The following is a 43,165-nucleotide window of genomic DNA, read 5'->3' on the forward strand; positions in this document are numbered from 1 at the left end:
TAATTTCCAGTTATCATCGCCCTCCAAATGTGGCCGACATCGCCCGCCTTCTGGCCGCAGCAGAAAACGGGGGTTTTCCCATCTATCCGGCCGCCCCCTACCCCCCCGTGACACTCATGTGCCGGGCGATGGCCGGGCGGTTGTCGCGGTCGATGGCGAAGTCGTGGCCCTTGGGCTTGCGGGCGATGGCGGCGTCGATGGCCTCCGACAGCGGGCCGTCGTCGTTTGGGAAGGCCCGCAGCGGCGCGCGCAGGTCGGCGGCGTCCTCCTGGCCCAGGCACATATACAGCGTCCCCGTGCAGGTCAGCCGTACGCGGTTACAGCCCTCGCAGAAGTTATGCGTCAAGGGCGTGATGAAGCCGATGCGCCGGCCGGTCTCGGCCACCTCGACATAGCGCGCCGGGCCGCCGGTGCGGTGGGTGCTGTCGCGCAGGGTCCAGGTTTCGGCCAGACGCTCCCGCACCACCGACAGCGGCAGATAGTGGTCCACGCGGCCGGCACCGATGTCGCCCATCGGCATGGTCTCGATGAAGCAGAGATCCAGGCCGCGCTCGCCGCACCAGGCGATCAGACGGTCGTATTCGTCGTCGTTGATCCCGCGCAGGGCAACGGTGTTGATCTTGACGTGCAGGCCGGCCGCGCGGGCGGCGGCGATGCCTTCCATCACGCGGTCGAAGTCGCCACGTCGGGTGATGGCCCGGAACCGCTCGGGATCCAGCGTATCGAGCGAGACGTTGAGGCGCCGCACGCCACAGGCGGCCAGTTCCGGCGCGAAGCGGGCCAGTTGGGTGGCGTTGGTGGTCAGGGTCAGTTCGTCCAGGCCGCCGCCGTCGAGCATCCGCCCCAGGCGGCGGAACAGCACCATGATGTCCTTGCGCACCAGCGGCTCGCCGCCGGTGATGCGCAGCTTGCGGACACCCTTGGCCACGAAGGCGCGGCAGACACGGTCCAGTTCCTCCAGCGTCAGCAGGTCGCGCTTGGGCAGGAAGGTCATCTCTTCCGCCATGCAGTACTGGCACCGCAGGTCGCAACGGTCGGTGACCGAGACGCGCAGATAGGTGATATGGCGGCCGAAGGGGTCGATCATCCCGGACGGTTCCCTGTGTCGATGTGTTTGTTTTTGTTTCGGTGTTGTGACCCCAACATAGCGATCCGGGGCCGCACCGACCAGGGGCGCCGCGCGTGACACCGACAGCGACCCGTTGGTGCGCCGGCGGGCGTGCAACCGCGAGCAAAGGCCCCATTCATGGGGCCGTTTCTGGCCGTCCAAATTACAGGCCTTTGGGAGACGCAGCGGCGACTATGCCTGTTTTTTGCTGATCCGGGACGCGATCAACAGGCACAATGCCAACTCAAGACCGATGATGCCGGCACCAACAATCAAACCGACAGCGGACCAGTACGCATCTCCCGCGGCAATCGTATAGGCACAAAGCGACATCAAGGGCGGGACGAGAAGCGCGAAAACAGTACTAAAAATATCGGAACCACGCTTTGTTTTATCGGCCATCTTGGCTAGCGTCAAGAAGCACAGCGTCAGCCCAAGCCCAAGCAAAGTCAAACCCATAATCAGGCCGATGCCAGACCAGTACTCATTCGACCCCGCAACAAGGTAAGCGCTGAGCGTCAATACTGGCAGCATCAATATTGCGACGATTCGATTCAATGGACCGCTAGAACCTTTTTGAATCTCAAACCGAAGCCTCCACTTCTCGTTATCTTTAGACATAAACGATCTCCCGAAGGCTGTGATTGCAAAGCGGTTATTAATATCTACCGGCTTATTCACGTGGCTCAGGCGAACTCAACATGTTGTACCAGAGAGCTGTCCCAGGGTACCAGACCGCGCCTCTCCCGGAGCCACGTGAATAAGCCTTTTCCGGGCACGGTCAACGGCGGCACATGGGCTGCTGAGGGAGACGCATAGGCCCATCTTGAGCTATAGGCCCGCTGGCGCGCCCAGCACGACATCCCGGCCGAACCGCCGGAGGGCGCGGGCGCCGCAGCCCTCGGCCACCGCGCGGGCCAGGCCTTCGGCGTCGGTCACCACCAAGCCCGCCAGCGTGGTCACACCGTGGTCGAATAGCATCGGCGACAGCGGTGTGCCGGGACCGACCACCGTCACCTCGGCATCCGGCCGCGTCAGCGCCAGCAGCCCGGGCAGCGTGCCGTTGGCGAAGGTCGAGGCGGTCAGCAGCACCGCGTCGGCATCCGGGATCAGCGCGGCGGCGGCGTGCTCCGGGTGGCGGTCGGGACCGGGCGTGCGCTCGATCACGCGCACGTGCGGGGCACGCTCGCGCACGCCCGGGAAGGCGCCGACCATCACCGGCGTCTCGGCCGTGGCGGCGGCCTCGGCGAACAGGTCGAGGCCGTTGGCCGTCTTGCCCGCCAGATCGCCCCGGTTGAGGTCGGCGTTGAGGGCGGCATTCAGCGCGGCGGCGCCGATCGCCTGGGCCATCGGGCCGTGCCCGCGTGCGCCGACGGCGAGTTCGGCCAGGGGCCGCCCGGTCAGATCGCCCGCGCCCGGCGGCGGCCGGCAGCCATGCCCGTCCCGCGTCGGCGTCTGCGCCAGGCCGACGCCGTCCGGCCCCTCCACCAGCGTCCAGTTGAGGCCGACGACGACGCGGCGCGCCGTCGCGTCGGCCGGGACCGCGCTCAGCAGCTCGTCGTACAGGCCATGCGGCCCCCACCAGCGCCAGCAGGCCTCCAGCGTTGGCGCCAGCAGCCGCCCCACCGGCGCGGTGGCGTGCAGCCAGTCCAGCGCGTGCGACTCCGGCACCAGGGTCAGCACCGGCACGCGCTCGGCCAGGGCGGCGAACATCTCGTGCGCCAGCCCCTGGCCCTCGGCCTCCAGGTGCGAGAACTTGGAGACGATCAACAGATCGACGCCCCGCGCCAGGGCCGCGCGCAACACGGTGCTGGCCCCGGCGAGGCCCTGGGTGTCGATGGAGCAGGCCTTCGAGTCCGGGCCGAGCTTCTGCATGATGTCGTGCGGCGCGCCGGACGCCACATCGATCACGTCCATGCGCACCTTGCGGCCGGCGGCGTCGCGCTCGGTGACCTGGGCCAGCCCGCCGACCCGCACGCCGCGCGCCCGCAACGCGGCGGCAAAGGCGCGCAGGTGTGTTTCCGCCGCGCCCTCACCGGAGCGGTAGAGCATGGCCGCCGGGCCGGGGCGGGGTGTTCGTGGATCAGGCATCATGCTCGCCGGACACCAGCCCTAGCCGCTCGTGCCAGTCGGCCAGGGACTAGTCGGGGTAGCCGTCGAAGTGCCGGTCGGCCGGGCCGTCGGGGCCGGCCACCCAGTCGGGCTTGCCGGCCAGCATCAGGTGGAGCCGCTCCGGCGGCACCGGCAACGGCGTTTCGATGGCGCCCGCGTGGGGATGGATGAGGTCGGGCCAGCGCGGATCCCACACCCACAGCGCCGTGCCGCAGTGCTTGCAGAAATGGCGCTCGCCAGGGCTTTCGCCGCCGTCCTCCAGCCGGGCGTGATAAACCGTGACGTGTTCCCGGCCCGTCACGGCCAACGACGCCGCCTCGGCCCCCAGATTGATGGCGAAGCCGCCGCTGCCGGCCGTCTTGCGGCAGATCGAACAGTAGCAGAGGTTGAACGGCACAGGGTGCGCGGACTCGACGCTGAACGTGACCGCGCCGCAATGGCAGGATCCGGATAGCTGCATGGGCGAGGCTCCCATTGGCGAGCGTTGCTACGCGGTGCCGCCGTCCGACGCCGGGTAGGCTTCGTCCCCCGGTCCGCCGGGCGCTGCCGGCGGCGGGGAATAGCTTTCATTGAGGCTGACTGCTTCGTCGCTCCACTGCTTTGCTACAGCTTGGTAATTTTCGAACAATGCTGCGTGGTAAATCCACCTGCCGGTGCGTGCGTCCCACCTCCAACGCTCCCGCTGGATGAAATCAGCGGCAGTATTCCAATCCCGTACAAATGGCCCACGCATCCAGCGTTTATAAAGCGCATCGCTAAACACACCTTCTTGGATGCCGATCGCGATCAACTCATAATGGTTCAAATACTGCTGCACATCACTCCTCATCCTTCTGAACTCAGTGGAACTGGGAGAATGTAGTCTATCAAATAGCCCTTCTTGTTTTACGAAGCTAAACGTTCTGTGAATGCCGCTGTAATGCTCTCCTTGCTCAATCTCGAATATACGAAGCATCGTGTTAATTCTTCTGTTCCGCTCAGAAGAGTTATAATTCAGGACAACCAAGAGGATCGCCGCCGAAGCAGATATAAATAGAATAATGGGAGAAATAAGGAGGGCCCACAGAGGCGGCCATTGTTCAGACGTGGCAACCGCTACCAACTCAGGGTTAGGCGCCATATCCATCGCGGGCCCTCAAATCTACGACCACATCCAACGCTATCTATGCTTTACGCCACCGTCAGGTTGACCGCGCTTTCCTTCAACTCGGCGCCGAAGCAGCGCTGGTAGTACTCGGCGATCAGCGGCCGTTCGGTCTCGTCGCACTTGTTGAGGAACGTCACCCGGAAGGCGAACGCCACATCGCCGAAGATGGTGGCGTTCTCGGCCCAGGTCAGCACGGTGCGCGGGCTCATGACGGTGGAGATGTCGCCGTTGATGAAGCCGTTGCGGGTCAGGTCGGCGACCGCCACCATCTGGCTGATCAGCTTGCGGCCCTCGGGCGTGTCGTACTCGGGGCGCTTGGCGACCGAGATCTCGACCTCGGCGTCGTGCTCCAGATAGTTCAGGGTGGCGACGATGTTCCAGCGGTCCATCTGCCCCTGGTTGATCTGCTGCGTGCCGTGATAGAGGCCGGTCGTATCGCCCAGACCGACCGTGTTGGCGGTCGAGAACAGGCGGAACGAGGGGTGCGGCCGGATCACCTTGTTCTGGTCCAGCAGGGTCAGGCGCCCTTCGACCTCCAGCACGCGCTGGATCACGAACATCACGTCCGGGCGGCCGGCGTCGTACTCGTCGAACACCAGGGCGCAGGCGTGCTGCAACGCCCACGGCAGAATGCCCTCACGGAACTCGGTCACCTGCAGGCCGTCGCGCAGCACGATGGCGTCCTTGCCCACCAGATCGATGCGGCTGACGTGGCTGTCCAGGTTCACCCGGATGCAGGGCCAGTTGAGGCGGGCGGCCACCTGTTCGATGTGGGTGGACTTGCCGGTGCCGTGGTAGCCCTGGATCATGACGCGGCGGTTGTGGGCAAAGCCGGCCAGGATCGCCAGCGTCGTATCGCGGTCGAAGCGGTAGTTGGGGTCGAGGTCGGGCACGTGCTCGGTCTTCGTCGAGAAGGCGGGCACCTGCTTGTCCGAATCGATGCCGAAGACCTCGCGCACCGAAACGGTGGTCTCGGGTGTCGTCAGAGGTGGCTCGGCGGAGATATCCATGGGGTCCTCGTACGGGTTCTGGAAACGTGGGCGGAGCGTACTGCAAAGCGCGGCGCCGTGAAAACGGCTTTCACGACTCATCGGCCGACGGACCGCTGGTGATGGGCCGCGCGGCCGGCCGCTTTGGGCGGGGGCGTTTGCCGGCGCGTGCGCAGGCCTGAGCGTTCAGCGCGGTGTTTCCGGTCCGGCGGTCGGTCGGACTGACGCGGCGACTCTTCCACACGGCCCCAGACATGGGGGCGAACGCCCCCAGTGTCCACTGCGGGTCCGATGCACCGCCGCGTCAAGCCCGCGCCACCATAGGGGGTCCGCCGCTTGTAGGTGTAGCCGGGGGAGACAAGCGCCCATTCGGATTTGAGCGTGTCGAGACCACGGAGGCGTAATAACAGCGGGTCTGCGGGAACCAAGTGAATAGGTAGGCGACCCACAAGAGTCCATATCCGAACGGATGGCCTCTGTGGGACCGAGCCGCGCGCTTGGACATCCGCGCCCCTACCCCTTCTCCTCCACCGGCACGTACAGGGCGCCGCCGTCCTGGTAGCGCGCGGCCATCTGCGCCATGCCCTCTTTCCGCGCGTCGTCGCGGATGTCGTGGCTGATCTTCATGGAGCAGAACTTCGGCCCGCACATGGAGCAGAAGTGCGCCACCTTGTGCGCCGCCGCCGGCAGCGTCTCGTCGTGGAAGCGGTGCGCCGTGTCCGGATCCAGGGCCAGGTTGAACTGGTCCTGCCAGCGGAACTCGAACCGCGCCCGGCTCATGGCGTCGTCATGCGCCCGCGCCGCCGGGTGGCCCTTGGCCAAGTCGGCCGCGTGCGCGGCGATCTTGTAGGTCACCACGCCCGTCTTGACGTCGTCGCGGTCGGGCAGGCCCAGATGCTCCTTTGGCGTGACGTAGCACAGCATGGCGGTGCCGAACCAACCGATCAGGGTGGCGCCGATGGCCGAGGTGATGTGGTCGTAGCCCGGCGCGATGTCGGTGGTGATCGGCCCCAGGGTGTAGAACGGGGCTTCGGCGCAGACCTCCAACTGCTTGTCCATGTTCTCCTTGATCTTGTGCAGGGGCACGTGGCCCGGCCCCTCGATCATCACCTGGCAGTCCTTGTCCCAGGCGATGCGGGCCAGTTCGCCCAGCGTTTCCAGTTCGGCGAACTGGGCGCGGTCGTTGGCGTCGGCGATGGAGCCGGGGCGCAGGCCGTCGCCGAGCGAGAAGGCCACGTCATAGGCGCGGCAGATGTCGCAGATCTCGGCGAAGTGCTCGTAGAGGAAACTCTCGCGGTGATGGTGCAGGCACCACTTGGCCATGATGGATCCGCCCCGGCTGACGATGCCCGTCACCCGGTCCACGGTGAGCGGGATATGCGCCAGCCGCACCCCGGCGTGGATGGTGAAATAGTCCACCCCCTGCTCGGCCTGCTCGATCAGGGTATCGCGGTAGACCTCCCACGAGAGGTTCTCGGGCACGCCGTCCACCTTCTCCAGCGCCTGATACAGCGGCACCGTGCCGATGGGCACCGCCGCGTTGCGCAGGATCCAGTCGCGGATGTTGTGGATGTTGCGGCCGGTGGACAGGTCCATGACGGTGTCGGCGCCCCAGCGGGTCGACCACACCATCTTGTCGACCTCCTCGGCCATGGACGAGGTGACGGCCGAGTTGCCGATGTTGGCGTTGACCTTCACCAGGAAGTTCCGGCCGATGATCATAGGCTCGGATTCGGGGTGATTGATGTTGGCGGGGATGATGGCCCGGCCGCGCGCCACCTCGTCGCGCACGAATTCGGGCGTGACATGGTCGGGGAGGACGGCGCCGAAGCTCTCGCCGTCGCGCTCGGCCGCCTCCTTTTTCGCCGCACGGCCCAGGGTCTCGCGGATGGCGACGAACTCCATCTCCGGCGTGACGATGCCGGCACGGGCGTAGGCCAGCTGCGTCACCGCCCGGCCGGCCTTGGCGCGCAACGGTCGGTGGTGTGTGGGGAAGGGGGGCGTCAGCCGCTCGCCGGTGGCGAAGCCGTTGTCGGCCGGGTCGACCGCGCGACCGTCGTACGCTTCGACGTCGCCGCGCGCCATGATCCAGTCGGCCCGCAGGCGCGGCAGGCCCTGCTCGATGGCGATGGCCGCGTCCGGATCGGTGTACGGCCCCGAGGCGTCGTAGACGGTGACCGGCGGCTCGCCCGCGCTGGGATGCACGGCGATCTCGCGCATCGGCACCCGGATGTCGGGATGCAGGGCGCCGGGGTGATAGACCTTGCGGGACGCCGGCAGCGGGCCGGTGGTGACGGACGGGGCGGACGCATCCATGGCTTGGCAGCCTCCTCGGCGGGACGGGCGTGGACGACCCAGGTCCGCACGGGGAGGAAGGAGAGCGTGGCCGGTCCGTTGAGACGGTCTGACCGTGACCAGACCATGATCCGCGACGCGCGCACCATCCCTACGCCAGTGTGAACTGGATCAGGTTCATCGGGTCACTGCGCTGCGCGATGCCAGGGCACGAAGTGGCCCGATCACGCCAGCAGACTCTCAGCCCCTTGTCGGGACCCCCCGGGTGAAGGCACCACGATGGTCGCCCTTGCGGACGATGTCAATCCGGTGACATCCGGCGCAACACGCCACAGGATGGACCTTGCCCGTTCCGGTTTTTGGTTTGGTGCGTTCCGCCCCGCCGGCAGCGTTTTGGTTGCACGCCCGCCGTCATGGCGAAGCGTCACCGCCCGGCGCCGCCTCCTCCGCCGCCCGGGCCGCGCGGTGCAGCGCCATCAGGTGGCGCAAGCGATCCCGCGCATCCGCGCTGGCCGGATCAAGCCGACAGGCCCGCGCCAGCGCCCGGCCGGCGGCCAGGGTGTCGCCGGCGGCGGCCAGGGCGGTGCCAAGGCCGATCCACGCCGCCACCGCCTCGGGACGCAGCGCGACCACCCGCCGCGCGGCCGCCAGAGCCGTTCGGTGGCGCCCGGCCAGACGGGCCACGTCGGCCCACTGGCGCCAGGCCTCCACCGACACGGGACGCACCCGCACCGCGCGCCGGCAGGCGGTCTCCGCCTCGGCGAACGCGGCCAGCGCGCCCAGGACCGCCCCCAACGCCACCAGTGCCTCCGGGTGGGCGGGCTCCGCCACCAGGGCGCGGCCGCACAGCTCCAGCGCCTGCCGGGGGCGGCGCCAGGCCAGCGCCACGCGGGCCAGCAGGGTCCACGCATCGGCATCCAGCGGATCGGCCCGCGTGCGCTCGCGGCACAGCGTGGCGGCCGTTTCCAGGTCGCCGTTGCGCCAGGCGGCGATCGCCGGCGCCAGCGGCGGCGGCGGTGGTGGGTCCGCGTCGGTCGTCATCGTATCGCCCCTCCGTTCGCCGAGGCGGTGGCGTCCCCGCCCTGGTGAGCCCGGATGAGTTCGGCCAGCTTCAAGCGCAACTGGTCGGGCCGCACCGGCTTGCGCAACACCGGCAGGCCACCCCGGCTGGCGTCGCGCAGCTTTTGGCTTTCGGTGTCACCGGTCAACAGCAGCGCTGGAATCGCGTGCCGGAAGTGGCCGCGCGCCAGGGCCACCGCCTCGACCCCGGTGCGGCCGCTCGGCAGGCGGAAATCCACCAGCATGACGTCGGGGCGCGCCAGCGTGTCGGTCAGCAGCGCCTCGGTCAGGTCCGACAGGCCGGCAAAGGCGGAGACCCGGTGCCCCCATCCGTCCAGCAAGAGCGTGAGGCTCTCGCGGACCGGCGCCTCGTCGTCCACCACCACCATGTGCAGCCGCCCGCGCGCCGCGCTGCCGGCCTCGGCGATCAGCGCGGACACGCCGTCCGCGCCCGGCTCCAGGCGCGCCGGCCCGGCCGTGTCGTCGAAGCCCGCCTCGTCCTCGGCGTCGATGTGGCACGGCACGGTGACCGAGAACCGCGAGCCGCGTCCGACCACCGAGTCCACGCTCACCGTCACCCCCAGCAGGCGCGCCACCCGGGTCACGATGCCCAGCCCGAGGCCCAGGCCGCCGCGCTGCACCCCACCGCCACCCGGCGCCGCCGGAACGCGGTGGAAGTCCTCGAAGATCAGCCGGCACTGGTCCTTCGGAATGCCCTGACCGGTATCGAGCACGTCCAGACGCAGCCAATGCCCGCCATCGACGCGCCGGGCGCCGATCAGCACCTGACCGCCTTTGGGGGTGTACTTCAGAGCATTGCCGATGAGATTGCGCAGGATGATCTCCAGCAACGCCGGGTCGCTGTACAGCGTCACCGTGGGCGCCACCACGCGAAGCGTGAGTCCCGCCTCGGCCGCCACCGGCGCGAACTCGTCGGCCAGCCGCGTCAACAGGGAGCGGGCGCCGAACGGCCGCTGATCGGGCAGGATCGCCCCGCCTTCCAGCTTGGAGATGTCGAGCAGGGTGTTCATCAGCTCGGCCAGCCCCTCAAGCGAGCGCTCGACCTTGCCCAGAATATCCTTCTTGGCCGGATCGTCCTCACGGTTGGACAGGACCGAGACGAAGAGGTTCAGGGCTTGCAGGGGCTGGCGCAGGTCGTGGCTGGCCGCCGCCAGGAAGCGGGTCTTGGCCAGCAGCGCCTGTTCGGCGGTGGCGATGGCCTCGTGCAGGCGGGCCTCGGCCTCGACCTGCCGCGTGATGTCCTGAACGTGGGTGATGAAATGGTGCGGCCGGCCCATGCCATCGCGGGCCAGCGCCAGGCTGACAAAGGCCCTCACGACCGCCCCATCCGGCCGCAGGAACCGCTTCTCGCCGGAAAAGACGCGCACGTCGCCCGCCAGCAGGCGGCGGGCGGCCTCCAGTTCCAGGTTGTGGTCCTCCGGGTGCGTCACCACCGTCACGTCGAGCGCCACCAGGGTGGCCTCATCACGGCCGAGAATCGTGCACAGCGCCGGATTGACGTCCTGGAAGTGGCCATCCAGCGACAGGATGGCCATGCCGTGCGGCGCGGCGGTGAACGTCTCGCGAAAGCGGCTCTCGCTGGCCCGCAGGGCGTCCTCGGCGGCGCGCTCCCGCGTGATGTCGGCGATCTGCGCGACGATTTCGTGCGGCGTGCCGTCGGCGGCGCGCGCCATGGCACAGGTCACCCGCGCCCAGACGATGGTGCCGTTGGGTCGCAGATAGCGCTTTTCGGCGTCGAACGACGCGGCGTTCCCCTCCTGGGCCGCGTCGAGCCAGGCGATATCGCGCGACCAGTCCTCGGGATGGGTGACCGCGAGCATGGACTGGCCGACCAGGGCCTCCACCGGCCGGTCCAGGATGCGGACCAGGGCCGGATTGACGCGGCGCCAGCGGCCCTCGGGATCAAGCAGCGCCATGCCGTGCGGCGCCTGGTCGAAAGCGTTGCGGAAGCGGTTCTCGCTGCGCCGCTCGCGCGGGCGTTCGGCGGGCTGGTCGTCGTCATCCGCGCTCGCGTCATCCTCGAACACGGCCACGGCCGGGCCGTCATCCGCGCCCACCCGCGTCATGCAGCAGCGCACCACGCGGACACCGCCGTCCGGCGTCGGGATGCGTTCGGTGAGGCGGCGCGGCTCGTCCGCGTCAACGGCGCCGTCACCGCCGGCCTCCAGCAGGGCGTCGAAGCGGGCGCGGCGGCGTTCGGCCAGTTCCGGCGCCAGGGCCTGGAAGTAGTCTGTACCGATCAGGGACCGCACCTCATCGGCGCCCAGGGCCGTCGCGGCGGCCCGGTTGGCGTCGACAATCCGGCCGTCCCGATCCAGCAGCAGCACGGCCTGGGGCGACAGATCCAATACCCGATCAAGTCCCTCGCCCCGCATGGGTCACTCGTCCTCGCCCTTGAGAGAACCGGGCCGGGGCCGGATGCCCCGGGGCGGCGCCTACTTCTTCTTGCCGTCCTTGCCCTTGCCGCCTTTGCCCTTGCCGTCCTTACCGTTCTTGCCCTTGCCCTTGGCGGCGCCGCCGTCGGACTCGATGACATCGGCGACCAAGCGGTCGAGCAGGCGCACGCCGAAAGCCGTGGCGCCCTTGGGCACCGTCGGCTTGTCCTTCTTTGACCACGTCACGCCGGCGATGTCGAGGTGTGCCCAGGGCGTGTCCTTGTCGCGGATGTAGCGTTGCAGGAACTGAGCGGCGGTGATGGAGCCGGCCTCGCGGTTGCCGACGTTCTTCATGTCGGCGATGTCCGAGCGCAGCATCTTGTCGTAGGCCTCGCCCAGGGGCAGGCGCCACACCTTCTCGCCCACGCCGCCGCCGGCCTCGGAGAGGGCCTCGGCCAGGTCGTCGTTGTTGGAGAACAGCCCGGCGTGCTCGCCGCCCAGGCTGATGATGATGGCCCCGGTCAGGGTGGCCAGATCGATGATGTGGCTGGGCTTGAAGCGGTCCTGCGCGTACCAGAGCACATCGGCCAGCACGAGCCGGCCCTCGGCGTCGGTGTTGATGACCTCGACGGTCTGGCCCGACATGGTCTCCACCACGTCGCCGGGCCGCTGCGCGGTGCCGGAGGGCATGTTCTCCACCAGCCCGCACAGGCCGACCACGTTGGCGTTGGCCTTGCGCCCGGCCAGGGCCTTCATCAGGCCGGCGACGACACCGGCGCCGCCCATGTCCCACTTCATGTCCTCCATGCCGGCGGACGGCTTGATGCTGATGCCGCCGGAATCGAAGGTCACGCCCTTGCCGACGAAGGCGATGGGCGCCGCGTCCTTGTCCTTCGCGCCCTTGTATTCCATCACCAGCAGGCGCGGCGGCCGGGCCGAGCCCTGCGCCACGCCGAGCAGCGCGCCCATGCCCAGCTTGCGCATTTTCTGCTCGTCCAGCACCTCGACCGTGATGCCCAGGTCGGCCAGGTCCTTGACCTGCTCGCAGAAGCTTTCGGGGTAGACCACGTTGGCCGGTTCGCTGACCAGGGTGCGGGTCAGGTCGACGCCCTCGGCCACCGCCTCCAGCGGGGCGAAGGCCTTCTTGGCCGCGTTGGGATCGTCGCACAGCACCGACAGCTTGCGCAGCGCCGGCTTCTCGTCCGGCTTTTCCTTGGTCCGGTAGCGGTCGAAACGGAAGCCGGCCAGGGTCGCCCCCAGGGCGGCATGGGCGGCGGCCTCGACGTCAGACAGCGGCGCATCGCCGGGCAGGTCGGGCACCAGCGCCGCCGTCTCGTCGCCCAGCGCGCCGAGCCGGCCAACGGCTGTGCCGCCGAAGGTTTCCAGGGTGGTGGCGGTGATCGCCTCGGGCTTGCCGAGCCCGATCAGGACCACCCGATCCAGGGTGACGCCGTGCGGCGCGTTCAGCACCAGGCACTTGCCGCCCTCGCCCTTGAACCGCTCGGCCTTCAGCGCGCGCCCGATCTGGCCCCCGGTCAGTTCGTCAAGCTCGGTGGCGACGGCACCCAGGAGGTTCTCCTCCCGAACACCCAGGACCAGGGCTCCCTTGTCGGGGATGGCGGGCTTGGCGAACGACACTTTCATCGACGGATCCTTCTCTCTTGGCTCTGGTGGGCGTCCGGCGCCTCACGCAAACGTCAGGGTTCGGCCGGAACTTTACAAGGACGTGACCGGAGGGGAAAGCGCAGTGGACCGATAAGCCGCTACGCCGCGCCAAACCGCCGCTCCACCAGGCCGAACAGCGCCGCCAGGGCCTGCGCCTCGCCGCCCTCGGGCCGGCCGGGCCGGCTTTTCTGGGTCCAGGCGAACATGTCCACGTGCAGCCATGGCGTCTCGGGCGAGACGAACTCGGCCAGGAACAGCGCGGCGGTGATGGCGCCGCCGAAGCGGTTGGTCCCGGTGCTGTGGATGTCGGCCACCGTGCTGTCCAGCATCGACCGGTAGGGCGCGTGCAGCGGCAGGCGCCAGACCGGCTCATCCACCGCCGTCGCCGCGTCCATCAGGTCCGCCGCCAGGGCGTCGTCGCGGGTGAACACGGCCGGCACGTCCGGCCCCAGTGCCGCGCGCGCCGACCCGGTCAGCGTCGCCATGTCGAGCAGCAGGGCCGGGGTCTCTCGATCCGCCTCGGCCAGCGCGTCGGCCAGCACCAGCCGGCCCTCGGCATCGGTGTCGCCCACCTCCACCGTCAGGCCTTTGCGGGTGCGGATCACGTCCAGCGGCCGGAAGCTGTCGCCGGAGACCATGTTCTCCACCGCCGGGATCAGCAAGCGCAGGCACACCGGCAACCCGGCGTCCATGATCATGTGCGCCAGCCCCAGGGCGTGGGCGGCCCCACCCATGTCCTTCTTCATCAACAGCATGGCCGAGGACGGCTTGAGGTCCAGGCCGCCGGAATCGAACACCACGCCCTTGCCCACCAGGGTCACGCGCGGTTGGGCGGCGTCGCCCCAGCGCAGGTCGAGCAGGCGCGGCGCGCGGGCGCTGCCGCGTCCGACCGCGTGCACCGCCGGCCAGTCCTCGGTCAGCAAGGCATCGCCGACGATCTCGGAAAAACGCGCGCCGTGGTGCTCGGCCAGGGCGCGGGCGACGCCGGCCAGCTCGGACGGCCCCAGGTCGGCCGCCGGCGTGGTGACCAGATCGCGCACCAGCGCCATGCCCGCCACGCGCCGCCTGACGCGCGCCCGGTCGCAGCCCTCGGGCCACACCAGCCGGGCCGGTGGCTCGGCCGGCTCGCCCTTGTAGCGGTCGAACCGGTAGGCCCCCAGCGCCCAGGCCAGCGCCACCGCGTCACCGTCTCCTGCGCCATCCAGCGCGAACACGCCGGGGGAGAGCGCCCGTGGCAGGCCGGCCAGCGCCCAGCGGTCGCGGCCGTCGCCCAGCCCGGCCAGCATCCCGGCCAGCGTGCCGTCCGGCCCCGGCAGGGGACAGGTCTGGCCGATCTTGGCGGAAAAGCCGGTGGCGCGCACCCAGGCGGCGCGGCCCGGATCCTGGGCGGCCAACCAGTCGTCGAGGCCATCGGCGCGCACCGGGATCAGCGGCACCACGGGGGTGCCGTCTGTCGGGGGCTCGATCAGGGAGTCAAGGCAGGGCGGGGACGGCCGGAAGGCGGGCGCGTCGACCATGGGCGGGGGATCTCCGGCAGGACGGGAACGCGGGTCTTTGGAGTTATATAGCGTGGAACGCGCCGACTGCAGCCGGATCTCGTCTGCGGCTGGGCGGTCACTCGGCGCAGTTCCTGCATTCCGTTTCCTTGCGCACGATGTCAAGGTCGGCGGCCACCATCTCGCGCACCAATTCCGGAAACGTCGTGTGGTGGCGCCACCCGAGGCGGTCATGGGCCTTTGACGGATCGCCCCGCAGCAGGTCGACCTCTGTCGGGCGGAAATAGCGCGGGTCGATCTTGACCAGCACCTCGCCCGTGGCGGCACAGACACCCGTCTCGTCGACGCCCTCGCCGTTCCAGACGATCTCGCGCTCGACGCATTGAAACGCCAACTCCACGAAGTTTCGCACCGAATGGGTCTCGCCGGTAGCCAGGACATAGTCGTCCGGGGTGTCCTGTTGCAGAATGCGCCACATCCCGTCGACGTAGTCGCGCGCATGGCCCCAGTCGCGTTTGGCGTCCAGATTGCCGAGGTACAGGCGCTTCTGGAGGCCGTGTGAAATGGCGGCGACGGCACGCGAAATCTTGCGTGTCACGAAGGTCTCACCCCGGATCGGGCTTTCGTGGTTGAACAAGATGGCGTTCGAGGCGTGCATTCCATAGGCCTCGCGGTAGTTCACCGTGATCCAGTAGGCGTACAGCTTGGCGGCGGCGTACGGAGACCGGGGATAGAACGGCGTGGTCTCGCGTTGGGGCGTCTCCCGCGCCTTCCCGTACAACTCCGAGGTCGAAGCTTGGCAGAACCGCGTCGTCGTCTCCAGGCCGAGGATGCGCAATGCCTCCAGCAGCCGCAGGGTTCCGATGGCGTTGGCGTCGGCCGTGTACTCCGGCGTCTCGAAGCTGACCTGGACGTGGCTCTGGGCCGCCAGATTGTAGATCTCGTCGGGCTGGACCTCCTGCACAAGGCGGATCAGGTTGGTGGCGTCGGTCAGGTCCCCGAAGTGCAGAAAAAACCGCACATCGCTGTCGTGCGGATCCTGGTACAGATGATCCACGCGCTCTGTGTTGAAGGACGACGAGCGCCTCTTGACTCCGTGAACCGTGTACCCCTTACCCAGGAGAAGTTCCGCTAGGTAGGCACCGTCTTGGCCAGTGACGCCCGTGATGAGGGCGGTTTTCGCTGTCACGGTATCGCGCCCCCTTGATTGTTGTGTCCCGCCCAGTCGGCCATGCTCATTGCCGAATGCGGTCGAGATTGTCGAGGAACCACCGGTAGTATAACCACAACCCGGCTTCCAGCGGCGTGGCCGCCTGCCACCCCAGGTCGGTCAGAGTGGTGACGTCGAGGACCCTGCGCGGCGTGCCGTCCGGCCGGGTCTCATCGTAACGCAAAGCCCCGGTATACCCCACGGCATCCCGCACGGCCGCTGCGAACTCCGCAATGGCGATGTCCTCGCCGGTGCCGACATTGACGTGCCCCTCGGCGGAATAGTGCTTCATCAGGAACACGCAGGCGTCAGCCAGATCGTCCACGTACAGGAATTCACGCCTTGGGCGGCCGGTTCCCCATACCACCACCTCACCGGCACCGGAGTCCTTGGCGTCGTGGAAGCGTCGCAGCAAGGCGGCGGGTACGTGGCTGTTTTCCGGGTGGAAATTGTCGCCGGGCCCGTACAGGTTTGTCGGCATGGCGGAAATGAAATCGTGGCCATGCTGCCGGCGATAGGCTTGGCACAGCTTGATGCCGGCGATCTTGGCGATCGCGTACCACTCGTTGGTTGGGTCCAGCGGGCCGGTCAGCAGCGCGTCCTCGCGCATGGGCTGGGCGGCGTCGCGCGGGTAGATGCACGACGACCCAAGGAACAACAGCTTCTCCACGCCCCGGGCGGCGGCGGCGTGGATGATGTTGGCCTCAATCATCAGGTTGTCGTAAAGGAAATCGGCTGGGTATGTGTTGTTGGCGTGAATGCCGCCGACTCTTGCCGCTGCCAAGAACACAGCATCCGGTCGTTCACTGGCGAAAAACGCCTCAACGTCGGCCTGACGCCTCAAATCGACACGACCCCGAGCGTCGCCAATGAGCGTACATCCCTCATCCGCCAGCCGGCGCATCAACGCGCCGCCAACCATGCCACGGTGCCCCGCCACCCAAACCCGCTTGCCCGCCAGAGCGTAGTCCATGTTGCCTCCTGCGTGTCACCCTCACTCCAACCGTCACGCCAAGCGCTCACGTCGGAACAGAAAATAAGACTGACCGCCAAAGACACTGCGGCAATTCGGGCCTTGGTTCCAGGATGGATGCAGACCATCTGAACGGGAGGCTTTCAATGGGCCGGCCACGACCCAATTCAGGCACCGGCTTATTCACTTGGCTCCGGTAACCCCAACATGGGTTGCTGGACAGGTGTTTCATCGTACCAGATCGCGCCTCTACCGGAGCCAAGTGAATAAGCCTTCTGGCCGAAATGGCTTGGACACGGGACTCGGGATCTGATTCACACTCCGGGTGAGCTTCCGCGTCCGCCCGCCGACCGTCGCGCCAAGGCGGCGCGTGTTAGCGCGCGATCCCGCACACCCTCGGCATGACCGCGCGGACGATCCGGTCAGGGCGACCCGCGCGAGGTGTTGCCCGATTGAAACGCTCGGCCAGCCCTGTTGCTCCACGGCCTCACCCGGTTTTGCCGCTTTTGCCAAATCCGGGTACCATCACCGCCAGGTCACGCACGCCACCCCGGCGCCATTGCCGCCGTCAGGGCCTTGCGGGAGACGGTGTCGGTGAAAAAGCTGCTTCTGATCCTGGCCTTTCTGCTGATCGTGGTGGTCGGCGCGGCGCTGGTGCTGCCGTCGTTCATCGACTGGAATCCCTACCGCGACGAGATCGCCGCCCGCATCGAGGCGGCCACGGGACGGCCGGCCGCCATCGACGGCGACCTGTCCCTGCGCGTGCTGCCCTCGCCGACGCTGTCGGTCGAGGGGGTGCGCCTGGCCAACATTCCGGACGGCAGCACCCGCGACATGGCCCGCATCGGCGCCCTGGAGGTGGCAGTCGATCTGGCGCCCCTGCTCCGGGGCGAGGTGCGGGTGCGGTCGGTGCGGGTGGTCGAGCCGGTGGTCTTGCTGGAACGCCTGCCGGATGGCCGCGCCAACTGGGCGTTCCAGGCCCGACGATCGGTCGGCGATGGGCGCTCGGTGTCGGGGCCGCTGCCGGGAACCGACCCGCCGCCGCCACCGCCTCCGACCCGGGACGACACCGGCGCCGGCCTGACGGTGCGGCTGGACGATGTAAGGATCGAGGCCGGCCTTGTCGTCTACCGCGACCGGGCGCGCGGCACGGACCTGCGCATCGAGGCCATCGAGACCACCCTGTCGGCCGAGAGCCTGCGCGGTCCCTTCCGCGTGCGTGGCGACGTGCGCGTGGGCGACGTGGCGGTGGCCCTCGATGTGGCCACCGGGTCCGTCGAGACCCGCCGCTCCACGCCCCTGGACGCCAACCTGTTCCTGCCGGCGACCGGCGACACCCTGGCCCTGTCCGGCACGGTGGCCGGCCCCCTGGGGGACCCGACGTTTTCGGGGCGTGTCGAGGGGACCGCCGGCCGCCTGTCCGCGACCCTGGCCCTGCTGCTGGGGCGGGAGGGCGGCGCCCTGCTGGCCCGCCCCGCCACGATCTCCGGGCAGGTGGCGGCCACCGTCGCCGACGTCGCGGTGTCGGACCTGCGGCTGGGGGTGGGCGAGGCCGAGGTGCGCGGGCGCGTCGCGGCCACATACGGCGCGGACGCCCCCCTGGACGTGCAGGCCACGCTGCGCGTGCGCGCGCTGGACCTCGATGCCTGGCTGGCCTCTGTTCCCCCGGCCCAGGGGGCGGACGACGCGACAGACGACGCGACAGACGACGCGACAAACGACGGGGGCGGCCCACTTAGGCCGGGCCTCTCGTGGCCCACGGACCTGACCGCCACCCTCGACCTGTCGGCCGAGGCGCTGACCTGGCGCGGAGAAGTGGTGCGGCGGCTGGCGGTCGCGGCGCGCCTGGAAGACGGTCGCCTGACGGTCGAGAGCGCCAGCGCCGCCCTGCCCGGCGCCTCGCAGGTGACGGTGTCCGGGGCCGTGGACGCGCGTGAGGGCCTGCCCCGCGTCAGCGGCAGCGTCCAGGCCCGCTCCGGCAATCTGCGCGAGGTGCTGACGTGGCTGCGGGTGCCGGTCGGCGACGTGCCGGCCGACCGGCTGCGGGCCTTTGACGCATCGGCCCGCCTGGATGGCACGGCGGAGACCCTGAACATCCGCGACATCGACCTGACGCTCGACACCACGCGGGCCACCGGAGCGGTGGTCATGCGTCCCGGGGCTCGCCTGGGCCTGGGCCTGAACGTGAGTCTGGATTCGGTCAACCTGGACGCCTATTGGCCGGGCGGCGGCGGCGCCGGCGCCGGCGATACGGGGGGCGGGGACACGGCGGCGGCCGCCGGGGGCCTGCCCGCGTGGCTTGAGTCCGTGGACGCCAATTTCCGCGTCGCCGTCGGCCTGCTCACCGCCGACGCCCTGCCGTTCCGCGCGGTCCGGGCCGAGGGATCGCTGGTGCGCGGCCGCCTTGCCCTGAAGCAGGCCGGTGTCGACCGGGTCGCCGGCCTGCGCCTCACCGCCCGGGGCGGTCTGTCCCGCGTCGACGGCCGGCCCCGGGCCGACCACCTGACGATCACGGCCGAGGCCGACGACCTGTCACGCACGGCGCGGCTGTTGCGGCTGGACCTGCCGGCCTCGGCCCACGCCGCCTTGCAGGCCCTGGGGCCGGTCACCCAAACCGTGACGCTGAGCGGCACCCCGGACGCGCTGGACGTGACCACGGCGGCACGGTTCCAGGAGGGCGGCCTGGACAGCACCGGGCGCCTGACGGACCTGCTCGGGCCGGCACCGGCCTACGACCTGGCGGTGGACCTGCGCCATCCCGACGCCGAGCGGCTGGTCCGGCTGCTGGTGCCGGACTACGTGCCGCGTGGTTCGCCGCTGGGGGGCATCGCCCTGGCCAGCCAGGCGCGCGGCGAGGCCGGAGAGATTATTCTGGAGGGCTTCGGCCTGCGTCTCGGCGATATCCAGATGACCGGGCAGGCCCGCCTGGCGCTGGATGCAGAGCGGCCGCACCTGACGGCGGATGTGAGAACGACCGCCGTGCCGCTGGACGCCTTCCTGCCCCTTGTGCGCGAGGCACGCCGGCAGCCGGTCCCGCCGCGTCTCATGATTCCGGCGGCGGTCACGCCCCCGGCCGCGTGGTCTGCAACCGCCGTCGACCTGTCCGCCCTGGCCCTCCTGGATGCCGATGTCACGCTGCGCGCGACGGCCCTGGGCTTCGGGCCGCACACGCTGGAGGATGCCAAGATCACCGCCCGCCTGGCCGACGGCACGATACGCCTGGAGCGCCTGAGCGGCCTGCTGTACGGGGGCCAGGCCGAGGGCACGGCCACGGTGGCCGCCGGCGCCCCCGCGCGCGGCGATCTGACCCTGTCCGTGACCGGGTTCAGCGTCGCCCGCCTGCTGGGACAGGACGGCGATGACGGCGCGGCCGGCACCGGCACGCTGAAGCTGGATCTGGCCGGCACAGGGGCGAGCGCCGACGATCTCGTGGATGGCCTGACCGGCACGGCGCGCCTGACCCTGCACGGGCTCGACGTCAGCACCGCGCAGGTGCGTGGCACCGCCCTGGCCGGCCTGCTGGAGCCGGTGGCGGCGCTGAACGACCTGACCGACTCGTTGGTCGGCGGTCTGGACCGCGCGCAGCGGCTGGTGGACGTCGACGGCTGGTTCGTGATCAACGACGGGGCCGTCGGCTTCGACCCGCTGCGGCTGGCCAGCGCGCTGTACGAGGCCGACGTCGCCGGCACCGTCGACCTGCGGGCCTGGACCATCGACGCGGAGGGGGTGGCCGACCTCGCGCAGGGACCGTTGCGGCAGGCCGTGGGACGCGTCATCCGGTTGCCGGAGCGCGTTCCGATCGCCCTGAGCGGCGCCCTGGACGCCCCCAGCGTGACCCTGCGCACCGCCAGCCTGCCCGCCGAGGCCGCCGGCGCGGCGAACGACGACGATCCGGCGCCGGGCGATGATGACGCCGCCGCGTCGCCGGCCGACACCACGACCGGGCCGCCGGACACGCCGGACGCCGACGTCGACGACCTGTTGCAAGGTGTGGAGCAATAAGACCGCCCGAAGAAAAGGGTGACCGGTCCTGCCGGCCGGCCATTATACCGCCCGGTGATTGGATTGACTCGTCCGGCTGGTCGCTTCGGGGCGCCGGTGATGCCGAGTCCTTGTTTTTTGGCCGCAGCGCCCCTTCGGGGCGCGCGGCTCCGCAGCCCCATTTTGGTTAAAGCTGGCATCGCGAAGCAATGCCAGGGGCGCGCCGACAGGGGCGGAGGGATCTCGGGAAAAGGCAAGACGTCAAAGCCCTGCGTTCTGATCACGCGGTCAACTGCGGTTTTTTGGGATTGAACACGCCCGACGGGGCACAGACACCGAACTCTGCCGGCCGGGTCCCAGACCCGGCCGCTTTTTTTTTACCCCACCCGGTGCAGCGCCGTGCCGTGCTCGCGCAGCCAAGCGCGGGCCGGGCCGCGCAGGCCGGGCGCCAGCGTTTCCACATGGCGCCAGAACGCGGGGGAATGGTTCATCTCGCGCAGGTGGGCCACCTCGTGCGCGGTGACGTAGTCGACCACCCACCCCGGCGCCATCACCAGCCGCCAACAGAACGCCAGTCCGCCCGACGGCGAACAACTGCCCCAGCGCGAGCGCGTGTCGCGCAGCGTGATGCGCCCCGGCGTCACCCCCAGGCGCTCGGCGTGGACGGCGACGCGCGCGGCGATCTCCTCTCGCGCCCGTGCCCGCAGCCAGTCGCACACCCGGCGCGGCAAGTGCTCGGCGCGGCCGGACACACAGACCGCCCCGCCCTCGACCCAGACGCCACGCCGTGCGTCCGGGCAATGGCGGATGGTGTGGGGCGTGCCGAGGACCGACACCGTCGCCCCATCGGCCAGCGCCAACGGCGGCGGCAGGCGGTCCAGACGCTCGGCCACCCAGTCCGTCTTGCTGTCCAGGAACCGCCGTGCCGCCTTTTCATGGCGGCGGTGCGGAATGACCAGCACGACGCGGTCGGCGATCACGTCCACCTTCAGGGCGATGCGCCGCGCCCGGGGATTGACGCGCGTGACCACCGGCACCTCGCGCCCGGCCACCTTGACCGGCGGCGCCGGGGACTCGCCCGCCGCGACCGGCGGCGGCCCCGGGACCGCGCGCGAGCGGCCGCCAGCGCCGGGCCTCACAAGTCCTCCCAGTCGATCACGTGGTCCTCCAGGTCATCCACGTCCTGCTCGCTGACGACCCGCCCGCGCACCGAGATCCCGGCGCGATGCACGCTTTCCGGATCGCCGCTGACCAGCGGATGCCACGCCCGCAACGGCTGGCCCTCGGCCAGCAGCCGATAGGCGCAGGTCGACGGCAGCCACTGCAGGCGCCGCACCATCGACGGCACCAGCTTGACGCAGTCGGGCACGTGGTCCCACCGGTTGGCATAGTCCGAACAGCGGCAGGCGTGCAGGTCCAGCAGCGTGCACGCGACGTTGGTAAAGGCCAGCGCGCCTGTGTCCTCGTCCTGCAGCTTGTTGAGGCAGCACTTGCCGCAGCCGTCGCACAGGCTTTCCCACTCGGCGTCGGTCATCTGCCGCAGGGTCTTGCGCTGCCAGAACGGGCGCGCGTCGTCGGCGTCCGCCACCGCTGGCTCCTCGGGGGCGGCGTCATCGGCGCCCTGCCCGGCTCGGAGCAGGTCACGCAGGCGTCTGGCGGCGGCCTTCATGAGACCTCACCGGACCCGATAGGCGAAATCGAGCATGGTCTTGATCCCTTGCGCCGACTCGCCCGGGTCGAGCCCGTGGTTGCGGAAGAACAGCGCCAGCCGGTGCAGGCCGGCCATGTCCCGGGGGCCGGTGGGCGGCATCTGTCCGCCCAGCTTTGCGACGATGGGATAGCTCATGGTGCGCCGGGTGCGATGCTGGTTGGCCCAGAACACCTTGTCGCTGGCCACCTTCTCGAACAGGCGGCCCCAGGCCTGGTTGACCTCGGAGCGCACCGCCTCCACCCGGATGAACACCGAGGACTGCGGGCTACGCGCCCGGTTCAGCAGGTGGTCGACGTCGTAGCCGCTCAGGTCGACGCCATCGAGCTCCGTGTCGTAGGTGGCGGCCAGAAAGGCGGTGTAGGCGCCCCGATACGAGGCATAAGGCGCGCGCACCCACACGCTGGCGTTGGCGTCGGGCGGCCCCGGCCGCTTCACCACCGCCACGTTCTTGAGCGAGCGGCGGCCCAGACGGTCGACGGATGCGCCGGCCCCATGCGTGTCCAGGAACACCAGGCCGGGCAGCGCGTCCACCCGGTCCGCCAGCACCTGGATCAGGGGATCCTTGACCCAGGCCCGGATCAGGGCGTCGTTGCGGCGGCGGATGATGACATGCGTGGGCACGGCCATGGGGTGGTCTCCGGGAACGACGGTACGTCGCTGCATCGCATTCTAGCTTGCCCGACGCATCGGGACTACCGCCGAGTCGTTCCAGCGCAGTCGGCCATCGGCGCCGTGGCCTTCCACAGCCCGTACGTTGCGTTCAATACGCGCGTAACGCGCTCTTCGGCAGCCCGACAAACCAAAAGATGCGGCAGATGGGGGGCGAGGGTGTAGAAGGATGGTAAAACTATTCTTGCCCCCCCTTCGTGAACTGGTAGTGATGCGAAAAATGTTTTTCAATATTTGCAACCTTGTTGGTCAACTCCAACTCGGAGATTCCCATACCCTTAAAAAATATTTTGAGACGCTCCAATCCGTCTTTATCATACTTGTTGCGAGGGGGCATCTGATCACCAAGCTTCGCTGCGATGCTCCATGAAATTATTCTTTTAGATCTAGAATTTGAGACCGAAAAATGGTCTGAGCTTGACACGCGCTCAAAACCACCTCCCCATGCGCGATTAACTCTAGTTTTTACAGCTTCTACCCGAACAAAAACACCCTCTGTTTCTGCCCGCCCTAAGTTGAGTAGATGGTCCACCTCTCTGCCTTCTGGGTCTTTTTTTTCAATTTTAATATTGTATGCTTGCTCCAAAAATTTTCGGTAAGCCGCTCTATATTCCGTATAGTGGCACCCCTTTTTTCCGCATCGGACCCAAATGCTTGCGTTATAGTCTGGGTTTCCTTCACTTTTTAGCATGAACGCATTGTTTAAATCGATGTTTCCTAGTGCCATTATCTTTGGCTTTGAGTTGTGATTGTACAGGGATACGAGGAGCGGAAGTTCAGTCACATCCACCGCCGATACGATCATATTCGAGTTCTGCACCCATTGGCTGATAATGGCGCGGTTGCGCCTAATGACTAAATCCTCAACTTCCTTCGCCATACGTTGAACTCCCCTATGGCTAGACAAGATAATTGCCGACTCAAGGTTATCGGTACCCATATCTCCTACTATAGCGCACCGGCGATGCTCTCGACACTAAGGATTTGCTGCACACCACTTTCATCCCGCGATCAGGTGAATGAACGATCCCGCCACGCGTCCGGCGCGGCGGCCCACCCGCCCCAGGTCGTCCCCGCGTGCGGTGCGGACGCCGAACAGGGCCTCGCCCGGCCCCTCGTCCAGCACGGTGGCGTAGTGGAACTCGTGGCCCCGAAACGCCTGACCGGCCGGGCCGAACGCGGTGGGGCCGAGCGCCGTGGCGTGGCGGTACCCCAGGTGCAGGCGTCGCTGGGCGAAGCTGGTCTCCACCGGCAGCAGGCCCGCCATGGCGTGGCGATGGCCGTCGGCGTCGGTCAGGCCGTGGCCGAGGACCATATAGCCGCCGCACTCGCCGAACACGGCGGCGCCGCGCGCCGCCGCCGCGCGCAGCCCGTCGAGAAAGCGGCCGGCCCCGGCCAGACGGCCGGCGTGCAGTTCCGGGTAGCCGCCGGGCAGCACCACGGCGTCGGCGTCGGCCGCCGGGGCTTCGTCGGCCAGGGGGGAGAACGGCACCACCGCCGCGCCGGCAGCGCGCCATCCGTCCAGAGTCGCCGGGTAGCTGAACGCAAACGCCTCGTCGCGCGCCACGGCGATGCGCTGCCCCGGCGGCGGCAGCGGCACCGGCGGCGTGTTGGGCGGCGGCGGGACCCGGCCCGGCCGCGCCAGCGCCAAGAGCGCGTCCAGGTCGATGTGTCGCGCCGCCAACGCCGCCGCGCCGTCGAGAAAGGCGGCCAAATCCGGGTGCTCGCCCGCCTGCACCAGCCCCAGGTGGCGCGACGGCAGCGTCAGCGCCTCATCGCGCGGCAGGGCGCCCAGCACCGCCACCCCCGGCGCCAGCGCCTTCGTCGCCGCGCGCAGAGTCTCCGCATGGGCCGGCCCGCCGATGCGGGTGAAGATCACGCCGGCCACATCGACGTCCGCCCGCGCGCCCACGAACCCGCGCACCAGCGCCCCGGCCGACGCCGCCATGCCGCGCGCGTCCACCACCAGCACCACCGGCCAGCCCAGGCGGGCGGCCAGCGCCGCCGTCGAGCCGTCGGTCACGGGATCGTGCCCCGGCTGGCCCGGCGCAACGGCGCCGTCCAGCAGGCCCATGACGCCCTCGCACAGGATCACGTCGGCGTTGCGCGACAACCCGGCGGCCAACGCCTCCAGCAGGGGCGGCGCCATGGCCCAGCCATCGAGGTTGACGCAGGCGCCGCCCCTGTTGGAGGCCCTGGCGGCGGCGGCGTGAAAGGCGGGGTCGATGTAGTCCGGGCCGACCTTGGCCGTGGCCACGCGCAGCCCGCGCCGGACCAGGGCTCGGACCAGCGCCAGGGTCATCGTGGTCTTGCCGGAACCACTGGCCGGCGCCGCCAGGATCAGGCCCGGCGTCGGGGCCACCGGCCGTGGAGAGACTTCGGGCCGAGGGTCGGGCATGGCGCGGCCGCTATCGCCGCCGCTGCGGCGGCTTGTGCCCGGGCCGCAGGCGATGGTCGCCGCCGTGGCGGGTGATGGCGTCGCGCAGGGTGTCCATCAGGGCGCGCCCCACCGCGCCGCCGTCCCCCTTGACCTGGTCGCGCACCACCGCGCGGATGGTGTCGATGTGCGCTCGCACGATCGCCACGGTCGCATCGTCGTCAGAGCACCCGGGCGCCGTGGCCTCGAACAGCGACAGGGCCAGGGTTGTCACCAGGGGGTACCCGAACAGGCCACCCTGCCCGCGCAGTTCGTGCGCCAGGCCGTTGATCTCGCGGAACAGCCGCCGGCGCGCCTCCGGCTTGGCCTCGGCCGTCTCGATCATGCGGCCCAGGCGCACCAGGTAGTCCCGCGCCCACACATGGAAATCGAGCGCGACCCGGTCCAACTCCTTCTCGGCCTTCTCCAGCACCGCGACCGGCAGTTCGAACACCACCTGACTGCCCCGGCCCAGCTTTTCCTTCAGCGTGTTGGGCAGATAAAAAATCCAGACATCGGCCTCGCCCGGGTGGTCGTCGATCCGCTCGGCCGAGTAGACGGACTTGACCGGGCGCTTCGGATCGCGCCGCTCGCCCGGTTTGCGGGGCGCGCCCAGGACCTGCCGGCGGCGGTCCGGCCCGAAGTAGTCCCGGGTGAGGATATACGGGCGCGGGTGTTCGATCAGCTCGCGCAGGTGCTCGTAAACCGAGGTGATCGAGAACGGCTTGGCCAGGAACTCGTTCACGCCGAGTTGGCGGCTGGCCTCGACGTACTCCTCGTCGGCGGCGCCGGACAGCATGACGAAGGGCATGAAGCGGTTGGGGCTGTCCTTGTTGGTGCGCACCCACTGCAGCAGCAACAGGCCATTGATGGGCGACATCAACAGGTCGGAGATGATCAAGTCGACGCCCGTGGTGCCGACGGTCTCGGGACGGCGCTTGACCTGCCGCAGGAAGCGGATGGCCTCCTCGCCGTTTTGCGCCTTGTGAATCCGCTCGAACCCCAGATGGTGCAGCACCCGCGCGAGCAGGTTCAGCATGAAGGCGTTGTCCTCGACCAGCAGCAGGGTCAGGTTCTCCAGGCCGCTTTTCATCGCACTCCTCTTACCGTCCGCCACTGACCGTCAGCGTCGTCCCGGTCACATAGGACGCCGCCGGAGACAGCAGCCAGGTCACGGCCTCGGCCACCTCCTCGGCCGTGCCCGCCCGGCCCATGGGCACCAGCGGTCCCAGGCGGGCCACCCGGTCCGGCGCCCCGGCGGCAGCGTGCAGGCCGGTGTCGATCAGGCCGGGGGCGACGCCGTTGACGCGGATGCCCTGGCCGGCGACCTCGCGCGCGAGGCCCACGGTCAGGGAGTCGATGGCCCCCTTGGTGGCCGCGTAATGCACCCACTCGCCGGCCCCGCCCAGGCGGGCCGCGGCCGAGGACATGTTGACGATGGTTCCGCCGTGCCCGCCGCGTGCGGTCGACAGGTGACGCACCGCTTCGCGCGCGCAGAGGATGGCCCCGGTCACGTTGACGGCGATCACCCGCTCCAGATCGGCGCCCGGCAGGTCGGCCAGCGGGCACAGCGGCCCGGTGATGCCGGCGTTGTTGACGAGCCCGCCCAGCGGTCCAAGCCGGGCGATCACGGTGTCGAACAGGGTCACCACCTCCGCCTCGTCGGCCACGTCGGCGTGGATGGCGAGCGCGTGGCCGCCACCCTCGACGAGGCCCTTGGCCACCGTCTCGGCGCCGGCGGCGTCGGCATCGTAGGCGAGGGCCACGGCCCAGCCGTCGCGCGCGGCGCGCCGGGCCACGGCGGCGCCGATGCCCCGGCTGCCGCCGGTGACGATGAGGGCACCCGGATGCGGTCCGGTCGAGGTGCTGGCAGCCATGCGGCGCGGTCCCTTCGCGGCGGGAGGATGGCCCCCCACCATCGCGGAAACAGTCCGGCTTGAAAAGGCGCGCGTGCGTGCGGCCGGTCGGCAACGGGGGTGTTAGCCCGGCGTCACGCCCCGCAGGCGCTCGCCCCGGCGGCGCAGCAGCTCCAGCGTCACCAGCAGCAGCACCGACACACAGATCAGCAGCGTCGCCACCGCCAGGATGGTGGGGCTGATCTGCTCGCGGATGCCGGCCCACATCTGGCGCGGGATGGTGCGTTCCTCGAACCCGGCCAGGAACAGCACCACCACCACCTCGTCAAAGCTGGTGATGAAGGCGAACAGCCCGCCCGAGATCATGCCGGGCAGGATCAGCGGCATGGTGACGTTGAAGAAGGTGAAGGTCGGCGTCGCCCCCAGGCTGCTTGAGGCGCGGATCAGGTTGGTGTCGAAGCCGGACAGGGTGGCGGTCACGGTGATGACGACGAAGGGCGTGCCCAAGGCGGTGTGCGCCAGGATGATGCCGGGCAGGGTCTGGGCCAGGCCGATGTCGGAATAAAAGAAGTACATGCCGGCCGCCGTGATGATCAGCGGCACGATCATGGGCGAGATCAGCAGGCTCATGAACAGGGTGCGGGCCGGCATGTGCGCGCGGCTGAGGCCCAGCGCCGCCAGCGTCCCCAGGCTGGTGGCCAGGATGGTGGCGCTAATCGCGACGATGAAGCTGTTCTTGATCGAATGCAGCCACTGTTCATTTTCGATGATGTCGCGGTACCAGCGCAGGGAATACGCCTCGGGGTTCAGGTTCAACATCCCCTGGGTGAAGGTGAAATAGGGTTCGGCGTTGAACGACAGCGGCACGATCACCAGCAGCGGCATGATCAAAAAGAACAGGATCAGGCCGCAGATCACCCGGAAGGCATAGAACCAGACCCGTTCCAGCGGACTGGCATAGGGCGGCAGCGTGGACATGGCGGGTCTCCTGGCCTATCCGAACCTATCCGAACTTCATCTTGTCGACGCCGATCAACCGGTTGTACAGCCAGTACAGGATCAGCACGCCGATCAGCAGCAGCGAGCCCAGGGCGGCCGCGAGCCCCCAGTTGAGCGACTTCTGCATGTGATAGGCGATGAAGTTGGAGATGAGCTGGCCGGTGCGCCCGCCGACCAAGGCCGGGGTGATGTAGTAGCCGATCGACAGGATGAACACGAGGATCGACCCGGCACCCACCCCGGGCAGCGTCTGCGGCACATAGACCTCGCGGAAGGCCCGGAAGGGCGTCGCCCCCAGGGACCGCGCCGCGCGCATGTGGCTGGGCGAGATGGTCCGCATGACGGAGTAGATCGGCAGCACCATGAACGGCAGCAATATGTGCGTCATGGCGATGATGGTGCCGAACTGGTTGTAGATCATCTGCACCCGGTTCTCGTCGCCGATCAATCCGATCCACACCAGCACGTCGTTGATCACGCCCTCGGTCTGCAACAGCACGATCCATGACGTCGTGCGCACCAGCAGCGAGGTCCAGAACGGCAGCAGCACCAGGATCATCAGGATGTTGGACTGGCGCATGGGCAGCGTGGCCAGCAGGTGGGCCACCGGGAACCCGAGCAGCAGGCACAACGCCGTCACCAGCCCGCTGATCCACAGCGTGCGGCCGAACATCATGACGTAGATCTGTTCGCGCTCGGGCTGCTCGATGATGTTGCCCTGCCAGTCATAGCGCAGGTCGAGCGCGGCCAGGAAAAACGAGAGGGTATAGCGCGGCGACGCCTGCTGGATGATGCCCCACGTCTGCGGCTCGCCCCAGCGCTCGTCGATGGCGATGAAGGTTTCCTTCCACGGCGGCTCGCCGCGCCGGGCGACATTGCGGGCCGTCTGGGTGATCAGGCTGCGCAGGCCGCCCTGCTCGTAGTTCAGGCGCGTGCCGACCTTGGCGATCTCGCGCACCTTGTATTGCTGGATCATTTCCTCGGCGAGCACGGCGAACACCGCCTCGTCGGGCACGCTTTCGCCGTCCCAGGTCTCGTTGAGCAGCGCGACGGTGCGCGGGATCTGCTCCTGCAGCACCGGGTTGTCCACGGCCCGGAACAGCATCATGCCGATGGGGCCGACAAAGGTGACCATGATGAAGGCGAACAGCGGCATGACCAGGGCCAGCGCGATCAGCTTCTGGCGCCGGGTGACGCGGCGCAGCGTCACCTTCAGCGGCACGCCGTCGTTGGTGCGCAGGATGTCGTCGTCGGAGGCGGCGGTGGGCGTGTCGGTCATGGTCGGACCCCTGTCGGGTCGTGGGAAAGCGGGCGTCGGTGTCAGGTGCCATGCCGCCGACGGTCCCGGACCTCCTCCGTGTCAACTCGTAGCCATCAGCGTTGGCGAAAGCCGACCGGAAAAACGAACTGTCATTGCGAACCCTCGTCGAAAGACGAGGGTGAAGCAATCCAGAGCGTAAAGTGCAAATAGCCGCTCTGGATTGCTTCGTCGCTGCGCTCCTCGCAATGACGAGATGGAGAAGCAGTATGTGACTCCAATCGCCGGGATGGAGCGGCGGCGGCGTCATGGCTTCGCGTCGGGAAGCCATGACGTGACGCCCCGGCGCGGTGGCGTCGGATCGCCCGCCGCTACTGCGCCAGCCAGGCGTTGAACCGCTCGTTCATCTCGTCGGCGTGGTCGGCCCACCAGTAGTGATCGACCTGCACGGCGGTCTCGAAGTTCTCCGGCGCCGTCGGCATATGCGGACCCATCTCGATGCCCGCCTCGGCGTGCTTGCCGATCAGCGGCACGGAGGACTGGCGCACCGGGCCGTAGGAGATCCAGGCCGCCTGATCGGCCAGCGGCTGGGTGCCGGTGGCGAACTTGATGAAGTCCCAGGCCAGGTCCTTGTTGGGCGCGCCCTTGGGGATCACGAACAGGTCGATGTAGAACACCTGGCCGTCCCAGATGATCTTGAACGGCTTGTCCTCGACGGCGATGGCGTTGAAGATGCGGCCGTTGTAGGCGCTGGTCATGGACACCTCGCCGTCCGCCAGCATCTGCGGCGGCTGCGCGCCGGCATCCCACCACACGACGTCGTCCTTGATCTTGTCGAGCATGGCGAAGGCGCGGTCCACGCCCTCGGGCGTCGACAGCACGTCGTAGACGTCGCCCGGCGCCACGCCGTCGGCGATCAGGGCGAATTCCAGATTGGCCTTGGCGGTGTTGCTCAGGCCGCGCTTGCCCGGGAAGGTTTCAACGTCGAAGAAGTCGGCCATGGACGACGGCGGATTGTCCGGGAACTGGCTTTCGTCATAGGCGATGGCCGTGGACCAGACGATGTTGCCGACGCCGCAGTCCATCAGCGAGCCGTCGATGAAGTCCTCCTCGGCCGGGGTGCCGTCGGCGGCCGGCGGCAGTTCCTCCAGCGGCAGGATTTCCAGCAGGCCCTCGTCGCACAGGCGCACGGCGTCGGACAGTTCGACGTCGACCACGTCCCAGGTGACATTGCCGGACTCGACCTGCGCCTTCACCGGGGCGACGTTGCCGTCGTAGTCGATGGAGTTGATGTTATGGCCGGTTTCCTCCATCCAGGGCTCGTAATAGGCCTTCACCTGGCTCTTGGTGTAGGCCCCACCCCAGGAGACGACGTTCAGGTCCTCGGCCAGGGCCGGCGACGCGGCACCGGCCAGCGCCAGGGCGCAGGCCGCCGCCAGCGGCGCGCGGAAGCGTTGGGTCGCGGAGATCATTGGATGTGTCCTCCCTGTTCCAGGTTCATGGTGAACGGACTCCGCCCGTGTCGTGGCATTCGGCGGGCGGTCAGGCGTCCAGGGCCCGGCAGTCCTCGGCGTGCCAGCCCACGCGCAGGGCTTGGCCCGCCTGCAGGTGGACATGCCCGGACCAGTTGGGCACCTTGACGATGAAGTCGTCGTGGTCGCCGACCCGCATCCGCGAGCGGATGTGGTCGCCGACGTAGATGACCTCCAGCACCTCGGCGTCGAGGATGTTGGGCATGGTGCCGGGGTCGGGGTTGATCGACACGCGCTCCGGGCGCAGCGAGGCGAGCGTGCGGCTGCCGACGCCGCCGGTCCTGACGTTCAGGGCCTGGATCAGGTCGCCGCTGTCCGCCCGCACGGCGCAGCGGTCGCCGTCCAGCCCCTCGACGTGACCCATCAGCCGGTTGTTCTCGCCGATGAACTGGGCCACGAAGGCGTTGGCCGGGCGCTCGTACAGTGTCGCCGGTTCGTCCAGTTGCTGAATGATGCCGTCGTCGAACACGGCGATGCGGTTCGACATGGTCAGCGCCTCGGTCTGGTCGTGCGTGACGTAGACCATGGTCACGCCCAGGGTTTCGTGAATGTGCTTGAGCTCGTACTGCATCTGCTCGCGCAGGTTCTTGTCCAGCGCGCCCAGGGGCTCGTCGAGCAGCACCAGGCGCGGCTCGAACACCAGCGCGCGGGCCAGGGCGACGCGCTGCTGCTGGCCGCCGGAGAGCTGGCCCGGGCGGCGCCGGCCCAGGTGGCCCAGTTCCACCATGTCCAGCGCGCGCTGGATGCGCCGCTCCATCTCCTCGCGGCCGATGCCGCGCACCCGCAGGGGATAGCCCACGTTCTCCGCCACCGTCATATGCGGGAACAGGGCGTAGTTCTGGAACACCATGCCGATGCCGCGTTTGTGCGGGGGGACATGGGTGATGGGCTGGCCATCGACAAGGATCTGGCCGAAGGTGGGGGATTCGAACCCGGCCAGCATCATCAGGCAGGTGGTCTTGCCCGACCCCGAGGGGCCCAGCAGAGTCAGGAACTCGCCCCTGGCGATGTCGAGATGGAGGTCTTTGACGACCAGCGTTTCGCCGTCATAACTCTTCTGGACGTCCTGGAACCGAACGAACGGATCCTTCGTCTCGGTCATGCCTGTCCCACCCTCTCCCCGGTGATGCGCGATGGGTCCGCGCGGACCCGCGCAGGTCGGTCCGGCCCCGGAACCACGCCATTGGTGGCCCAACGGTAGCACGGGCACACAAAAAGACAACAGGCCAATCCGGCGTCCGCGAAGTAGAATGGCAGAACCCGGTGAAATCATGAATGCGACGGAGTCAGATACCGGGTGGGAACACCGATGCATCCTTTCGAGTGCGCCTCTGAATGCATCGGTGCCGGCGGCAATGCTGCTTGAGTATAAGACCGGGCGTTTGTGGAACCGCTGCCAAGTGTCCGGGGGGCGTCCGTTCAAGCCTTGACTTCGCCGCCGCCGCGCCTGCCCATATCACAGGCACAGTGCCCGAGGATTTGTTATGCAACGCCTCAATTTCATGCAGGTATGGACAGTCCGGACCAAGCGCGGCCTCCTTCGAACGATGGGGGTGCGACACCGCGCCGGCCTCGCCGTCGTGGCCGTGGCGGCCTGGATCGGCCCTGTCGCGGTGGGCGACTCGGGCGCGGGGGCGTGCGACCGCGACCGTCTGGTGGTGGCGCTGGACATCGGCCACACCCCTTCCTCATCCGGCGCCACCAGCGCCCGGGGCCGGCCGGAGCACGCCTTCAACGTCGATCTGGCGCGGCGGGTGCTGGCGCACATGCACGCCGCCGGGCTGGACAAGGCGGCGCTGATCGCCGAGCCCGACGCCGAACCGGACCTGTGGGACCGGCCGCGCCGGGCGGCGGCGCTGGGCGCGCATGTGCTGCTGTCGATCCACCATGACTCGGTGCAACCGCGGTATCTGGAGCACGGCACGCTGGAGGGCCGCCCCGCCCGCTTCAGCCGCCACGCCGCGGGGTATTCCCTGTTCGTTTCCGGCAAGAACCTGTTCTTCGAGCAAAGCCTGGCCGTCGCCCGGGCCATCGGCGGGGCGCTGGGCGAGTGGGGCCTGTCGCCCACCCTGCACCACGCCGAGCCCATCGCCGGCGAGAACCGTCCCCTGCTGGACCGCGACCTGGGGATTTACGACTTCGCCGACCTGGTGGTGCTGAAGGCGGCGGCCATGCCGGCGGTGCTGATTGAGGCCGGGGTGATCGTCCACCCGGAGGAGGAGGCGCGCCTGCGCGACCCCTTCCACCAGGACATCCTCGCCGACGCCATCACCCGGGGCGTGGTCGAGGCGTGCGGTGTGCTGATGGGGGGGTAGGCCTGCGCGCCCCAAACACCCTTCCCATGCGATGCGGTTTGCAAGCCGCGACGGTTGTCCACCCCGTCTCCCGCGAGAGTGTCTCACATTGATTTACGGTCTGTCGCATAGTGCGCTACAGTCTCCGGCATGATCCGGAGCTTCCGGCATAAGGGGCTCAAGGCCCTGTTCCTGGATGGCGCGACGCCGAGGATCGCGCCGGCCCTGCACGCCCGGTGCCTGCCGATCCTGGACGCGCTTGATGCCGCCACCCGGCCCGAGGACATGAACATCCCCGGCTGGAACTTCCATGGTCTCCGGGGATCGCCGAAGCGGTGGTCGGTCCACGTCAACGGGCCGTGGTGTGTGACGTTCGAGTTCGAGGACGGCGACGCCTGGCGTGTCGACCTCGAGAATGATCACTGAAGGAGACGCGCGATGCCCGAGGAGTTGCCCGAGGAACTGATCTTGTCCGGCCGCCCGCGTCGCTGCCCCAGCCACCCCGGGCTGGTCCTGCGCGACACCGTGCTGCCGGCGCTTCGCCTGAGCGTAACGGCCGCCGCCCGGGAACTGGGCGTCTCCCGCCAGACTCTGCACCGCATCCTGGCCGGGGAGGTCGCGGTCACGCCCGCCATGGCGGTCCGTCTCGGCCACTGGTGCGGCAACGGACCGGAGGTTTGGTTGCGGATGCAACAGGCGCACGACCTGTGGATCGCCGCGCGGGACCTGGAAGACGACCTGACCCGCATTCCCCGGCATACCGACGCGGTGGCGTGATCGCCGGACCGGAGCGAAGGAGGCATCCTCACCACCTCCATCACCCGGGGCGTGGGCGAGGCGTGCGGGGTATTGTTGGGGGGTGACGACCACGACCGTGGGGCACCCCTTCAGGTGGGCCGTCGAAAAGTTGCGAACACACGCAAAAGATTTTTTCTCACGAAATACACTTTTCGCGAGGCTTCTTTTCCGCTAACCTCCGCCGATCAACATGAGCCCGGGAGGAACACCGATGCCGAAGTCTCTTGTGGTCCTGTGCGATGGAACCTGGCAGAGCGCCGACCGCGAGTACCCGACCAATGTCCGGCTGTTCTACAATGCGCTGCGAAAGCGCGACCCCGACGGCGCGCTGCAACTGGCCTACTACCAGGACGGCGTGGGGACGGACGGGCTGCTCGACAAGCTGCTCGGGGGCGGCTTCGGCGTCGGACTGTCCGACAACGTCAAGGAGGCCTATCGCTTTGTGGTGGACAACTTCGCCCCGGGCGACCGCCTGTTCCTGCTGGGCTTCAGCCGGGGCGCCTACACCGCCCGAAGCCTGGCGGGGTTCATCGGATACGCCGGGATCCTCAAGCGCGAGGCCTACCGGACCGACCCGTCCTTCTTTGTCGACCTGGTGACGACCGACCGCGCCGAAGCCATCGATGCACTCTATGATCTGTACAAGATTGGCGACGATCGGCCCGACATCGCCGACACCCGGTTCGCCGACGAGGTCCACCGCGAAACGCCGGTGGAGTTTCTCGGGGTCTGGGATACCGTCGGCGCCCTGGGCATTCCGGTGCTGAACCCGGACGCCCCGGTGAACCGGCTGTACCAATTCCACGACGTCACGCTGGGTGGCCACATCAAACGGGCTTACCACGCCGTCTCCATCGACGAGCGGCGCGGCACCTTCCGCGCCACCCTGTGGAAGAAGCGCGACGACGCCCCGGACGATCAGGTGGTCGAGCAGGTCTGGTTCGCCGGCGACCACGGCGGCGTTGGCGGCGGGAACTTCGTCGACGGGCTGTCCAACATCGCTTTTCAGTGGATGTGCGAAAAGGCGATGGCCTGCGGCCTGACGCTGAACACGGCGTCGGACACCCCGGACGGCATCGGCCATCCCGACCGGCAGGGATACATCCTGGATCCGGCGGGGGACGGGCTGCACGGCTTTTTCGCCCGCCTGCCGCAGTATGCCCGCGACGTGATGTACCCGGGATACGCGGGCCAGTCGGTCCACCCGTTGGTCGACAAGAAAATCCAGGAGGACCCGACCTACGAGCCGGAGAACTACACGCCTTCGGCCCCGTGATCATCGGGAAACCGCCCGGGACGGGAGGACACCTCCCGTCCCTCAGTGCCTGCGCCCTACTCTGCCGCGTCGGCCGGCGCGTGCTCCAGCAGCAGATGGACGGCGTGCGTAACAGCCGCGACATCGGCCTCACTGACCGTCACCTCAAGATCACCGTGGACCACCCGATTGCGCAGGTTCTGGACCTCGCGCAATCGCCGTTCCTCGTCCAGCATGAGGTATCCCTCCGAGGCCAGCAATCCGACGAGATGGGCCGGCATCTGCGGCTGCGCCAGGCGCTCGGGCCAGCGCCAGCGCGCCGCCGCCTCCAGCGTCGCCCAAGCTGAGACAAGGGCCATGTCGGGACCCGTGGCGCGAAGGATAGAGTCGATCCGGGCCAAGCGATCCTCGACCGTTCTACGGTCCGTCGCGGTCAGGTCGGGATCCAGACTGTCCGGTGACACCGAGACAAGCTGGTACTCCCACTCGGGATGATCCGCGAGCGCCACCTGTGCCTGCCGAGCCCGCTCCGACAGGTTAACGCCTCCGGGCCGGGCCACGCGCCGCTCCTTGATATCGATCGCCAGGTTTCGACCGGCCTTCATGGCGATCAGATCGGGGCGGACGTTCGCCAGGAACGTCGGCAGAAGGGAGCCGTCGCGACCCGTGAACACCTCGTATCCCTCGTCCTTGAGGCGAGCCGTCACGAGCGCCGTCATGGCCCGTTCCCGATCGCGTCTGCTGTGGTCGCCTGTCATTCCGCCACCTGCCGAAGAGGCTGATCGTCGATTCGGACGTAAAGGATCGGCCGATCCCCTTGCTGGGCTTGCGTGAGGAGGGAACTTGGCTTGAGGAACTGGATGTCATCATCCGGTTCGAACCGCTGAACCAAGAGTCTGGCTACCTGCTTGTCGTCCCTATAGATGTGCCGACTCATGGCATCCAGGATCGGTTTGATGATGTTGTCCAGGTCTCCCGAACCGGATCCATCGGTGAAATAGTACACGGTCACGGCGACCAACGCATCGGTGGCGAAATGCCCCTCGGGCAAGGCGGATCGGCTGGCCTCACGCACAGTGCCCTTCCAGTCGGCCAGGGCATCGCGCCGCGCCGACTGATGTGACGGCGGTGTTCCCAACACAAGAAACTCGACCGGGAACACGATCACCACACCCATGCCCGCAACGTCCCGGCAGCCCCTCATCCTGGAAACGCGAGACTAACAGGTAGCCGCTATCCATGCGAAGGCTGTTCGCAGACCCCCTACTCCGCCGCCATGCTCGGCGCGGGGGTGCGGAAGGTTTCCAGCAATGCGGCCTCCTTGGCCTTGGCGGCGGCGACGTTGGCCTCCAGAACGTGGCCGAAGCCGCGCATGTCCAGCGGCAGGCGGGCGAGGTCGACCGCCACGGCGTGGTTGTCCCGCGTCAGGCCCTCGATCAGCGTGTCGACCAGGGTCCTGTAGTCCGCCGCCAGCCGCCGCTGCATCCGCCGTTCCGCCGTGCGGCCGAAGGGGTCGAGCGGCGTGCCGCGCAGGCCTTTCAGCGCCGCCAGCGCCCGGAACGCCCCGAACACCCACGGGCCGTAGTCGCGCTTCACCAGATGGCCGGTGACCAGATCGCGTTTCGCCAGCAGCGGCGGCGCCATATGGAAGGTCGGGCGCGGCGTGCCCGTGAACCGGTCCTCCAGCATGGCCTTGAACCGGCCGTCGGTGTACAGCCGCGCCACCTCGTATTCGTCTTTGGTGCTCATCAGCTTGAACAGCGCCCGGGCCACGGCGTCGGTCAACGCGGTCTCGCCCGCGCCCATCACCCGCGCCTCGGCGGCGCGCACGCGCGCCACGGCCTTGCGGTAGCGTTTCGCATACCGACCGGTCTGGTAAGCCCGCAGCGACGCCGCGCGCCGGTCGATGGCCTCGTCGAGGGAGTCCGACAGCCGCCGGTCGCCCGCTGTCTCCGCCTCGGGTCCCACCAGGGCCAACACCCGGTCGGGGTGTTCGGCCATGCGCCGGCCCCACAGGAAGGCATCCAGGTTGGCCTGCACCGCCGCGCCGTTCAGCGCCACCGCCCGTTCCAACGCGGCCCGGCCGATGGGGATCAGCCCTGCCTGCCACGCGTACCCGACCATGAACAGGTTGGCGGCGATGCTGTCGCCCAGCAGAGCCGTGGCAATGCGCGTGGCGTCGACATACCGCGCCTCCTTCGCCGCGTCGGCGATGGTCTCGCGCAGCCGCCGGTCCGGATAGGCCAGGTCCGGGTGTTGCGTGAAGTCGGCCGTCATCACCTGTTGCGCGTTCATCACCGCCACCGTCAGGCGCCGGCGCATCTTGGCCAGCACGTCCGCGCCCGCCGCCGTGACCATGTCGCAGCCCAGCAGCAGGTTGGTGTTGCCGGCGGCGATGCGCACGGCGTGGATGTCCTCCGGGGCGCGCGCGAGCCGCACATGACTGACCACCGCCCCGTTCTTCTGCGCCAGCCCCGTCTGGTCGAGCACCGACACACCCTTGCCCTCCAGTTGCGCGGCCATGCCGAGGATGGCGCCGATGGTCACGACGCCGGTACCGCCGATCCCCGTGATCAGGATGTCATAGGGCACGGCCTGGGTGATGTCCGTGGCCGGCTCGGGCAGCGGCGGGAAGGCGTCGACGCCGCCCAGGGCGCTGGCCCGCGCGCTGGCCCGTTTCGGGGTGGCACCGGAGACGGTGACGAAGCTGGGGCAGAAGCCTTTGACGCAGGAGAGGTCCTTGTTGCAGGTGGACTGGTCGATGGCCCGCTTGCGGCCGAACTCGGTCTCCACCGGCACGATGGACACGCAGTTGGACTGCACGCCGCAGTCGCCGCAGCCCTCGCACACCGCCTCGTTGATCACCACGCGGACGTCGGGGTCCTCCATCAGGCCGCGTTTGCGGCGACGCCGCTTCTCGGCGGCGCAGACCTGGTCATAGATCAGCACGGTCACGCCCTTGATCTGGCGCAGGTCCCGCTGCACCGCGTCCATCTCGTCGCGGGGGTGCACGGTGGCGCAGGCGGGCAGGTCGGCGTCGGCGTGCCGGACCGGGTCGTCGGCGACGATGGCGATGCGCTTCGCCCCCTCGCCCTCCATCTGGCGAGCGATCTGCGGCACGGTCAGGGTGCCGTCCACCGCCTGCCCGCCGGTCATGGCCACGGCGTCGTTGTACAGCACCTTGTAGGTGACATTGACCCCGGCGGCCACGGCCTGCCGGATGGCCAGCGAACCCGAGTGAAAGTACGTGCCGTCGCCGATGTTGACGAACACGTGCTCCATTTCGGTGAAGGGTGACAGGCCGACCCAACTCGCCCCCTCGCCGCCCATGTGGGTGAAGGTGCGGGTGTTCCGCTCCGGCATCCAGGTGACCATGTAGTGGCAGCCGATGCCGGCCAGCCCGACGCTGCCCTCGGGCACCTTGGTCGACGTGTTGTGCGGACAGCCGGAGCAGTAGTACGGCAGGCGCTTGGTGGGCGCCGTCTTTTCCGACAGCTCCGCCTCCTTGCGCTCCAGCCAGGCGAGGCGCTGTTCCATGGTGTCCAACGTGACGAACCGGCGCAGTTGCCCGGCGATGGCGCGGGCCACCATGGCCGGCGTCAGTTCCCCGTGCGACGGCAGCACGACCGCGCCCGTCTCGTCGAACTTGCCCACGACACGCGGCCGCACGTCCTCGCGCCAGTTGTAGAGCTGTTCCTTGAGCTGGTTCTCGATCAGGGCGCGCTTTTCCTCGACCACCAGGATCTCGTCCAGGCCCTCGGCGAAGCGGCGGATGCCCTCGCGCTCCAACGGCCAGGGCATCCCCACCTTGTACAGCCGCAGGCCGAAGTCGCGGGCGATCTGTTCCGTGATGCCCAGGTCGGCCAGCGCCTGGCGCACGTCCTTGTAGGTCTTGCCGGAGGCGACCAGGCCCAGGCGCGGCTGCGGGCTGTCGAAGACAACACGGTCGAGCCGGTTGGCGCGGGCGAAGGCCAGCGCGGCGTAGATCTTGTGCCGCATCAGCCGCTGTTCCTGGGCCAGCGGGGTATCGGGCCAGCGGATGTGCACGCCGTCCGGGGGGAAATTGAAGTCGGTCGGTGTGACGATCTCCAAGGCCAACGGATCGACGTCGACCGACCCGCCGCTGTCGCACATCTCGCTGATGGCCTTCATGGACACCCACAGGCCGGCGAAGCGGCTCATGGCGATGCCGAGAAGGCCGAAATCGACCACTTCGTCGACGCCGGCCGGGTTGAGCACCGGAATATGGGCGCCGGCCAGGGCGTGTTCCGACTGATGCGCGATGGTCGAGGACTTGGCGGCGTGGTCGTCGCCGGCGATCACCAGCACGCCGCCGTGCGGCGCCGTGCCGGCCATGTTGGCGTGCTTGAACACGTCGCCGCTGCGGTCGACACCCGGCCCCTTGCCGTACCAGAGGCCGAACACGCCGTCGACCTTGGCGCCCTCGAACAGGCCGGTCTGTTGGGTGCCCCAGATGGCGGTGGCGGCCAGGTCCTCGTTGACGCCCGGCTGGAAGCGGATGTTATCGGCGTCGAGGTAGGTCCGCGCCCGCCACAGCTCCTTGTCATAGGCGCCCAGGGGGGAGCCGCGATAGCCGCTGATGAACCCGCCCGTGGTCAGCCCGGCGGCCTTGTCCCGCTGGCGCTGGGCCAGGGGCAGGCGGGTCAGCGCCTGAATGCCGGTCAGGTACACCCGGCCGCGCTCCAGGCGGTACTTGTCGTCCAGGGTGACCTGGTCCAGGGGCAAAGGGGCGAGATGCGTCATGACGGAGCCTCCGGGCGGCGTAGGGCGGCCACAGGGGATATGTGGGGACGCCAAACGGGCCGGGCCAATCCCAAAGCCGCATGTCCAACCTTGGGGCTCAGTCTAACGCCGATCGGGTTGGCGCGCAAATGGGGCAGCAGAGCTGACGTTTTTGCGGCACAGCAGGGCAATCGGGTGAACGACGCCTGTGGGAGCGAAAATCCGCATGAGTGGTATATTAAGCACCAAAGACACGCACTCCGTCATTGCGAGGAACGAAGTGACGAAGCAATCCAGGGCGACTACATCATGAACAAGCCCTGGATTGCTTCGCCGGCGTCCAAAGACGCCGGCTCGCAATGACGGGTTTTGTGCGGGCCTCTCGCCCAGCCCGTAGGGTGCGTCTGACCGCCGCGAACGCGGCGGGCGACGCACCGCCTCGCGGCCGTCGCGGCCATCCGGTGCGTCGTCGGCGGCGTCGCCGCCTCCAGACGCACCCTACGACGGCTGCGAACAGGATCATGACTCGTCATTGCGAACCCTCGTCGCAAGACGAGGATGAAGCAATCCAGGGCGTAGGACACCAGTATTCGCCCTGGATTGCCCCAGTTTTGGTTTTTGGGCCTCGCTCCTCGCAATGACGAGAATAAGTGAAGATGTGTGAATCGGATAGCCCCGCCCCCCCACGGGCAGAGGCGCGCAACTCCCGTCGCGCCGATCCCGCCCGTCGCCCTCACGCCGCCTCGACGAACCCGGCCACCACGGTCTTGCGGCCGGCCTTTTCGAAGTCCACGGCCAGTTTGCCGCCGTCGTTGGACAGCACCTGGCCGTAGCCGAACTTCTGGTGAAACACCCGCTGGCCGACCGTGATGTCCGCGCCTTCGCCGGAGCGGTCGCGCGCCTTCCAGCCGCCGGTGCCGGGGGACACCCCACGCCCGCCATTCCCGGTCCCGTTCAGCGTCCGCCGCGCGTGGCGCGTGCCCCAGCCGCCCGGCTCCTCGGCGAAGCCGGCGGTGACGGCGCCGTACAGGCCGGTGTCGCTCGCCTTCTCAACGAACGTGTCCGGCAGTTCGTCCACGAAGCGGCTGGGCAGCGAGGCCTGCCAGTTGTTGAAGATGCGCCGGTTGGCGGCGAACGAGATGAACGCCCGCTTGCGCGCCCGCGTCAGGCCGACGTAGGCGAGGCGGCGTTCCTCCTCCAGCGAGGCCTGGCCGCCTTCCTCCAGCGCGCGGCGGTGGGGGAACAGGTCCTCCTCCCAGCCCGGCAGGAACACCACGTCGAACTCCAGCCCCTTGGCGGCGTGCAGGGTCATCAGGGTGACCCCGGCGGCCGCGCCCTTGCTCTCGGTCTCCATCACCAGGGCGATGTGCTCCAGAAAGGCGTCCAGGGTCTCGAACTCGGCCACCGCGCCGACCAGTTCCTCCAGGTTCTCCACCCGGCCGGGGGCGTCGGGGCTCTTGTCGGCCTTCCACATCGCCGCGTAGCCGGACTCCTCCAGGATGGTGGCGCACAGCTCGGCCGGCGGCATCCCGCCCAGCAGTCCGCGCCAGCGGTCGACGTCTTCCACGAAGCCGGCCAGGGCCTTTTTCGCGCGCGGCTTCAGGTCGTCGCCGGCCACCAGCTCTCGCGCCGCCGCCAGCAGCGAGACCCCGTCGGCACGCGCCAGTTTCTGCACCAGTTGCACGCTGGCCTCGCCCAGGCCGCGCTTGGGCGTGTTGACGATGCGTTCGAACGCGAGGTCGTCGTCCGGCTGCGCCACCAGCCGCAGGTAGGCCAGGGCGTCGCGGATCTCCAGGCGCTCGTAGAAGCGCGGGCCGCCGATCACTTGATACGGCACGCCGCAGGTCATCAACCGGTCCTCGAACTCGCGCATCTGGAAGGTGGCGCGGACGAGAATGGCGGTGCCGGCGGCGGGCAACCCCTCGTGTCCCAGGGCCTCGATCTCCTCCACCACCCAGCGCGCCTCGGCCTCGCCGTCCCACAGGCCGCGCACCTTGACCGGCGGCGTGTCGGGGTCGTTGGCGTTGGCCCCGGCGGCGATCAGGTCCTTGCCCAGGCGGCCGGCGTTGTGGCGGATCAGGCCCGACGCCGCCCCCAGGATGGGCGAGGCGGAGCGGTAGTTGCGCTCCAGGCGGATGACAGCCGCGCCCGGGTAGTCGGTCTCGAAGCGCAGGATGTTGCCGACCTCCGCCCCGCGCCAAGAGTAGATCGACTGGTCGTCGTCGCCGACGCAGCACAGGTTCTTGTGCCGCGCCGCCAGCAGACGCAGCCACAGATACTGGGCGACGTTGGTGTCCTGGTACTCGTCGACCAGGATGTAGTCGAAGCGGTTTTGATACTGCTCGGCCACGTCGGGGTGTTTTTGCAGGATCCCCAGGGTGTGCAGCAGCAGATCGCCGAAGTCGCAGGCATTGAGTTCCAGCAACCGCGCCTGATAGCGGACGTACAGGTCGCGGGCGCGGCGGCCGGCGGCGCTCTTCACGTCGTCGTCGGGCACGCGGTCGGGGGTGAGGCCGCGATCCTTCCAGCGCTGGATGCGGCCCATCAGGCCCTTGGGCGGCTCGCGCTTGGGGTCGATGTTGGCGTCCGCCATGAGTTGCTTCAGCAGACGAAGCTGGTCATCGGCGTCCAGGATCGTGAACCCGTCGCGCAGCCCGACCAGTCCGGCGTGCCGGCGCAGAATCTTCAGGCTCAAGGCGTGGAAGGTGCCGAGCCAGACGGTCTCCGCCACCGGGCCGATCATCGAGCCGAGTCGTTCCCGCATTTCACGGGCCGCCCGGTTGGTGAAGGTCACCGCCAGCACCCGCCACGGCCGCGTCAGGCGTTGGTGCAGGATGTAGGCGACACGGGTCGTCAGCACCCGCGTCTTGCCCGTGCCGGCACCGGACAGCACCAGGACCGGGCCTTCCGTGGCCTCGACCGCGCGCCGCTGCTCCGGGTTCAGGTCGGACAGCCAGGGCGGCGGTGGGGCGTCCGCCGGGGCCGGTCCGGGGGTCGGATCCTCCGGGGACTCGTCGGTCAGGTCGAAGGGGTCGATCATGGCGGTCCCCGAGGGCTGAGGGCGGACGGCGGCGACATATGGTACAGGATTTTAAGGCTTCCACTATATCGAGGCCGGCCCGAGCGGGCAACCGTCGAACCCGGCGGCGGCAGGGCAATCGGGTGAATTAGGGCGTGACAACGCGCGAAAGTTCTGAATCGAT

33 protein-coding genes and 1 riboswitch are annotated in these 43,165 nt (G+C 68.7%); of the genes, 5 read left to right on the forward strand and 28 right to left on the reverse strand.

All coding sequences use genetic code 11. From position 1 onward, the window contains the following. Nucleotides 1–97: 97 nt before the first annotated feature. The 13 genes from moaA to Q0309_RS06435 all read right to left on the reverse strand — a co-directional run bounded on the left by moaA (nt 98) and on the right by Q0309_RS06435 (nt 16,450). Nucleotides 98–1,087 carry a GTP 3',8-cyclase MoaA gene (gene moaA / locus Q0309_RS06375; RefSeq protein ID WP_299438649.1) on the reverse strand — a complete coding sequence of 330 codons (990 nt, stop codon included), beginning with the start codon at nt 1,085–1,087 and terminating at the stop codon, nt 98–100. Between the two features lie 213 nt (nt 1,088–1,300). Further along, complete coding sequence (locus Q0309_RS06380) at nt 1,301–1,729, reverse strand: hypothetical protein (RefSeq protein WP_299438651.1); 429 nt, start codon at nt 1,727–1,729, stop codon at nt 1,301–1,303. A gap of 210 nt (nt 1,730–1,939) precedes the next feature. Beyond that, nucleotides 1,940–3,202 carry a DUF2478 domain-containing protein gene (locus tag Q0309_RS06385; protein WP_299438653.1) on the reverse strand — a complete coding sequence of 421 codons (1,263 nt, stop codon included), beginning with the start codon at nt 3,200–3,202 and terminating at the stop codon, nt 1,940–1,942. A gap of 46 nt (nt 3,203–3,248) precedes the next feature. After that, nucleotides 3,249–3,680: a GFA family protein gene (locus tag Q0309_RS06390; protein ID WP_299438655.1), complete on the reverse strand. Its 432-nt coding sequence runs from the start codon at nt 3,678–3,680 to the stop codon at nt 3,249–3,251. A 27-nt stretch (nt 3,681–3,707) separates the two neighbouring features. After that, nucleotides 3,708–4,175 carry a DUF4760 domain-containing protein gene (locus Q0309_RS06395; protein WP_366940571.1) on the reverse strand — a complete coding sequence of 156 codons (468 nt, stop codon included), beginning with the start codon at nt 4,173–4,175 and terminating at the stop codon, nt 3,708–3,710. A 215-nt stretch (nt 4,176–4,390) separates the two neighbouring features. Continuing rightward, nucleotides 4,391–5,377, reverse strand: coding sequence for a cobaltochelatase subunit CobS (gene cobS / locus Q0309_RS06400; RefSeq protein WP_299438657.1), 987 nt, complete (start codon nt 5,375–5,377; stop codon nt 4,391–4,393). Nucleotides 5,378–5,869: 492 nt separating this feature from the next. Next, the gene (thiC, locus tag Q0309_RS06405) at nt 5,870–7,672 is read right to left on the reverse strand and encodes a phosphomethylpyrimidine synthase ThiC (RefSeq protein ID WP_299438659.1); all 1,803 of its coding nucleotides are present in this window, start codon (nt 7,670–7,672) and stop codon (nt 5,870–5,872) included. Nucleotides 7,673–7,781: 109 nt separating this feature from the next. Next, nucleotides 7,782–7,925: riboswitch (TPP riboswitch) on the reverse strand. A 137-nt stretch (nt 7,926–8,062) separates the two neighbouring features. Further along, on the reverse strand, nt 8,063–8,692 hold the full coding sequence (locus Q0309_RS06410) for a tetratricopeptide repeat protein (RefSeq protein WP_299438661.1): 630 nt from the start codon (nt 8,690–8,692) through the stop codon (nt 8,063–8,065). Then, a complete protein-coding gene (locus Q0309_RS06415; protein WP_299438663.1) occupies nt 8,689–11,106 on the reverse strand; it encodes a PAS domain S-box protein in 2,418 nt (805 codons plus the stop codon). The genes Q0309_RS06410 and Q0309_RS06415 overlap by 4 nt, the downstream gene beginning before the upstream one ends. Before the next feature lie 60 nt (nt 11,107–11,166). Further along, nucleotides 11,167–12,750 carry a leucyl aminopeptidase gene (locus Q0309_RS06420; RefSeq protein WP_299438665.1) on the reverse strand — a complete coding sequence of 528 codons (1,584 nt, stop codon included), beginning with the start codon at nt 12,748–12,750 and terminating at the stop codon, nt 11,167–11,169. Between the two features lie 119 nt (nt 12,751–12,869). After that, nucleotides 12,870–14,288 (reverse strand): M17 family metallopeptidase, encoded by a 1,419-nt coding sequence (locus Q0309_RS06425; RefSeq protein WP_299438667.1) that lies wholly within the window; start codon nt 14,286–14,288, stop codon nt 12,870–12,872. Nucleotides 14,289–14,385: 97 nt separating this feature from the next. Further along, complete coding sequence (gmd, locus tag Q0309_RS06430) at nt 14,386–15,456, reverse strand: GDP-mannose 4,6-dehydratase (protein WP_299438669.1); 1,071 nt, start codon at nt 15,454–15,456, stop codon at nt 14,386–14,388. A 46-nt stretch (nt 15,457–15,502) separates the two neighbouring features. After that, nucleotides 15,503–16,450 carry a GDP-L-fucose synthase gene (locus tag Q0309_RS06435; RefSeq protein WP_299438672.1) on the reverse strand — a complete coding sequence of 316 codons (948 nt, stop codon included), beginning with the start codon at nt 16,448–16,450 and terminating at the stop codon, nt 15,503–15,505. Between the two features lie 594 nt (nt 16,451–17,044). Between Q0309_RS06435 and Q0309_RS06440 the strand changes: the two genes are divergently transcribed. Next, nucleotides 17,045–20,452: an AsmA family protein gene (locus Q0309_RS06440; RefSeq protein WP_299438674.1), complete on the forward strand. Its 3,408-nt coding sequence runs from the start codon at nt 17,045–17,047 to the stop codon at nt 20,450–20,452. A gap of 356 nt (nt 20,453–20,808) precedes the next feature. Here the strand turns inward: Q0309_RS06440 and Q0309_RS06445 are convergent, their stop codons facing one another. The 11 genes from Q0309_RS06445 to Q0309_RS06495 all read right to left on the reverse strand — a co-directional run bounded on the left by Q0309_RS06445 (nt 20,809) and on the right by Q0309_RS06495 (nt 31,974). Continuing rightward, nucleotides 20,809–21,570 carry a M48 family metallopeptidase gene (locus Q0309_RS06445; RefSeq protein ID WP_299438676.1) on the reverse strand — a complete coding sequence of 254 codons (762 nt, stop codon included), beginning with the start codon at nt 21,568–21,570 and terminating at the stop codon, nt 20,809–20,811. Continuing rightward, entirely contained in the window at nt 21,567–22,100 is a 534-nt protein-coding gene (locus tag Q0309_RS06450) for a YcgN family cysteine cluster protein (protein WP_299438679.1), read from the reverse strand. Before Q0309_RS06450 ends, Q0309_RS06445 begins: the two co-directional genes overlap by 4 nt. Before the next feature lie 6 nt (nt 22,101–22,106). Continuing rightward, nucleotides 22,107–22,769 (reverse strand): hypothetical protein, encoded by a 663-nt coding sequence (locus tag Q0309_RS06455; protein ID WP_299438681.1) that lies wholly within the window; start codon nt 22,767–22,769, stop codon nt 22,107–22,109. A gap of 220 nt (nt 22,770–22,989) precedes the next feature. Next, complete coding sequence (locus Q0309_RS06460; protein ID WP_299438683.1) at nt 22,990–23,691, reverse strand: hypothetical protein; 702 nt, start codon at nt 23,689–23,691, stop codon at nt 22,990–22,992. 120 nt (nt 23,692–23,811) lie between these two features. Continuing rightward, nucleotides 23,812–25,209, reverse strand: a complete 1,398-nt coding sequence (locus Q0309_RS06465) for a cobyrinate a,c-diamide synthase (RefSeq protein ID WP_299438685.1) — start codon at nt 25,207–25,209, stop codon at nt 23,812–23,814. A 10-nt stretch (nt 25,210–25,219) separates the two neighbouring features. Further along, entirely contained in the window at nt 25,220–26,320 is a 1,101-nt protein-coding gene (locus Q0309_RS06470; RefSeq protein WP_299438687.1) for a response regulator, read from the reverse strand. Between the two features lie 10 nt (nt 26,321–26,330). Next, entirely contained in the window at nt 26,331–27,104 is a 774-nt protein-coding gene (locus Q0309_RS06475; RefSeq protein WP_299438689.1) for an SDR family oxidoreductase, read from the reverse strand. Nucleotides 27,105–27,206: 102 nt separating this feature from the next. Next, nucleotides 27,207–28,061, reverse strand: a complete 855-nt coding sequence (locus tag Q0309_RS06480) for an ABC transporter permease (protein ID WP_299438691.1) — start codon at nt 28,059–28,061, stop codon at nt 27,207–27,209. Between the two features lie 25 nt (nt 28,062–28,086). Then, nucleotides 28,087–29,361 (reverse strand): ABC transporter permease, encoded by a 1,275-nt coding sequence (locus Q0309_RS06485; RefSeq protein ID WP_299438693.1) that lies wholly within the window; start codon nt 29,359–29,361, stop codon nt 28,087–28,089. Between the two features lie 350 nt (nt 29,362–29,711). Then, nucleotides 29,712–30,812 carry an ABC transporter substrate-binding protein gene (locus Q0309_RS06490; protein ID WP_299438695.1) on the reverse strand — a complete coding sequence of 367 codons (1,101 nt, stop codon included), beginning with the start codon at nt 30,810–30,812 and terminating at the stop codon, nt 29,712–29,714. Between the two features lie 70 nt (nt 30,813–30,882). After that, nucleotides 30,883–31,974: an ABC transporter ATP-binding protein gene (locus Q0309_RS06495; protein ID WP_299438697.1), complete on the reverse strand. Its 1,092-nt coding sequence runs from the start codon at nt 31,972–31,974 to the stop codon at nt 30,883–30,885. Between the two features lie 451 nt (nt 31,975–32,425). On the opposite strand from Q0309_RS06495, the gene Q0309_RS06500 reads away from it, so the two are divergent. The 4 genes from Q0309_RS06500 to Q0309_RS06515 all read left to right on the forward strand — a co-directional run bounded on the left by Q0309_RS06500 (nt 32,426) and on the right by Q0309_RS06515 (nt 35,240). Further along, the gene (locus Q0309_RS06500; RefSeq protein WP_299438699.1) at nt 32,426–33,187 is read left to right on the forward strand and encodes an N-acetylmuramoyl-L-alanine amidase; all 762 of its coding nucleotides are present in this window, start codon (nt 32,426–32,428) and stop codon (nt 33,185–33,187) included. Between the two features lie 129 nt (nt 33,188–33,316). After that, nucleotides 33,317–33,592 (forward strand): type II toxin-antitoxin system RelE/ParE family toxin, encoded by a 276-nt coding sequence (locus tag Q0309_RS06505; RefSeq protein ID WP_299438701.1) that lies wholly within the window; start codon nt 33,317–33,319, stop codon nt 33,590–33,592. A 12-nt stretch (nt 33,593–33,604) separates the two neighbouring features. Further along, entirely contained in the window at nt 33,605–33,943 is a 339-nt protein-coding gene (locus Q0309_RS06510) for a HigA family addiction module antitoxin (RefSeq protein WP_299438703.1), read from the forward strand. A gap of 232 nt (nt 33,944–34,175) precedes the next feature. Beyond that, the gene (locus Q0309_RS06515) at nt 34,176–35,240 is read left to right on the forward strand and encodes a DUF2235 domain-containing protein (RefSeq protein WP_299438705.1); all 1,065 of its coding nucleotides are present in this window, start codon (nt 34,176–34,178) and stop codon (nt 35,238–35,240) included. Between the two features lie 56 nt (nt 35,241–35,296). Here the strand turns inward: Q0309_RS06515 and Q0309_RS06520 are convergent, their stop codons facing one another. From Q0309_RS06520 to Q0309_RS06535, 4 genes are all read right to left on the reverse strand, one after another. Next, entirely contained in the window at nt 35,297–35,938 is a 642-nt protein-coding gene (locus tag Q0309_RS06520; RefSeq protein WP_299438707.1) for a hypothetical protein, read from the reverse strand. Between the two features lie 35 nt (nt 35,939–35,973). Then, the gene (locus Q0309_RS06525; RefSeq protein ID WP_299438709.1) at nt 35,974–36,396 is read right to left on the reverse strand and encodes a RusA family crossover junction endodeoxyribonuclease; all 423 of its coding nucleotides are present in this window, start codon (nt 36,394–36,396) and stop codon (nt 35,974–35,976) included. Between the two features lie 86 nt (nt 36,397–36,482). Beyond that, entirely contained in the window at nt 36,483–39,983 is a 3,501-nt protein-coding gene (locus Q0309_RS06530) for an indolepyruvate ferredoxin oxidoreductase family protein (RefSeq protein WP_299438712.1), read from the reverse strand. A 712-nt stretch (nt 39,984–40,695) separates the two neighbouring features. Beyond that, complete coding sequence (locus tag Q0309_RS06535; protein WP_299438714.1) at nt 40,696–43,002, reverse strand: UvrD-helicase domain-containing protein; 2,307 nt, start codon at nt 43,000–43,002, stop codon at nt 40,696–40,698. Between the last annotated feature and the right edge of the window lie 163 nt (nt 43,003–43,165).

Source organism: uncultured Rhodospira sp., assembly GCF_937138205.1.
Lineage (GTDB): Bacteria > Pseudomonadota > Alphaproteobacteria > Rhodospirillales > Rhodospirillaceae > Rhodospira.

What these genes read in the sequence shown, in the direction of transcription:
- moaA (WP_299438649.1), bottom strand. Translation starts at nt 1,087, where the DNA reads ATGATCGACCCCTTCGGCCGCCATATCACCTATCTGCGCGTCTCGGTC.
- Q0309_RS06380 (WP_299438651.1), bottom strand. Translation starts at nt 1,729, where the DNA reads ATGTCTAAAGATAACGAGAAGTGGAGGCTTCGGTTTGAGATTCAAAAA.
- Q0309_RS06385 (WP_299438653.1), bottom strand. Translation starts at nt 3,202, where the DNA reads ATGATGCCTGATCCACGAACACCCCGCCCCGGCCCGGCGGCCATGCTC.
- Q0309_RS06390 (WP_299438655.1), bottom strand. Translation starts at nt 3,680, where the DNA reads ATGCAGCTATCCGGATCCTGCCATTGCGGCGCGGTCACGTTCAGCGTC.
- Q0309_RS06395 (WP_366940571.1), bottom strand. Translation starts at nt 4,175, where the DNA reads ATGCTTCGTATATTCGAGATTGAGCAAGGAGAGCATTACAGCGGCATT.
- cobS (WP_299438657.1), bottom strand. Translation starts at nt 5,377, where the DNA reads ATGGATATCTCCGCCGAGCCACCTCTGACGACACCCGAGACCACCGTT.
- thiC (WP_299438659.1), bottom strand. Translation starts at nt 7,672, where the DNA reads ATGGATGCGTCCGCCCCGTCCGTCACCACCGGCCCGCTGCCGGCGTCC.
- Q0309_RS06410 (WP_299438661.1), bottom strand. Translation starts at nt 8,692, where the DNA reads ATGACGACCGACGCGGACCCACCACCGCCGCCGCCGCTGGCGCCGGCG.
- Q0309_RS06415 (WP_299438663.1), bottom strand. Translation starts at nt 11,106, where the DNA reads ATGCGGGGCGAGGGACTTGATCGGGTATTGGATCTGTCGCCCCAGGCC.
- Q0309_RS06420 (WP_299438665.1), bottom strand. Translation starts at nt 12,750, where the DNA reads ATGAAAGTGTCGTTCGCCAAGCCCGCCATCCCCGACAAGGGAGCCCTG.
- Q0309_RS06425 (WP_299438667.1), bottom strand. Translation starts at nt 14,288, where the DNA reads ATGGTCGACGCGCCCGCCTTCCGGCCGTCCCCGCCCTGCCTTGACTCC.
- Q0309_RS06435 (WP_299438672.1), bottom strand. Translation starts at nt 16,450, where the DNA reads ATGGACTACGCTCTGGCGGGCAAGCGGGTTTGGGTGGCGGGGCACCGT.
- Q0309_RS06450 (WP_299438679.1), bottom strand. Translation starts at nt 22,100, where the DNA reads ATGAAGGCCGCCGCCAGACGCCTGCGTGACCTGCTCCGAGCCGGGCAG.
- Q0309_RS06455 (WP_299438681.1), bottom strand. Translation starts at nt 22,769, where the DNA reads ATGGCCGTGCCCACGCATGTCATCATCCGCCGCCGCAACGACGCCCTG.
- Q0309_RS06460 (WP_299438683.1), bottom strand. Translation starts at nt 23,691, where the DNA reads ATGGCGAAGGAAGTTGAGGATTTAGTCATTAGGCGCAACCGCGCCATT.
- Q0309_RS06465 (WP_299438685.1), bottom strand. Translation starts at nt 25,209, where the DNA reads ATGCCCGACCCTCGGCCCGAAGTCTCTCCACGGCCGGTGGCCCCGACG.
- Q0309_RS06470 (WP_299438687.1), bottom strand. Translation starts at nt 26,320, where the DNA reads ATGAAAAGCGGCCTGGAGAACCTGACCCTGCTGCTGGTCGAGGACAAC.
- Q0309_RS06475 (WP_299438689.1), bottom strand. Translation starts at nt 27,104, where the DNA reads ATGGCTGCCAGCACCTCGACCGGACCGCATCCGGGTGCCCTCATCGTC.
- Q0309_RS06480 (WP_299438691.1), bottom strand. Translation starts at nt 28,061, where the DNA reads ATGTCCACGCTGCCGCCCTATGCCAGTCCGCTGGAACGGGTCTGGTTC.
- Q0309_RS06485 (WP_299438693.1), bottom strand. Translation starts at nt 29,361, where the DNA reads ATGACCGACACGCCCACCGCCGCCTCCGACGACGACATCCTGCGCACC.
- Q0309_RS06490 (WP_299438695.1), bottom strand. Translation starts at nt 30,812, where the DNA reads ATGATCTCCGCGACCCAACGCTTCCGCGCGCCGCTGGCGGCGGCCTGC.
- Q0309_RS06495 (WP_299438697.1), bottom strand. Translation starts at nt 31,974, where the DNA reads ATGACCGAGACGAAGGATCCGTTCGTTCGGTTCCAGGACGTCCAGAAG.
- Q0309_RS06505 (WP_299438701.1), top strand. Translation starts at nt 33,317, where the DNA reads ATGATCCGGAGCTTCCGGCATAAGGGGCTCAAGGCCCTGTTCCTGGAT.
- Q0309_RS06510 (WP_299438703.1), top strand. Translation starts at nt 33,605, where the DNA reads ATGCCCGAGGAGTTGCCCGAGGAACTGATCTTGTCCGGCCGCCCGCGT.
- Q0309_RS06515 (WP_299438705.1), top strand. Translation starts at nt 34,176, where the DNA reads ATGCCGAAGTCTCTTGTGGTCCTGTGCGATGGAACCTGGCAGAGCGCC.
- Q0309_RS06520 (WP_299438707.1), bottom strand. Translation starts at nt 35,938, where the DNA reads ATGACGGCGCTCGTGACGGCTCGCCTCAAGGACGAGGGATACGAGGTG.
- Q0309_RS06525 (WP_299438709.1), bottom strand. Translation starts at nt 36,396, where the DNA reads ATGGGTGTGGTGATCGTGTTCCCGGTCGAGTTTCTTGTGTTGGGAACA.
- Q0309_RS06530 (WP_299438712.1), bottom strand. Translation starts at nt 39,983, where the DNA reads ATGACGCATCTCGCCCCTTTGCCCCTGGACCAGGTCACCCTGGACGAC.
- Q0309_RS06535 (WP_299438714.1), bottom strand. Translation starts at nt 43,002, where the DNA reads ATGATCGACCCCTTCGACCTGACCGACGAGTCCCCGGAGGATCCGACC.